Annotated in this window: 54 protein-coding genes and 2 riboswitches (2 of these 56 cut by a window edge); of the genes, 14 read left to right on the forward strand and 40 right to left on the reverse strand. The window is 70.0% G+C overall.

Features of this window, described 5'->3' with window-relative positions; genetic code table 11:
- The 8 genes from LCN96_RS54925 to LCN96_RS54960 form a co-directional block, all read right to left on the reverse strand.
- A protein-coding gene (locus LCN96_RS54925; RefSeq protein WP_225270312.1) for a sugar phosphate isomerase/epimerase family protein crosses the window boundary here: on the reverse strand, positions 1-326 show its 5' end (the start). 613 nt of this gene lie to the left of the window's left edge; 326 of the gene's 939 nt are visible here — the first part of the coding sequence; it begins with the start codon at positions 324-326; its stop codon lies off the left edge, out of view.
- 486 nt (positions 327-812) lie between these two features.
- The gene (locus LCN96_RS54930; protein WP_225270313.1) at positions 813-1,061 is read right to left on the reverse strand and encodes a hypothetical protein; all 249 of its coding nucleotides are present in this window, start codon (positions 1,059-1,061) and stop codon (positions 813-815) included.
- Positions 1,062-1,243: 182 nt separating this feature from the next.
- Complete coding sequence (locus tag LCN96_RS54935; RefSeq protein WP_225270314.1) at positions 1,244-3,745, reverse strand: ATP-dependent Clp protease ATP-binding subunit; 2,502 nt, start codon at positions 3,743-3,745, stop codon at positions 1,244-1,246.
- Positions 3,746-4,218: 473 nt separating this feature from the next.
- Positions 4,219-4,671, reverse strand: a complete 453-nt coding sequence (locus tag LCN96_RS54940; protein ID WP_311132161.1) for a Clp protease N-terminal domain-containing protein — start codon at positions 4,669-4,671, stop codon at positions 4,219-4,221.
- A gap of 908 nt (positions 4,672-5,579) precedes the next feature.
- Positions 5,580-5,912: a histone-like nucleoid-structuring protein Lsr2 gene (locus LCN96_RS54945; RefSeq protein WP_106243615.1), complete on the reverse strand. Its 333-nt coding sequence runs from the start codon at positions 5,910-5,912 to the stop codon at positions 5,580-5,582.
- Positions 5,913-6,426: 514 nt separating this feature from the next.
- Positions 6,427-6,915, reverse strand: coding sequence for an RDD family protein (locus tag LCN96_RS54950; protein ID WP_225270315.1), 489 nt, complete (start codon positions 6,913-6,915; stop codon positions 6,427-6,429).
- A 111-nt stretch (positions 6,916-7,026) separates the two neighbouring features.
- Positions 7,027-8,586, reverse strand: a complete 1,560-nt coding sequence (locus tag LCN96_RS54955) for an RDD family protein (RefSeq protein WP_225270316.1) — start codon at positions 8,584-8,586, stop codon at positions 7,027-7,029.
- A gap of 85 nt (positions 8,587-8,671) precedes the next feature.
- On the reverse strand, positions 8,672-9,253 hold the full coding sequence (locus tag LCN96_RS54960) for an amino-acid N-acetyltransferase (RefSeq protein ID WP_225270317.1): 582 nt from the start codon (positions 9,251-9,253) through the stop codon (positions 8,672-8,674).
- A gap of 266 nt (positions 9,254-9,519) precedes the next feature.
- A riboswitch (cyclic di-AMP (ydaO/yuaA leader) is annotated at positions 9,520-9,671 on the forward strand.
- A gap of 99 nt (positions 9,672-9,770) precedes the next feature.
- Here LCN96_RS54960 and LCN96_RS54965 point away from each other — a divergent pair.
- The gene (locus tag LCN96_RS54965; protein ID WP_225270318.1) at positions 9,771-10,724 is read left to right on the forward strand and encodes a C40 family peptidase; all 954 of its coding nucleotides are present in this window, start codon (positions 9,771-9,773) and stop codon (positions 10,722-10,724) included.
- Positions 10,725-10,793: 69 nt separating this feature from the next.
- On the opposite strand, the gene LCN96_RS54970 is transcribed toward LCN96_RS54965, so the two are convergent.
- Positions 10,794-11,006: a LuxR C-terminal-related transcriptional regulator gene (locus tag LCN96_RS54970; protein WP_188189233.1), complete on the reverse strand. Its 213-nt coding sequence runs from the start codon at positions 11,004-11,006 to the stop codon at positions 10,794-10,796.
- A gap of 229 nt (positions 11,007-11,235) precedes the next feature.
- On the opposite strand from LCN96_RS54970, the gene LCN96_RS54975 reads away from it, so the two are divergent.
- Positions 11,236-12,384, forward strand: a complete 1,149-nt coding sequence (locus LCN96_RS54975) for a cytochrome P450 (protein ID WP_225270319.1) — start codon at positions 11,236-11,238, stop codon at positions 12,382-12,384.
- 35 nt (positions 12,385-12,419) lie between these two features.
- Here LCN96_RS54975 and lysX read toward each other — a convergent pair whose 3' ends face one another.
- Complete coding sequence (gene lysX / locus LCN96_RS54980; protein ID WP_225270320.1) at positions 12,420-13,901, reverse strand: bifunctional lysylphosphatidylglycerol synthetase/lysine--tRNA ligase LysX; 1,482 nt, start codon at positions 13,899-13,901, stop codon at positions 12,420-12,422.
- A 169-nt stretch (positions 13,902-14,070) separates the two neighbouring features.
- On the opposite strand from lysX, the gene LCN96_RS54985 reads away from it, so the two are divergent.
- A complete protein-coding gene (locus tag LCN96_RS54985; protein ID WP_225270321.1) occupies positions 14,071-14,541 on the forward strand; it encodes a hypothetical protein in 471 nt (156 codons plus the stop codon).
- 48 nt (positions 14,542-14,589) lie between these two features.
- On the opposite strand, the gene LCN96_RS54990 is transcribed toward LCN96_RS54985, so the two are convergent.
- The 6 genes from LCN96_RS54990 to LCN96_RS55015 form a co-directional block, all read right to left on the reverse strand.
- Positions 14,590-15,372, reverse strand: a complete 783-nt coding sequence (locus LCN96_RS54990) for a type III pantothenate kinase (RefSeq protein WP_225270322.1) — start codon at positions 15,370-15,372, stop codon at positions 14,590-14,592.
- A gap of 3 nt (positions 15,373-15,375) precedes the next feature.
- Positions 15,376-17,901: an L-aspartate oxidase gene (locus LCN96_RS54995; protein WP_225270323.1), complete on the reverse strand. Its 2,526-nt coding sequence runs from the start codon at positions 17,899-17,901 to the stop codon at positions 15,376-15,378.
- Between the two features lie 113 nt (positions 17,902-18,014).
- Positions 18,015-18,521, reverse strand: coding sequence for a DUF6624 domain-containing protein (locus LCN96_RS55000; RefSeq protein WP_225270324.1), 507 nt, complete (start codon positions 18,519-18,521; stop codon positions 18,015-18,017).
- Between the two features lie 19 nt (positions 18,522-18,540).
- Positions 18,541-19,377, reverse strand: coding sequence for a pantoate--beta-alanine ligase (gene panC / locus LCN96_RS55005; RefSeq protein WP_225270325.1), 837 nt, complete (start codon positions 19,375-19,377; stop codon positions 18,541-18,543).
- Positions 19,378-19,399: 22 nt separating this feature from the next.
- On the reverse strand, positions 19,400-20,290 hold the full coding sequence (locus tag LCN96_RS55010) for a Rossmann-like and DUF2520 domain-containing protein (RefSeq protein WP_225270326.1): 891 nt from the start codon (positions 20,288-20,290) through the stop codon (positions 19,400-19,402).
- A gap of 310 nt (positions 20,291-20,600) precedes the next feature.
- Complete coding sequence (locus tag LCN96_RS55015; RefSeq protein ID WP_225270327.1) at positions 20,601-20,831, reverse strand: chaplin family protein; 231 nt, start codon at positions 20,829-20,831, stop codon at positions 20,601-20,603.
- Positions 20,832-21,023: 192 nt separating this feature from the next.
- Here LCN96_RS55015 and LCN96_RS55020 point away from each other — a divergent pair, with 192 nt between their 5' ends.
- Entirely contained in the window at positions 21,024-21,986 is a 963-nt protein-coding gene (locus tag LCN96_RS55020; protein ID WP_225270328.1) for an SAM-dependent methyltransferase, read from the forward strand.
- 25 nt (positions 21,987-22,011) lie between these two features.
- Here LCN96_RS55020 and LCN96_RS55025 read toward each other — a convergent pair whose 3' ends face one another.
- Together LCN96_RS55025 and LCN96_RS55030 are read right to left on the reverse strand one after the other, a co-directional pair.
- Entirely contained in the window at positions 22,012-23,178 is a 1,167-nt protein-coding gene (locus LCN96_RS55025; protein ID WP_225270329.1) for a cytochrome P450, read from the reverse strand.
- 29 nt (positions 23,179-23,207) lie between these two features.
- Positions 23,208-23,948, reverse strand: coding sequence for a TerC family protein (locus LCN96_RS55030; protein WP_225270330.1), 741 nt, complete (start codon positions 23,946-23,948; stop codon positions 23,208-23,210).
- A gap of 121 nt (positions 23,949-24,069) precedes the next feature.
- Positions 24,070-24,185, forward strand: a riboswitch (SAM riboswitch).
- 45 nt (positions 24,186-24,230) lie between these two features.
- Here LCN96_RS55030 and LCN96_RS55035 point away from each other — a divergent pair.
- A complete protein-coding gene (locus tag LCN96_RS55035) occupies positions 24,231-25,520 on the forward strand; it encodes an aminotransferase class V-fold PLP-dependent enzyme (protein ID WP_225270331.1) in 1,290 nt (429 codons plus the stop codon).
- Between the two features lie 6 nt (positions 25,521-25,526).
- On the opposite strand, the gene LCN96_RS55040 is transcribed toward LCN96_RS55035, so the two are convergent.
- Positions 25,527-26,195, reverse strand: coding sequence for a DoxX family protein (locus LCN96_RS55040; protein WP_225270332.1), 669 nt, complete (start codon positions 26,193-26,195; stop codon positions 25,527-25,529).
- 123 nt (positions 26,196-26,318) lie between these two features.
- Here LCN96_RS55040 and LCN96_RS55045 point away from each other — a divergent pair, with 123 nt between their 5' ends.
- The 3 genes from LCN96_RS55045 to LCN96_RS55055 are packed head-to-tail and all read left to right on the forward strand — an operon-like array spanning position 26,319 to position 28,763.
- The gene (locus LCN96_RS55045) at positions 26,319-27,464 is read left to right on the forward strand and encodes an NADH-quinone oxidoreductase subunit D (protein WP_225270333.1); all 1,146 of its coding nucleotides are present in this window, start codon (positions 26,319-26,321) and stop codon (positions 27,462-27,464) included.
- On the forward strand, positions 27,461-28,588 hold the full coding sequence (locus LCN96_RS55050) for an acyltransferase family protein (protein ID WP_225270334.1): 1,128 nt from the start codon (positions 27,461-27,463) through the stop codon (positions 28,586-28,588). Before LCN96_RS55045 ends, LCN96_RS55050 begins: the two co-directional genes overlap by 4 nt.
- Positions 28,581-28,763, forward strand: coding sequence for a hypothetical protein (locus LCN96_RS55055; RefSeq protein ID WP_225270335.1), 183 nt, complete (start codon positions 28,581-28,583; stop codon positions 28,761-28,763). Before LCN96_RS55050 ends, LCN96_RS55055 begins: the two co-directional genes overlap by 8 nt.
- On the opposite strand, the gene LCN96_RS55060 is transcribed toward LCN96_RS55055, so the two are convergent.
- From LCN96_RS55060 to dacB, 11 genes are all read right to left on the reverse strand, one after another.
- Positions 28,760-29,215 (reverse strand): DUF3180 domain-containing protein, encoded by a 456-nt coding sequence (locus tag LCN96_RS55060; protein WP_225270336.1) that lies wholly within the window; start codon positions 29,213-29,215, stop codon positions 28,760-28,762. The genes LCN96_RS55055 and LCN96_RS55060 overlap by 4 nt on opposite strands.
- Positions 29,212-29,715 (reverse strand): 2-amino-4-hydroxy-6-hydroxymethyldihydropteridine diphosphokinase, encoded by a 504-nt coding sequence (gene folK, locus LCN96_RS55065; protein ID WP_225270337.1) that lies wholly within the window; start codon positions 29,713-29,715, stop codon positions 29,212-29,214. Before folK ends, LCN96_RS55060 begins: the two co-directional genes overlap by 4 nt.
- Positions 29,712-30,077 (reverse strand): dihydroneopterin aldolase, encoded by a 366-nt coding sequence (gene folB, locus LCN96_RS55070; RefSeq protein ID WP_225270338.1) that lies wholly within the window; start codon positions 30,075-30,077, stop codon positions 29,712-29,714. The genes folK and folB overlap by 4 nt, the downstream gene beginning before the upstream one ends.
- Positions 30,067-30,513, reverse strand: a complete 447-nt coding sequence (locus tag LCN96_RS55075) for a nuclear transport factor 2 family protein (RefSeq protein WP_225270339.1) — start codon at positions 30,511-30,513, stop codon at positions 30,067-30,069. Before LCN96_RS55075 ends, folB begins: the two co-directional genes overlap by 11 nt.
- Positions 30,510-31,367: a dihydropteroate synthase gene (gene folP, locus LCN96_RS55080; protein WP_449867081.1), complete on the reverse strand. Its 858-nt coding sequence runs from the start codon at positions 31,365-31,367 to the stop codon at positions 30,510-30,512. Before folP ends, LCN96_RS55075 begins: the two co-directional genes overlap by 4 nt.
- Before the next feature lie 69 nt (positions 31,368-31,436).
- Positions 31,437-32,015: a GTP cyclohydrolase I FolE gene (gene folE / locus LCN96_RS55085; RefSeq protein ID WP_225270340.1), complete on the reverse strand. Its 579-nt coding sequence runs from the start codon at positions 32,013-32,015 to the stop codon at positions 31,437-31,439.
- A complete protein-coding gene (gene ftsH, locus LCN96_RS55090) occupies positions 32,012-34,006 on the reverse strand; it encodes an ATP-dependent zinc metalloprotease FtsH (RefSeq protein WP_225270341.1) in 1,995 nt (664 codons plus the stop codon). Before ftsH ends, folE begins: the two co-directional genes overlap by 4 nt.
- Positions 34,007-34,243: 237 nt before the next feature.
- On the reverse strand, positions 34,244-34,795 hold the full coding sequence (hpt, locus tag LCN96_RS55095; RefSeq protein ID WP_225270342.1) for a hypoxanthine phosphoribosyltransferase: 552 nt from the start codon (positions 34,793-34,795) through the stop codon (positions 34,244-34,246).
- 10 nt (positions 34,796-34,805) lie between these two features.
- Positions 34,806-35,807 (reverse strand): tRNA lysidine(34) synthetase TilS, encoded by a 1,002-nt coding sequence (gene tilS / locus LCN96_RS55100; RefSeq protein WP_225270343.1) that lies wholly within the window; start codon positions 35,805-35,807, stop codon positions 34,806-34,808.
- 157 nt (positions 35,808-35,964) lie between these two features.
- Positions 35,965-37,041 carry a zinc-dependent metalloprotease gene (locus LCN96_RS55105; RefSeq protein ID WP_225270344.1) on the reverse strand — a complete coding sequence of 359 codons (1,077 nt, stop codon included), beginning with the start codon at positions 37,039-37,041 and terminating at the stop codon, positions 35,965-35,967.
- Between the two features lie 115 nt (positions 37,042-37,156).
- On the reverse strand, positions 37,157-38,332 hold the full coding sequence (dacB, locus tag LCN96_RS55110) for a D-alanyl-D-alanine carboxypeptidase/D-alanyl-D-alanine endopeptidase (RefSeq protein WP_225270345.1): 1,176 nt from the start codon (positions 38,330-38,332) through the stop codon (positions 37,157-37,159).
- A 332-nt stretch (positions 38,333-38,664) separates the two neighbouring features.
- Here dacB and LCN96_RS55115 point away from each other — a divergent pair, with 332 nt between their 5' ends.
- Positions 38,665-39,156, forward strand: coding sequence for an inorganic diphosphatase (locus LCN96_RS55115; RefSeq protein WP_225270346.1), 492 nt, complete (start codon positions 38,665-38,667; stop codon positions 39,154-39,156).
- A 7-nt stretch (positions 39,157-39,163) separates the two neighbouring features.
- Here LCN96_RS55115 and LCN96_RS55120 read toward each other — a convergent pair whose 3' ends face one another.
- The 4 genes from LCN96_RS55120 to LCN96_RS55135 all read right to left on the reverse strand — a co-directional run bounded on the left by LCN96_RS55120 (position 39,164) and on the right by LCN96_RS55135 (position 44,364).
- Positions 39,164-40,264, reverse strand: coding sequence for a C40 family peptidase (locus LCN96_RS55120; protein ID WP_225270347.1), 1,101 nt, complete (start codon positions 40,262-40,264; stop codon positions 39,164-39,166).
- Between the two features lie 79 nt (positions 40,265-40,343).
- A complete protein-coding gene (locus LCN96_RS55125) occupies positions 40,344-41,765 on the reverse strand; it encodes a sigma-70 family RNA polymerase sigma factor (RefSeq protein ID WP_225276297.1) in 1,422 nt (473 codons plus the stop codon).
- A 124-nt stretch (positions 41,766-41,889) separates the two neighbouring features.
- Complete coding sequence (locus tag LCN96_RS55130; RefSeq protein WP_225270348.1) at positions 41,890-42,690, reverse strand: hypothetical protein; 801 nt, start codon at positions 42,688-42,690, stop codon at positions 41,890-41,892.
- 63 nt (positions 42,691-42,753) lie between these two features.
- The gene (locus LCN96_RS55135; RefSeq protein ID WP_225270349.1) at positions 42,754-44,364 is read right to left on the reverse strand and encodes an ABC-F family ATP-binding cassette domain-containing protein; all 1,611 of its coding nucleotides are present in this window, start codon (positions 44,362-44,364) and stop codon (positions 42,754-42,756) included.
- 122 nt (positions 44,365-44,486) lie between these two features.
- Between LCN96_RS55135 and LCN96_RS55140 the strand changes: the two genes are divergently transcribed.
- From LCN96_RS55140 to LCN96_RS55160, 5 genes are all read left to right on the forward strand, one after another.
- Positions 44,487-45,650, forward strand: a complete 1,164-nt coding sequence (locus tag LCN96_RS55140; RefSeq protein WP_225270350.1) for a DUF4185 domain-containing protein — start codon at positions 44,487-44,489, stop codon at positions 45,648-45,650.
- On the forward strand, positions 45,647-46,654 hold the full coding sequence (locus LCN96_RS55145; RefSeq protein ID WP_225270351.1) for a DUF4432 family protein: 1,008 nt from the start codon (positions 45,647-45,649) through the stop codon (positions 46,652-46,654). Before LCN96_RS55140 ends, LCN96_RS55145 begins: the two co-directional genes overlap by 4 nt.
- A complete protein-coding gene (locus LCN96_RS55150) occupies positions 46,651-47,421 on the forward strand; it encodes an SDR family NAD(P)-dependent oxidoreductase (RefSeq protein WP_225270352.1) in 771 nt (256 codons plus the stop codon). The genes LCN96_RS55145 and LCN96_RS55150 overlap by 4 nt, the downstream gene beginning before the upstream one ends.
- A gap of 254 nt (positions 47,422-47,675) precedes the next feature.
- Positions 47,676-48,095, forward strand: a complete 420-nt coding sequence (locus LCN96_RS55155; RefSeq protein WP_225270353.1) for a peptidase inhibitor family I36 protein — start codon at positions 47,676-47,678, stop codon at positions 48,093-48,095.
- 80 nt (positions 48,096-48,175) lie between these two features.
- Positions 48,176-49,006 (forward strand): hypothetical protein, encoded by an 831-nt coding sequence (locus tag LCN96_RS55160; RefSeq protein ID WP_225270354.1) that lies wholly within the window; start codon positions 48,176-48,178, stop codon positions 49,004-49,006.
- Here the strand turns inward: LCN96_RS55160 and LCN96_RS55165 are convergent.
- The 6 genes in view from LCN96_RS55165 to LCN96_RS55190 are tightly spaced (at most 9 nt apart) and all read right to left on the reverse strand, a layout consistent with a single transcriptional unit that may run on beyond the window.
- A complete protein-coding gene (locus tag LCN96_RS55165; protein WP_225270355.1) occupies positions 48,965-50,401 on the reverse strand; it encodes a S10 family peptidase in 1,437 nt (478 codons plus the stop codon). The genes LCN96_RS55160 and LCN96_RS55165 overlap by 42 nt on opposite strands.
- Positions 50,402-50,410: 9 nt before the next feature.
- Complete coding sequence (locus LCN96_RS55170) at positions 50,411-51,643, reverse strand: enolase C-terminal domain-like protein (RefSeq protein ID WP_225270356.1); 1,233 nt, start codon at positions 51,641-51,643, stop codon at positions 50,411-50,413.
- Positions 51,640-54,573: a glycoside hydrolase family 38 N-terminal domain-containing protein gene (locus LCN96_RS55175; protein WP_225270357.1), complete on the reverse strand. Its 2,934-nt coding sequence runs from the start codon at positions 54,571-54,573 to the stop codon at positions 51,640-51,642. The genes LCN96_RS55170 and LCN96_RS55175 overlap by 4 nt, the downstream gene beginning before the upstream one ends.
- Positions 54,570-55,382 (reverse strand): carbohydrate ABC transporter permease, encoded by an 813-nt coding sequence (locus LCN96_RS55180; RefSeq protein WP_225270358.1) that lies wholly within the window; start codon positions 55,380-55,382, stop codon positions 54,570-54,572. The genes LCN96_RS55175 and LCN96_RS55180 overlap by 4 nt, the downstream gene beginning before the upstream one ends.
- Positions 55,379-56,230: a carbohydrate ABC transporter permease gene (locus LCN96_RS55185; protein ID WP_225270359.1), complete on the reverse strand. Its 852-nt coding sequence runs from the start codon at positions 56,228-56,230 to the stop codon at positions 55,379-55,381. Before LCN96_RS55185 ends, LCN96_RS55180 begins: the two co-directional genes overlap by 4 nt.
- Positions 56,227-56,563: the final stretch of an ABC transporter substrate-binding protein gene (locus LCN96_RS55190; RefSeq protein ID WP_225270360.1), read on the reverse strand. Its footprint extends 914 nt past the window's final position; the window shows 337 of its 1,251 coding nt (coding positions 915-1,251); its start codon lies off the right edge, out of view; its stop codon occupies positions 56,227-56,229. Before LCN96_RS55190 ends, LCN96_RS55185 begins: the two co-directional genes overlap by 4 nt.

Raw genomic sequence — 56,563 nt, forward strand, 5'->3', positions numbered from 1 at the left:
TAGCGGTAGCGCTCGGGCTTGGCCCAGTCGGGGCCGGGGACGTCCTGGTTGCGGCCGCCGGTGCCGTTGAGGCTGACGACCTCCAGGCCGCGCTCCTCCAGGGAGCGGCGCAGCCGGACGAGCTCGATCCGGTCGGCGGTGAGATGGTCGGCCACGGTCGGCGACAGCCACAGCCCGATGCCCATCCGCTCGACGCCCAGCTTCTTGCGCACCGGCACCGCGTAGCGGGTCAGGTGCGCGATGAGGTTCTCCAAGTCCTCAGCGGGGTGGACGCCTGCGTTGTAGGCGAGGTGAACGAGCGTTCCGTCATCGTGACGCAGGCGCATCGGTTTCCTCCAGGGCTTGCATTAGTGTTCCCGTCGCCCGCCTCGTACGTGCGAGCCATGTGAGCATGCCTGCCGGGCCACGGCATGCGCGTCCGCCCTGAGTTGACTTCCTGCTACTCCCCAGGGAGCAGGCCCCCAGCTTGGGAGCACGCTCTTGTGGCTCACTTGGATGAGACTTGGCGAAGCTCTACGCAGTGTAGTACTACTCGCGGTGGTGGCATACCCGCTCATCAAACAATTACGCAACGACGGCAACCTTCTCACTTCTCCCCATGTGGGATGTGAGGATCTTCGAAGATGCCGTACCTGCCGTCCATGGCCCCGTCCGGGCCCAATCGGACAAGTTGGTGACCTCGGCCCCATCCGGCACCTCCTGCGGGCTCCCACGGCGGCCTCAGCGCCGCCCCGTCCACAGCTATGACTGGACAGCCCGCCGAAATGTGACACGGCCCGGCCCCTGGAGGGGAGCCGGGCCGCCGGGCGACCTCAGGAGAGCGCGTTCTTGGTGCAGTCCCCCAGGCTCTGCGGGCTGAGGATCTCGACGGGGACCAGCTGGAGGTCGGCACCGCCGCCGCAGATCGGGAGGTTGAGGTTGGTGGTGGAGCTGACGTCCATCGGGCCGACGTTCACCGCCTCGATGGGCGGTTGCACCCCAGCCTGCGCGGCAGGGACGAGCGCGGGGAGAAGCAGGACGACGGCGGCGGCGAGGAGCAGGGCGGCGAGACCACGGAGCAAGCAGCGCATGGGGTGCCTTACGTTGACGATGTTCCTCCTGCGGTGATCCCCGTCTCCAGCCGTCACGTCCCGTCATGGACGGTCACGGAAGGTTGCCCTCACGGCCCGGCCCCGTCACCCTTCCGGCATGCGAGAAGCCCCCGCGCGGGCTAGCGCGCGGGGGCTTCCCGGTGGACCCAGGGTCAGTTCTGGATCGGTGCGGCGATCGCGGCGGCCGAGTCCGGGATCTTCGAGGCGGACTCGCCCTTGAAGATGAACTTGGCGTTGTCGCCTTCGCCCTCGATCGTCACCTTCACGACCTGACCGGGACGGAGCTCGCCGTACAGGATCTTCTCCGACAGCGAGTCCTCCAGCTCGCGCTGGATCGTCCGGCGCAGCGGCCGGGCGCCCATGACGGGGTCGTAGCCGCGGTCGGCGAGCAGCTGCTTGGCCTCGGGCGAGACGTCGAGCCCCATGTCGCGGTCCTTCAGCCTGGCGTCCACCTGGGCGAGCATCAGATCCACGATCTTGATGATCTCGTTCGGCGTGAGCTGGTGGAAGACCACGATGTCGTCGACACGGTTGAGGAACTCGGGCCGGAAGTGCTGCTTGAGCTCCTCCTGGACCTTCGCCTTCATCCGCTCGTAGTTGGACTCGGTGTCGTTGGACTTCGCGAACCCGACCCCGATGCCCTTGGAGATGTCACGGGTGCCGAGGTTGGTGGTCATGATGATGACCGTGTTCTTGAAGTCGACCACGCGGCCCTGGGCGTCGGTCAGGCGACCGTCCTCCAGGATCTGCAGCAGCGAGTTGAAGATGTCGGGGTGGGCCTTCTCGATCTCGTCGAACAGGACCACGGAGAACGGCTTGCGCCGCACCTTCTCGGTGAGCTGGCCGCCCTCCTCGTAGCCGACGTAGCCGGGAGGCGAGCCGAACAGCCTGGAGACGGTGTGCTTCTCCATGAACTCCGACATGTCCAGGCTGATCAGAGCGTCTTCGTCGCCGAAGAGGAACTCCGCCAGAGCCTTGGACAGCTCGGTCTTACCGACGCCGGAGGGGCCGGCGAAGATGAACGAGCCACCGGGACGGCGCGGGTCCTTCAGGCCGGCGCGGGTGCGCCGGATGGAGCGCGACAGGCCCTTGATGGCGTCGTCCTGGCCGATGATCCGCTTGTGGAGCTCGTCCTCCATGCGGAGCAGGCGCTGCGACTCCTCCTCGGTCAGCTTGAAGACCGGGATGCCGGTGGCGGTCGCCAGGACCTCGGCGATGAGCTCCTGAGTGACCTCGGCCACGACGTCCATGTCGCCGGCCTTCCACTCCTTCTCCCGCCGCTCGCGCTTGAGCTGGAGCTGCTTCTCCTGGTCGCGGAGCGCAGCCGCCTTCTCGAAGTCCTGCGCGTCGATCGCGGACTCCTTGTCGCGGCGGACGTTGGCGATCTTCTCGTCGTACTCGCGCAGGTCCGGCGGAGCGGTCATCCGGCGGATGCGCATCCGGGAGCCCGCCTCGTCGATGAGGTCGATCGCCTTGTCGGGCAGGTAGCGGTCGCTGATGTAGCGGTCGGCCAGCTGCGCGGCGGCGACCAGCGCGTCGTCGGTGATGGACACGCGGTGGTGCGCCTCGTAGCGGTCGCGCAGACCCTTGAGGATCTCGATCGTGTGGCTGAGTGAGGGCTCGGCCACCTGGATCGGCTGGAAGCGCCGCTCCAGCGCCGCGTCCTTCTCCAGGTACTTGCGGTACTCGTCGAGCGTGGTCGCGCCGATCGTCTGCAGCTCGCCGCGGGCCAGCATGGGCTTGAGGATGCTGGCGGCGTCGATCGCGCCCTCCGCGGCGCCCGCACCCACGAGCGTGTGCAGCTCGTCGATGAACAGGATGATGTCGCCGCGCGTGCGGATCTCCTTCAGCACCTTCTTCAGGCGCTCCTCGAAGTCACCGCGGTAGCGGGAGCCGGCGACCAGGGCGCCGAGGTCAAGCGTGTAGAGCTGCTTGTCCTTCAGCGTCTCGGGCACCTCGCCCCTGACGATCTTCTGCGACAGGCCCTCGACGACGGCGGTCTTGCCGACGCCGGGCTCGCCGATGAGAACGGGGTTGTTCTTGGTCCTGCGGGACAGGACCTGCATGACCCGCTCGATCTCCTTCTCACGGCCGATGACCGGATCCAGCTTGCCCTCACGGGCGGCCTGGGTCAGGTTACGGCCGAACTGGTCGAGCACCAGGGAGGTCGACGGGGCCGACTCCTGCGGACCGCCCGCCGCGGCCGGCTCCTTGCCCTGGTAACCGTGGAGCAACTGGATGACCTGCTGCCGGACACGGTTGAGATCAGCTCCAAGCTTGACCAGCACCTGGGCCGCCACACCCTCACCCTCGCGGATGAGCCCGAGCAGGATGTGCTCGGTGCCGATGTAGTTGTGACCCAGCTGCAAAGCCTCACGGAGCGACAGCTCGAGGACCTTCTTGGCCCGCGGGGTGAACGGAATGTGCCCCGACGGAGCCGACTGGCCCTGGCCGATGATCTCCTCGACCTGCTGGCGCACACCCTCAAGGCTGATGCCGAGGCTCTCCAGAGCCTTGGCGGCCACGCCCTCACCTTCATGGATCAAACCAAGAAGAATGTGCTCAGTGCCGATGTAGTTGTGGTTGAGCATCCTGGCCTCTTCCTGGGCCAAGACGACAACACGCCTCGCTCGGTCGGTGAACCTCTCGAACATCTCGTCGCTCCTCACAGAGCGGTCAGTCAGGCCGGTAAATCCGGTCCCGTCCTCCCGCATGCTAGCCCTGGCTCGGCGAACCGTGCCCACTGCCGCTGACACGCTCTATAGCAGAGACGTTCCCCGAGAGCAGGGCGTTCACCCTCCATCCAACTACTGTTCGGGGGTGACGTGTTCCCGATACGCCGCAAGCGAACGATGTTTAGGACGCTTAACGGAAGCGCCTGTGAATTGCCCCCGCGGCGCGTACGGACCCACACGGATCGTCCATCGGACGCCTGGCGCGGAGCCGGCGCGGGGATGCCGATTTCGCCCCTGCATCTGAGATGCCGCGTCCGTATCTGTTGCGTAATCATCTTATGTCGCGGTCCGGAGCAAGGCCAAGCGAGCACGCTACGCCCTGAGCACAACACGGCACACACCGCATATCGCCCGCCGCCCCCGCCACGCGCATACGAACCGCATACGCACCGCTAGGGACGGCCGGCCCGGTACTTCTCGACCAGTTCCTCCACGGCCCGCGCGACCCCGGCGGGATCGGCGCCCAGCTTGACCAGGGCCTGGGCCCCGGTGCCCGCGCCCTCGCGGACCAGGCCGAGCAGCAGGTGCTCCGTGCCGATGTAGTCGAGCCCCTTGTCCATGGACTCGCGGTTGGCCAGCTCCAGGGCCTGGTGCGCCCGTGCCGTGAACGGCAGGTGCCCCGTCGGGGGCTGCTCGCCCCGGCCGACGAGCTCCACGATCTGGCGGCGCGCGTCGTCGAGGCCGATGCCGAAGCCCTCCAGCACCTGGGCGGCCACGGCCTCACCCTCGCGGACCAGGCCGAGCAGCAGGTGCTCGGTGCCGATGTGGTGGTGGTCGAGTGCCCTGGCCTCTTCCTGGGACAGGACGACGACGCGCCGGGCTCGGTCGGTGAACTTCTCGAACAACTCGCCGCTCCTCAGTAACAGCCGAATCAGTAGCAGTCGATCGGGCCGGACAATGCGCCCCATCCTTCCGCATCCCGGTGATCGGGCGGCAATTCGCGATCTTGGCGGTGCGCCTGGCCTGGCGGCACGGGGGCGTCCTGTACAGCGGGCGCGTACCCGTACAGACGGTAATCAGAAATCTCACCATTTGGTCAGCCGGGTTACCGGACGGTGGCCCGCACGATAGACGCTCTTCCCTGGCGCGGCGGCGGCGCCGACGGCATTCCGCGGGTCTCCGCGCACTCGCAGGGGCGGCTGAATCGCAATGCCGTACCGGTGCTGAGTGACGGCATTGTGCGTGGATACCGCCAGAACCGGCATTGTGCGTGGGATGCTGGCTCTTGCGGCTTATGCCCCGCTCACTGCATCCGAGGGCGGGTAATCGGGAGCCCGCCACATCCGTTCGGCGATGAGGTTTTCGGCGGCGGCGGGTCAGCCGGGGCCCGGCTTAAGCGTTACAGCGAGTGAAGAGACCGCGGGATTTTCCCCATGGCCCGTTCCATGGGTACGGCATCCGAACCGCTCCGTGCGACGGGCCACAAGCTCCGCGCGAACCGCAATGCCCGCCGCACAAGGCCAATGTGGGCGGCCGACGCCCGGTTCGTACGCGCGAACGTACGTTGAATGGGGCATGGCCGCCACACACGGCATTCGCCTCCGCCGCCATCACATATCCCGGCACCGGCGGTGAAACGGCGCCACGGGCAGAGCGGGGAACACACGCGTCCAAAACGCCCGGATATGGGCGCTCGGGAGATCATCTTCCGGAACGTCCCCCATTCGAGGGCGCCACGGAAACGATCATGCGCTTATGGCGGCCGCCGGGGTCCGAGGCGAGCATCATAAGCGCATGGTCGAGAGCCGGCTCCTCAGTGAGCGGCTTCGTACTTCTCCACGACGGTGGAGGCGATGCGGCCGCGCTCGCTGACCGGCAGGCCGTGAGCCTTGGCCCACTGCCGGATCTCGGAGCTCTTCTCGCGGCTCATCGCACGGTTGCCGCCCCGGCCGCGCCGGCGCGTGGATACGGCGCCCGCCCTGCGCGCATGCTGCACGAAAGGCGTCAGAGCGTCCCTCAGCTTCTTCGCGTTAAGGTCGCTGAGGTCAATCTCATAGGTGGAGCCGTCAATAGCGAAGCTGACCGTCTCATTGGCCTCGCCCCCATCGAGGTCATCGATGAGAATCTCCTGGATCTGCTTGGCCATGTACGCAATCCTTTCGCGGAGCATTGTTTCATTCGCCTGCCCAAACATATACCCGGAAAGGCGTGGAGACAATTCAGCGCTACGGGGATTCGGCTGACTAGCCGATCAGTTCTGGCTCTCGGGCTGATCCTCGCGGTTTCGCCGGCCCCCCAGGGCCTCGGACCGGACCAACTTCACTACGCCAAAGATGAAGGCGCCACCCACCACCACCGGGGGGATGAGCGCTGACAATACGTCTGTAAGGGCTTCCATTCGTCCTCGCCTCCACGGCTAGCGGGGTTTCGGGGGCGCATAAAGCGCTGGGAGCGTGACCACAGGGAGCCCGGCCCCCTCATGACGCCCAGGGCAGCAACCGCCCGCACCCGACCATAGCGCCACACACATGCCCTGCGTGTCGCAGGGGCGCCAACATCCGGCAACCCGGACGCCCCATAGCCTAATGCCAGTCTCTCCAGGCTCCTTACCGGATCAACCGAAAATTTTGCGAAAAGGCATCGCCCCTGGTACCGCAGGCTCAGCGAAGATCTTTTACCACCCGCGTTCCGGCCGCCCTGTCGTGCGGGCCCCGCTCCAGCGGCTTGTCGATCAGGATGAGCAACCCCACCCCGAACAGCAGCATTCCGGCCAGCAGATTGACCACCGGAATGCCCATGAGCATCACCGGCGCGGGATAGACCAGGGTCCGCTTGAGCAGAACCCGGCGCGGCAGGCCGTCCGGCACCAGGCGAATCCTCATGATCGCCTTACCGAACGTCCGTCCGTGCCGGGAATGCGCCCACCAGTCGTAGCCGGCATAAGCCAGCCCGGCGACCAGCCACGCGAGGACCCCCGGCAGCCGCCCGCCGATGACCTCGGCCATGCCGACAGTCCGGAAGAAGCCCCACAGCGCGATGAACAGAATGTAATAGAAGACCCCGAAGACCAGCGCTTCAATCAGCCGCGCACCGAGACGTTCCCACCATTCGGCGGGCAGCACGTCCGTCCGCGGGGCCGTCCCGGCCATAACTGCCACCTCGTGTCGTCGGGGCTCGGGTCGCTAACTAATTCTGGTACAGGTCCACACACAAAACATAGGGGCCGGCGAGGCCGGCCCCTATGTCGTGTCCGCTGCAGACTACTTGATCTTGACCACCACCGTGTTCGCGAACTTGTCCGCGAACGTCTGCTGCAGCGGCTTGTCCCAGAGCTGGGAGGCGCCGTTGAGCGCCACCACGGCCCAGGCCAGCAGGCTGGGGATGACGGTCAGCGGGACGGCGTTGAGGATCCAGCCGCCCCAGGTGGCCGCGGCGCGCTTCAGCGCCGCGTCGGAGGACAGGCCGCCTGGTGGCATGGCCTGGCCCACGTGCACGACCTTGATGCCCATCACCATCTTGCCGACGGTCTGGCCCTTCGCCTTCAGCAGGAAGAAGTCGAAGGCCACCCAGAGCGCCGTCACGATGACCGCCGAGATGATCGTCACCAGCGTCAGCGAGAGGAACCCGCCGCTGCTGCCATCCAGCGTGGAGTAGCTGGCCACGGCGAACAGGCCGAGCACGACACCGACGACGATGTTCACGATGAACAGGATGACGAAGTCGATGATCCTGGCCACCAGGCGCTGCCACCACTCGGCGAGCGGTGCCGGCGCCCCTGGGGGCTGCACGCCGACCGGCTGGCCGTAGGCCTGCCCGTAGCCGGGCTGGCCGTAGCCGCCTTGCCCGTACTGCTGCGGCTGCTGGCCGTAGCCCTGCTGGCCGAACTGCTGCTGCTCGTAGCCCTGCTGGCCGTAACCGGGCTGGCCGTAACCGGGCTGGGCGTAGCCGGGCTGGGACTGCGGCTGCTGACCGTACTGGGCCTGCTGGCCGTAATCCGGCTGCGACTGCTGCTGCTGACCGTAACCCTGCTGGCCGTACTGCTGCTGCTGGTCGTAGCCCTGCTGGCCGTAGCCCGGCTGGGACTGCGGCTGCTGACCGTACTGGGCCTGCTGGCCGTAATCCGGCTGCGACTGCTGCTGCTGACCGTAACCCTGCTGGCCGTACTGCTGCTGCTGGTCGTAGCCCTGCTGGCCGTAGCCCGGCTGGGACTGCGGCTGCTGACCGTACTGGGCCTGCTGGCCGTAATCCGGCTGCGACTGCTGCTGCTGACCGTAACCCTGCTGCTGGCCGTATCCGGGCTGGGACTGCGGCTGCTGGCCGTAGGCGGACTGCTGGCCGGACTGCGGTTGCTGGCCGTAGCCCTGCTGGCCGTACTGCTGCTGCTGGTCGCCGTAGCCCTGCTGCTGGCCGTAGCCCTGCTGGTCGCTGTATTGCTGCTGGCCGTAGCCGGGCTGCGACTGCTGCTGCTGACCGTAGCCCTGCTGCTGGCCGTACTGTCCTTGCTGGCCGTAGCCGGGCTGCGACTGCTGTTGCTGACCGTAACCCTGCTGCTGACCGTACTGCTGCTGCTGGTCGTAGCCCTGCTGGCCGTAGCCTTGCTGCTGCTGGCCGTACTGGGGCTGCTGGCCGTAGCCCTGCTGCTGCCCATGGCCCTGCTGCTGGCCGTATGGGGGCTGCTGGCCGTAGGCGTCGTCCGCCCGGTAGCCGACCACAGTCACGTCCGGGTCGGGCTCGCCAGGGTGGCGGCCCGCGTTGTGCTGCCCGTAAGGGGGATTCTCGCCGGATTCGTCCTGTGGATACGGCGGCTGTCCGGTGCTCACCGTGTCACCTCGCTTCGAGTGCGCATGTGGCACGTGTCAGGACACATGCCTGTGCTGCCCAACGTATCGACATAGGTATCAACAATCACCTTTCCATCTGGTCAAGGTCCGCGTCACCCGATGTCAGATGGAGCAGCATGCGGGTGTTGCCCAGGGTGTTCGGTTTGACGTGTTCCAGGTCGAGGAACTCCGCCACGCCCTCGTCGTACGAGGCCAGGAGTTCGGCGTACACCTCTGGTGAGACCGGTGTGCCCTGAATCGAGCGAAAGCCGTGTCTCGCGAAGAAGTCGACCTCAAAAGTCAGACAGAATACACGTCGCAGACCCAGATCCTTCGCGTGCTGTATCAGCGCCGAGACGATCCGATGGCCGACGCCCATGCCGCGGCACGCCGGATCCACGGCCACGGTGCGGACCTCCGCGAGGTCCTCCCACAACACGTGGAGCGCGCCACAGCCGACAACCTGCCCGCCCCTCTCGGCCACCCAGAACTCCTGCACGTCCTCGTACAGGGTCACCGTGGCCTTCTCCAGAAGCCGCGGGCCCGCGCCCGCATAGGTGTCCACCAGCCGCCTGATCACCCGGACATCGGGCGTGCGGGCACGCCGGACCACGACCGCGCTCTCGGGCTGGGTCTCGGACGTCGCCAGTTCGGCCACCTGCTCCATGGCTCTCCAGAGTACAGATGTCATTACGGCTCAGACCTAACTCCCATGTCTCGCCCCATCCTGTTACATCCGGTGGCCAGCCGAGCACGCTCTCCCCATCTGGCAGAAGCAGCAACGAACGGGACATAAAGCTCGTTCTGCCCGGTCAGGCACGAGATCACCTTGTGACCCTTCGGTTGTGAAACCTCTATGAACTCGGCAGTTCCGGTTGAGCACGAACTCGGAGTGCATTAGTGTCCAGCGACGATGTTCCCCGCGTGTCGCGCGCGCGGGACACGCCCAATCCCCGCGAGGGGAGCCGGGGACCCACCGGCGGCGACCCCCATCGCCCGCCATTCGGGGTGAATCCGAGTTGTTCGGTAGGGCTGCTCCGGCCCGAACCCGTCAGCTAACCCGGTCGGCGTAGAGGAAGGGAGCTTGGTTGGTGAAGCGCACGCGTCACGGCGGAGAGCAGGCGGCGGGCAGGCAGGCCCGCCCTCAGGGGCGTCTCGGGCGATCACGCCGCCTCGGCGGTGTGGTGAGTTTCACAGTGGCCGCGCTCCTGATAGCCATTCCCGTCACCCCGGCGTCCGCGGACCCAGAGCCCTCGCTCCAGGACCTGGCCAAGCAGGTCGAGAAGATGCACACCGAGATCGAGACGCTGACCGAGGAGTACAACGGCCAGCGGGAGAAGCTCAAGACCGCCAAGAAGGCCGCCGACGCCGCACAGAAGACGCTGGCGACCAGTGAGGCCGACCTGGAGGCCAAGCGCGCCAAGGCCGCGCTGCTGGCGCAGAACGCCTACATGACCGGCGGCATGAACCGGATGCTGGCCTTCGCCACCTCCGGCGACCCCGACACCTTCCTCGACCGCGCCGCCACCATGGACGTGCTGGAGCAGCAGCAGGGCGCCGAGGTCAACCAGGTCACGGCGGCCAGGGAGGCCGCCGAGCGGGCCAGGGCCGGCGCCAAGTCACGCATCGACGAGGTGCAGAAGATCGTCGGCGAGCTCGACGGCAAGCGCGACAAGATCACCAAGCTGGTCACCAAGGTCGAGAGCAACCTGTTCAGGCGGGCGCTGGGCGAGGCCGGCCGGCCCGGTACGCGGGCGCAGCGCGTCAACCTGCCCATCGTCGGCAGCGGCAAGGCGGCACAGGCGGCGCGGTGGGCGCTGACGCAGCAGCTCAAGCCGTACGTCTGGGGCGCCGAGGGGCCCAGCTCCTACGACTGCTCCGGCCTCGTCATGGCGGCCTACCAGAAGGTCGGCATCTCACTGCCGCACTACACCGGCAGCCAGTGGACCGCGGGCAGGCACATCTCGCGCGAGGAGCTGCGCCCGGGCGACCTGGTGTTCTTCTACAACGACCTGCACCACGTGGGCATCTACCTCGGCGGCGGGATGATGGTGCACGCGCCGCAGACCGGAGACGTCGTGCGGATCGCCTCGATCGCCAACAGGCCGTTCGCCGGAGCGGTCCGCATCGCCGACTGACCGCCCACCGGAGCGGTCCGCATCGCCGGCTGACCGCCCACCGGCGCCCCTCCCCCTGGGCACCCGCCGCTAGATCAGCTGGCGGCGCGCCGCCCACGCCACGGCCTCGATCGCCGTGGCGACGCCTATGCGGTCACAGATGCCGCGTAATCTCCGGCGCACGGTGCGCCCGCTGATATCCAGCCGTCTGCCCACCCGGTCGACCGTGACCCCCTTGGCCAGCTCCGCCAGTAACGCAAGATCCGCATGGGTCAGCTCAACACCTTCTGTGAGCACATCCATCGGGAGCCCTCCCCCCCAACAGGTGAACTTGGGCCTCGGGACCGGGCCGAAGTCGCTCCTCGCAGACCGTAAACGCATCCTGGAAAGGTCGTCAAGCATGACAATCTCTGCTCTTGACGAGCGCTATTGACATGATCCGATATATGTGACCTACTCGCGATATGTCGGCACCGATCAGCTCGGGATAAACGATCTCATGGAGCCTTCCGGCCCTCCGGATCCAGCGGTTTTGAGCCCGGCTGACGTCCTGGGTTTTGATCCGTTCGATCGGGCATTTCTGCGTGATCCTTACTCCCGTTATCGCGAGCTGAGCACGCGCGGCGCCCTCTTCCGTACGCGCGCGGGCCTGCTCGTCGCCACCACCCACGAGCTCTGCTCGACCCTGCTGCGCGATCCGCGCTTCGGCCGCGGCCCGCGCGGCCAGGACAGCGGAGACCCAGGTCAGCCCACCGCCTCGTTCCTGTGGCTGGACCCGCCCGACCACACGAGGCTGCGCGCCCTGGTGAGCAGGGCGTTCACCCCGCGCATGGTCGAACGGCTGCGCCCGCGCGTGGAGTCGATCGCCGCCTCGCTGATCCGCGCGCTACCCGAGGAGGCCGACCTGGTGTCCGGGCTGGCCTACCCGCTGCCCGTCATGGTGATCAGCGAGATGCTCGGGGTGCCCGCCGAGGACCACGAACGCTTTCGCGGCTGGAGCGAGAAGCTGGCGCGCGGCCTTGACCCGATGCTTACAGCAGACCTCTTATCGGAAACCGGGCGGGCCAGAAAGGAGTTCGGCGACTACTTCCGTGAGCTGGCCGCGCTCAGGCGGGAGCGGCCCGGCGACGACCTGCTGAGCGCCCTGACCCGCGTCCAGGAGCTCACCGAGGCCGAGCTGCTGGCCACCTGCGTGCTGCTGCTCGTGGCCGGCCACGAGACGACCGTGAACCTCATCGCCAACGGCGTGCCGGCCCTGCTGCGGCACGGGCTGCTGCCGGAGGCGGCACGACGGCCCAAGCACGTGGTGGAGGAGGTGCTGCGCTACGACCCGCCGGTGCAGCTCACCTCCAGAGTGGCCCTGGAGGACGTGTCGCTGGGCGGGACGCCGGTGCCGAAGGGCACGATGGTGATGGCGGTGATAGGCGCGGCCAATCGCGACCCGACGGTCTTTCCCGATCCGGACCATTTCGACGTGACTCGCTCACCGGAGCGGCACCTCGCCTTCGGGCTCGGCATCCACTTCTGCCTCGGCGCCACGCTGGCGCGGATGGAGGGCGAGATCGCGCTGTCGGCCCTGGCCTCGGCGGCGCCGGGGATGAAGCTGATCGAGCCGGAGCCGCCGTACAAGGAGAACGTGGTGCTGCGCGGGCTGGCGTCGCTGCCCGTGCGGCTGCGCTGAACCCCGGCCGGTGTGCCGGCCGGGGTCGCGAACCCTTACTGGGTGGGCTTGACCAGCGGGAACAGGATGGTCTCGCGGATGTTCCTCCCGGTGAACGCCATGATCATCCGGTCGATGCCCGCGCCCATGCCACCGGTGGGCGGCATGGCGTACTCCAGCGCCTGCAGGAAGTCCTCGTCGAGCTGCATGGCCTCCGGGTCGCCCCCGGCGGCCAGCAGCGACTGCTCGACCAGGCGGCGGCGCTGGTCGATCGGGTCGTTCAGCTCGGAGAAGGCGGTGCCCAGCTCGGTGCCGAACCCGATCAGGTCCCACTTCTCGGTCAGCAGCGGGTCGTCGCGGTGCACGCGGGCCAGCGGCGAGGTCTCCAGCGGGTAGTCCATCACGAACGTGGGCTGGATCAGCGTGTGCTCCACCAGCTCCTCGAACAGCTCCTGGACGAGCTTGCCCGCGCCCCACTTCGGGTCCCAGTGGATCTCGCGCCGATCGGCGATCTTGCGCAGCTCCTCCAGGCTGGTGGCGGTGGTGATCTCCTCGCCCACGGCCTCCGAGACCAGGTGGTGCAGCGGGATGCGGGGCCACTGCGCGCCGCCGAGATCGACCTCCGTGCCCTCGTGCACGACCACCGTGCTGTCGAGCGAGGCCAGGGCGGCCCGCTGGATCATCCGCTGGGTCAGGTCGGCCATGTCGTGATAGTCGAGGTAGGTGCCGTACGCCTCGACCATGGTGAACTCGGGGTTGTGCGTGGAGTCCGCGCCCTCGTTGCGGAAGGTCCGGCTGATCTCGAAGACCTTCTCGATGCCGCCCACCACGAGCCGCTTGAGGTAGAGCTCGATCGCGATGCGAAGGTAGAGCTCCATGTCGTAGGCGTTGATGTGGGTCTTGAACGGCCGGGCCGCGGCGCCGCCGTGGATCGGCTGCAGCATCGGCGTCTCGACCTCGAGGTAGCCCTCCTCGTGCCAGAAGTCGCGCACCGCGCGCACGGCGGCGCTGCGCACGCGGGCCATCTTCCTTGCCTCGTCGTTGACGATGAGGTCGACGTAGCGCTGGCGGACCCGCGCCTCGGGGTCGGTGAGCCCGATGTGCTTCTCCGGCAGCGGGCGCAGGCACTTGGCGGTGATCTGCCAGCTGTCGGCGAGGATCGACAGCTCGCCGCGGCGGGAGGTGATGACCTCACCCACCACCCCGACGTGGTCGCCCAGGTCGACGTCGCGCTTCCAGCTCGCCAGCGACTCCTCGCCCACCTTGTCGAGCGAGATCATCACCTGCAGGTCGGCGCTGCCGTCGCGGATCGTGGCGAAGCACAGCTTGCCGCCCACGCGGTTGAGCATGACGCGCCCGACCACGGCGACCTGGTCGCCGGTGGCGGTGTCGGGCTCCAGGCCCTGGTATTTCTCCCTGACCTCGGCGTTGGTCGCCGTGCGTGGGAAATTCACCGGGTAAGGGTCGACGCCCTCGCTGCGAAGGCGGTCGAGCTTCTCCCTCCGGATGCGCATCTGCTCGGGAAGTTCGTCGCTCACAACAACAAAGGGTAGGGGATATGGCGAACTGCAAGGGCTCGTCGGCCCGCTGAAGGAACGCTGCAGGGCCGCTGAAGGAACGCTGCAAGAGCCCCGGTTTACAACTTTCTTACGAGCTCGGGGGGGAGCCGGTAGGGAACCGGTCCAAAGGGAGCTCGAGGAGAGAAAGATGTTCAAGAAGATCGCGACCGGTCTCGCCGCTGTCGCCGCGACCACCGCCGTTGCCCTGGCGATGCCGGCCTCGGCCCAGGCGAGCTCGTACGACTACGCCGACGACTGGGGCCCCGTCTACGCCAAGCACGGCCTGGCCAAGGCGCAGGGCTGGATCGGTGTCGACTGGGACCACCACGGCGAGTCGAACGAGGTCAAGGTCAGGGGCAGGCTGTTCGACCGCGACGCGCGTACCTATGAAGAGGGCGGCAAGTGCGCGTACGTCCAGTTCGAGGCCAGCGACTTCGACCACGAGTGGTCCCCCGTCTACGCCAAGAAGTACTGCGGCTACCCCGGCTACAAGAAGTTCGGCTTCGAGGAGCACGACGTCTTCAGCCTGCGCGTGAAGGTCTGCCAGGTCGGCCCGCACGGGGGTTACCCCAAGAAGTGCGGTCCCTGGGAGTACCTCTACACCGCCGAGAGCGAGTGACCTAGAAGAAGGAACGGCCCCCGCGTGTCGCGGGGGCCGTTCCTTCTGTCATGAGGCGTTGCGGTGGTAGACCAGCCGGAGCCCGATGAGGGTGAGCCACGGCTCGTGCACGTCGATCGAGCGGGACTCGCCCACCACCAGGGCGGCGTGCCCGCCGGTGGCCACCACGGTGACGTCGTCGGGGTCGTCGGCCAGCTCGGCCGCCATGCGCTCGACGATGCCGTCCACCTGGCCGGCGAAGCCGTAGATGATGCCCGCCTGGAGCGCCTCGACGGTGTTCTTGGCGATCACCGAGCGCGGCCTGACCAGCTCGACCTTGTGCAGCTGCGCGCCGGCGGCGGCGAGCGCGTCCACGGAGATCTCGATGCCGGGGGCGGTGACGGCGCCGACGTACTCGCCCTTGGCCGAGACCGCGTCGAAGGAGGTGGCGGTGCCGAAGTCGACGATGACGCAGGGACCGCCGTACTGGTCGATGGCGGCCAGCGCGTTCACGATGCGGTCGCTGCCGACCTCCTTGGGGTTGTCCATGCGCACGGGCACCCCGGTGCGGATGCCCGGCTCCACGATCACCGCGTTCACGTCGCCGTAGTAGCGGCGGCACATCTCGCGCATCTCGTTCAGCACACTGGGCACGGTGGAGCAGATGGCGATGCCGTCGACGTCGGCCCCCTTCAGCAGCGGCGACTGGGCCAGCAAGCCTTGCAGGACGACTGCGATCTCGTCGGCGGTGCGGCGGGCGTCGGTGGCCAGCCTCCAGTGCTCGATGACGTCCTCGCCCTCGAACAGCCCCAGCACCGTGTGCGTGTTGCCGACGTCGATCGTGAGCAGCATCAATTACCCCCGCAGATCCAGTGCGATGTCAAGGGCCGGCGCTGAGTGCGTTAGCGCTCCCACCGCAAGGTAGTCGACGCCAGTTTCCGCCACATCATGGGCCGATTCCAAGGTCAATCCCCCGCTCGCCTCAAGCGCAACCCTGTTTTTCGCCCGATTTTTCACGACATGTACGGCCCGAGCTGTGTCTTCGACCGTGAAGTTGTCCAGCAGGATCAGCTCGGCCCCCTCGTCCAGCACGGGGTCGAGCTGGTCGAGCCGGTCGATCTCCACCTCGATCGGCAGGTCCGGGTAGCGCTCCCTGACCGCCCTGAACGCCTCGGCCACGCCCCCGGCGGCCACCACGTGGTTGTCCTTGATCAGCGCGGCGTCCGACAGCGACATCCGGTGGTTGACGCCGCCGCCGCAGCGTACCGCGTACTTCTCCAGGGCCCGCAGCCCCGGCAGCGTCTTGCGGCTGTCGCGCACGCGGGCGGTGGTGCCGCTGATCGCCTCGACCCAGCGGGCGGTCAGCGTGGCCACCCCGGACAGGTGGGTGAGCAGGTTGAGGGCGGTGCGCTCGGCCGTCAGCAGGGCGCGCACCGGGCCCTCGACGGTCATCAGCACGTCGCCGGCCCTGACCTGCTCGCCGTCCTTGGCCACGCGCTCGGCGCGGGCCGCGCCCAGCCGGACGAACACCGCCTCCGCCACCGCCAGCCCGGCCACGACGCCGTCCTTGCGGGCCACCACGTCGGCGACCGAGCGCTGGCCGGCGGGGATGGTGGCCAGGCTCGTGACGTCGCCCGCCTCCTGCAGGTCCTCGGCGAGCGCCCGGCCGATCAGCGCGTCCACCTCGGCCGGGTCCAGCCCGGCGGCGGTCAGCTCGTGCGCCAGGCGCGACGGCATCGTGTCGCCGTGCGGCGTGTAGGTCATGCGCGTGCCCTCCTCGGTCAGGGTCACGTCGAGGTGACCCAGCCATTCGTTGTCGTCGCGGGTCTCGTGGTCCTCGCGCCAGTGTGAACCGCGCGTCTCCAGCCGGGCCGCCGCCGCGCCGGTGAGGACGGTGGCCACGGTGAGCAGGTTCGTGGCCTCCCAGGACTCGGTGCGGGGCGGCACCCGGACCGGGGTCCAGCGGGCGTCGCGCAGCGCCCTGGCGGTGGCCATCAGCGACTCGCGGCTGCGCAGCACGCTCGCCCCCGTGCTCATGTGAGCCTGGATCCGCGGCCTGACCCGGGGGTCCACCAGCCCGTCCACGGCCGTGTTCGGCACCGGCTCGCCCGGCGCGGGGCATACGGCGTGGATGTCCTCGGCGATGCGCTCGGCGAAGACCAGTCCTTCGAGCAGGGAGTTGGAGGCCAGCCGGTTGGCGCCGTGCACGCCGGTGCAGGCGACCTCGCCGCAGGCGTACAGGCCGTCGATGGAGGTGCGGCCGCGCAGGTCCGTACGGACGCCGCCGCTGGCGTAGTGGGCGGCGGGCGAGACCGGGATGGGCTGCGTGGCCGGGTCGATGCCGTGCTCGCGGCAGACCGCGTAGATCGTCGGGAAGCGCGACTCCCACTTGTCGCGGCCGAAGTGCCGGCCGTCCAGGTAGACGTGGTCGCGCCCGGTCTCGCGGATCACGCGCATGATGGCCTTGGCCACCACGTCGCGCGGCGCCAGGTCGGCCAGCTCGTGCACGCCCGCCATGAACCGGTTGCCCTCATGGTCGGTCAGGTAGGCGCCCTCGCCCCTGACCGCCTCCGAGATCAGCGGCTGCTGGCCGGTCGAGGACTCACCGAGCCACAGCACGGTCGGGTGGAACTGCACGAACTCGATGTCCCGCACCACGGCTCCGGCCCGCAGGGCGAGTGCCACTCCGTCACCGGTGGAGACGGCCGGGTTGGTGGTGGCCGCGTAGATCTGGCCCATGCCGCCGGTGGCCAGCACCACCGCCCTGGCCCGCACCGCGCCGACGCCGTCACGCGCGCCCTCGCCCATGACGTGCAGCGTCACTCCCCTGGCCCGGCCCCTGGCGTCCTTGAGCAGGTCGAGCACGAGCGCGTGCTCGATCACCTCGATCCGGCCGGCCCTGACCGCCTCGACGAGCGCCCGCTGCACCTCCGCGCCGGTGGCGTCGCCGCCCGCGTGCACGATCCTGTGCCGCCGGTGCCCGCCCTCCCTGGTGAGCTGGAGCTCCCCGTCGGAGGTGCGGTCGAAGCGGGCGCCCCGCTCCATGAGCCGCCGGACCGCGCCGGGGCCCTCGGTCACCAGCGTGCGCACCGCCCGCACGTCGCACAGCCCCACTCCGGCGACCAGCGTGTCGTTCAGATGCTCCTCGGGGGTGTCGCGGGGGTCGAGCACGGCCGCGATGCCGCCCTGGGCCCAGCGGGTGGAGCCCGCCTCCAGCACGTCCTTGGTGACGACCAGGACCTTGGCCGTGGGCTCCAGCTCGGCGTAGTGCAGGGCCACGGTCAGGCCCGCGACGCCGGAGCCCACGACGACCACGTCCGCCTCGACGGTCCAGCCGGGCTCCGGCGCGGTCAGACGCAGGGGGATCACCGGTGCGCTCATGGGGGTCTCCTCACTGAGGCGATCTCGTCAAGATGACGATAATCGCCCGGAGCGGCGATATTCGTCAATATGACGATAACGCCTGGAGTGACAGGAACATGCCCCGGGGGTGCTCAGGGGCTCCCGGTCTTCTTGATGAACGCCTCGTAATCGGCGAACGGCTCCAGCCCCATGGCCCGGCGGCGCTCGTCCAGCAGGTCGGGATCCTCGATCGGCATGGGCTCCAGGCCGTCGCCGCCGTTGTGGAACTGGGTGCCGTAGAGCTGGGGCCGGCCGGAGCGCACGCGGACGCGGTCCACGAGGTAGGCGAAGTCGTGCGGGGAGGCCTCGTCCGAGTCCACCGCGTCGGCCATCAGCTCGTGGAACAGGCGCTGCACGGCCCGCGAGGTCGCGTGCTGCGCCAGCAGCCAGGCCGCGCGCGCCGCCCGCTCCCCCACCTGGGAGATCAGCGGCCAGCCCCGGGTGGCGACGACGGAGTAGAGCCAGGCGGTGTTGCCCTCGTCGAGGCGCTGCAGGCGCGCGAGCCTCTTGTCGCCGGGGAAGCCCTTGGCCGGGTCACGCATGGCCTGGTCCATCTCCATGCGCCGGAGCAGTTCGTCCCGCAGCTCCTCATCCGTCATGCACCGACGGTAAACCGCCTCAGGCGGGATTCAAGGTGAGGGTGACGTTGTCGATCAGCCGGGTGCTGCCCACCCTGGCCGCCACCGCGAGCACGGCCAGGCCCTCGTAGCTGTCGCTCACCTCGGCGAACGTGGCCGGGTCGACCAGGGCCAGGTAGTCGACATCGAGCTCGGGGCCGGCCTCGTCGAGCACCGCGCGCGCGGTCCGCCGGATCTCGTCCGGGGTGAGCCGGGCCGCGCCCGCCCTCAGGGCCCGCGAGAGTGCCAGCGCCACCCGGCGGTCGCCGTCGGACAGGTAGCGGTTGCGGCTGGACAGGGCCAGGCCGTCGGGCTCGCGGACGGTCGGCGCGCCCAGGATCTCGATCGGCAGGTCGAGGTCGGCGACCATGCGGCGGATCAGGGCGAGCTGCTGGGCGTCCTTCTGGCCGAACACCGCCAGGTCGGGCTGCACCAGGTTGAACAGCTTGAGCACCACCGTGAGCACGCCGTCGAAGTGCCCCGGCCGGAAGGCGCCCTCGACGATCCGGCCCATCTCGCCGGCGGAGACGCTCACCTGGCGGTCGGCGGCGTACATGTCCTCGGGCGCGGGATGGAAGACGACCTCCACGCCTTCGGCCCGGCACACATCAAGATCGGCCTCAAATGTACGTGGATAACGCGAAAAATCCTCGTTAGGCCCGAATTGGAGGGGATTGACGAAAATGCTGACCACCACCTGATCGGCGCGCACCCGGGCCTGCCTGATCAGCGACCGGTGGCCCTCGTGGAGCGCCCCCATGGTCGGCACCAGCGCCACCGTGCCGGCACGGCGTGCCTTGACCAGGTCTTCCCGGCCCTTGGCGACGATCAGCTCCATAACAGCCCTCCCAACGCGACGGTCAGGTCCATATATTGCCCCCCAGTGCGTCGAGCAGCCGCTCCGCCTCCTCCGGTTTGAGCAACCCCGCAGCCAGCGCCCGGTCCGCGGTCAGCCGGGCCAGCGCGACGTAGGCGTCGGCCGCCTCGGGAGCGGCCAGGATGAGCGCGTCGACGTGCTTGCGCACGGTGCCCGCGTCGCCGCGGACGACCGGGCCGGTCAGGCCGGCGATGCCCAGCCGCAGCACGTTGTCGAGCGCCGCGCCCAGCAGCGGGCCCAGCATGCGGCCCGGATGCTCGACCCCGATGCCGCGCAGCAGGTCGGAGGACTCGGCGATGAGCGTGACCATGTGGTTGGCCGCGTTGGCGAGGGCCGCGTGGTAGAGCGGGCGGTCGGCGTCGGCGATCCACACCGGCTCGCCGCCCATCTCGATCACCAGCGCCTCGGCGACGGGCCGCAGCAGCTCGGGGGCCGTGACGCCGTAGGAGATGCCGGTGAGCTTGTTGAGGTCGTCGTCCCTGCCCGTGAACGTCATCACCGGGTGCAGGGCGAGCGGCAGCGCACCCGCCTCGGCCGCCGGGTCGAGCACCGACAGCCCGTACGCGCCGCTGGTGTGCACCAGCATCTTGCCCTTGAGGTCGGCACCGGTGCTGGCCAGCCCGCTGACGAGGTCGGGCAGCGGGTCGTCGGGCACGGTGAGCAGGACGAGCTGGGCCGCCGCCACCACCTCGTCGGGCCGCGACAGCGTGACGCCGAGCCGGTCGGCCGCCCATCGCCGCGAGTTGTCCGACACGCCGCTGGCAGCCACCACCCTGTGCCCGGCCTGCGCCAACGCGGCGCCGAGCGCGGAGCCGACCTTGCCCGCCCCCAGCACGCCGACGGTCAGCCGTGCCGGGCGATCCCCTGCGTCCATGACGTCTCACCCCTGTCGACCGTGATGGCACTGCCGACCAGCGTAACGGCCCCTCAGGGTGGTGGGCGTGACCGGTGTTTTGCCGCGCGTTGAGTTATTCGCAAAAGCGACAAGGGCATACAAACCGTGCACCCCCTGTCGGAAGAGATGAGGAGAGGGGTTCATCGCACGGCAGCGGGCGCCAGGTCCCGGATCGAGGCCCGACGCCCGCGCGATGCGACCTCTTGGAGGTGCGCCGATCGGTCATCCGCCGACTGACCGACCGGAGGAAGAGCCCGGGCCGACCTGCGTCGGCCCGGGCTCTTTCCCATCAGTAGTGGTGGGGAGCGTGCACGCCGGCGCCGCCCTTGCAGCCGGCCACCGCGACGCCGATGACGGCCACGGCGTTGCCACAGATGTTGATCGGGGCAGTGATCGGGGCGACCACCTGGTTGCCGGAGATCACACCACCGCTGCCGTCGGTGATGATGTCGGCGTGCGCCGGGACCGCCAGCGACAGCATGGCGACGGCTCCGGTGACGACCAGGACCTTCTTCAGCACGAGGGCTCCTCTCGGGTATCGCGGCACTGGGGCCGCGGGTGCATGTTCGGGAGCGGTCGGCTTCGGCCAATTGGGGGTTGGCGGAACGCTACCGCTCGGTGACAATGGGTAAACGTTACCGCAAGGTTGCGACCTTGAGTAGTCATACGCTGACGGTGCGTGCCAGTCGGAAGTCATGAGATAGTCCAGGGCATGTGGCTCACCTGGCGCGTCGCAACGGAGCGCGCGCTGTACGGCGAGGAGGGCTTCTACCTCCGCGAACGCCCGTCAGGCCACTTCCGCACCTCGGTCAGCGCCTCGGCGGCCTTCGCCGAGGCGGTGCTGGCCCTGCTCGCGGAGGTGGACACGGACCTGGGCGGCCCAGACGTGCTCGACCTGGTCGACATCGGCGCCGGCGAGGGGGTGCTGGTGACGCAGGTGCTGGAGGCGGCCGAGCCGCGGCTGCGCGACCGGCTGCGCGTCACGGCCGTGGACCTCTCGCCCCGACCGGCGGGGCTGCCGGAGCGGATCGAGTGGTCACCGGGCCTGCCGTCGGAGATCACGGGGCTGGCCATCGCCAACGAATGGCTCGACAACGTGCCGCTCGACGTGGTCGAGCAGACCCCCGAGGGGCCCCGGCTGGTCCTGGTCGACGCGCACACGGGCGAGGAACGCCTCGGCGGCCCGCTGCGGCCGGCCGACCGGAGCTGGCTGGAGCGGTGGTGGCCGCTCGGCCGCGTGGGCTCGCGGGCCGAGATCGGGCGGCCCCGCGACGAGGCGTGGGCGTCGGTCCTGGTACGGCTCACCAGGGGGCGAGCGATCGCCATCGATTATGCACACCCTGTGGACAACCGGCCGCTGCATGGCACGCTCACCGGCTACCGCGACGGGGCGGTCGTCGCCCCCGTACCCGACGGGACCTGCGACATCACCGCTCACGTCGCACTGGACGCGTGCGCAGAGGCGGGGCGGCGGGCCGGTGCGATATCCACAACCTTGTCCACACAGCGGGAGGCGTTGCGCGAGCTGGGGCTCACCGGGGAGCGGCCGCCGCTGGAGCTGGCCCGCTCCGATCCGCGCGGCTACCTCCGGGCCCTCGCCAGGGCCTCGGAGGAGGGCGAGCTGATCGACGCGTCGGGGCTGGGCGGCTTCGGCTGGCTCAGCCAGTCGAAATGAGCACAGTCATGCGAGCCGATCACCGTCAGGCGCCGGTCGCGGTGAGCTCCAGCGCGTGCAGGCCGCGGATGACGTAGCCGGGCTTCCACGAGGGCTCCTGGCGCAGCTCCAGCGTGGCCGCCCGGTCCAGCAGCGCGCCGAACGACTCCAGCAGCTCGATCCTGGCCAGCGGCGCGCCCAGGCAGAAGTGGATCCCGGCGCCGAAGGAGATGTGCGGGTTGTCGGCGCGGCCGACGTCCAGCCGGTCCGGGTCCGCGAACACCGCCGGGTCCCGGTTCGCGGACCCGAACAGCAGCGCCACCTCCGAGCCGCGCGGGATCCGCACGCCGTGCACCTCGATGTCCTCCAGCACCCAGCGCTCGAACATCTGCAGCGGCGTGTCCCACCGCATCAGCTCCTCGATCGCGGTGGGCAGCAGCGAGCGGTCGGCCCGCAGCCTGGCCAGCTCTCCGGGGTTCCTGAACAGGGACCACCAGCCGTTGCCCGTCACGTTCACGGTGGCCTCGTGACCGGCGTTGAGCAGCAGCACGCAGGTGCCGACCAGCTCGTCCTCGGTCAGCTCGTCGATCTGGGTGAGCGCGCTGACCAGGTCGTCGCCGGGGTCGCGGCGGCGCTGGGCGGCCAGGCTCCTGAGGTAGCCGGAGAACTCCGAGGCCGCGCGGACCGCGGTGTGCTGGGCCTCGGGCGACGGGTTGAGCTCGTACATGCCGCAGATGTCGGCGGACCAGGGGCGCAGCAGGTGGCGATCCTGGTCGGGGATGCCGAGCATCTCCGCGATCACGGTGACCGGGAGCGGCTCGGCCACCTCGGCGATCAGGTCGCCGCCGCCCTTGGCCACGTACGCGTCCACGAGGCCCTCGGCGATGGCCCGGACGCGGGGACGCAGCGACTCGACCATGCGCGGGGTGAACGCCTTGGAGACCAGCCGGCGCAACCTGGTGTGCACCGGCGGCTCCACGTCCAGCATGCCCGCTCTGATCACCCGCCAGAACGGCTCCTGGAACTCCGGCTCCGGCGGCCTGCCGAACTCCTCGTGAGTGGCCACGTGCAGGTAGGAGCGGCCCAACCGGCGGTCTCTGAGCAGCGCGTTCACGTCGGCGTGCCGCGCGATGAGCCACTGGCCCGTCGGCTCGAAGTAGCTGACGGGCGCCTCGCGCCTCAGCTCGTCGTAGACCCGGTAGGGATAAGCCACAAAATCCGGATTCCAAGGATCAAAGCCCACTATTTCATCTTAGGAGCGTCCCCCTCATGCTTGGCGTGCCTGCTCCGCATCCTGATGTTGAGCAGCTCCACGACGACCGAGAACGCCATCGCGAAGTAGATGAAGCCCTTCTCGATGTGCTGCTCCAGGCCCTCCGCGACGAGCACCACGCCGATCAGCACCAGGAACGCCAGCGCCAGCATCTTGATGCTCGGGTGGCTCTCCACGAACCGGCTGATCGGCCCGGAGGCCACCAGCATCACCAGCACGGACACGACGACGGCCGCGACCATCACGCCGATGTTGTTCACCATCCCGACGGCGGTGATCACCGAGTCCAGCGAGAACACGATGTCCAGCACCATGATCTGCAGGATCACCGAGGTGAAGGAGGCGGCGGCGGCCTGCTTGCCGTCCTTGGCCGGCCCCTCCATGCTGTGGTGGATCTCCGTGACGCTCTTGCCCAGCAGGAACAGGCCGCCGAGCAGCAGGATCAGATCTCGTCCCGAGATCTCCTGCCCCAGGACGGTGAACAGCGGCTCGGTGAGCTGGACCACCCACGACAGCGCGAGCAGCAGGAGCAGCCGGCTGATCAGGGCCGCGGCCAGGCCGAGCACCCGCGCCCGGTCGCGCTGTTCGGGGGGCAGTTTGCCGGCCAGGATGGAGATGAAGATGATGTTGTCGATCCCGAGGACGATCTCCAGGGCGACAAGGGTGAAGAAGCCGATCCAGATGTTCGGGTCGGTCACCCAGTCCAACATCTGCTCACCTCCATGACTCAGGGGGACTTGACGGGGGTTTCCCGGTAGCAACGAGTCATGGGCGGCAATAGTTCGCGGTCTTGCGTTTTCCGCCCCGGTGTCGGTTATAGTTCCGGCTGTAGGTCATGAGTGCCAGCGACAAGCCCCGGCTAGCTGGCCGGCAACCCTCGCGTCCGCGGCGGGGTGCCCCGGGTGAAGACCTGGTCCGTCACGAGGTGTGGCGGGCAAGCGCGGGCTCCGTGGCTGCTCCCAGGGGTCCGATGACCCTGCAGGAGGCATGCCGTGTCCACGCTGACGATCTTCGATTCCGCCCGTGACGCCGCCGAGTCCGCTCCCGCCGCCTCGACGAGCCGGCCCATCCCCGCCGTGCTCGGCGCCGACCTGGAGGTGCCCGTCAAGGGCGGCAGGCTGGTCGGGTACGCCAACCTGGACTACGCGGCCAGCGCGCCCTGTCTGGAGCCGGTCAGCGCCGCCGTCGCCGCCGCGCTCCCGGCCTACTCCAGCGTCCACCGCGGCGCCGGCTACGCCTCGCAGCTCACCACCGCCCGCTACGAGCAGGCCCGCCACACGGTCAGGGCCTTCGCCGGCGCCCGCCCCGACGACGCCGTGATCTTCACCCGCAACACCACCGACGCCACGAACCTGCTGGCCGGCTGCCTGCCCGAGGGCACCACCACCGTGGTCTTCGACACCGAGCACCACGCCTCCCTGCTGCCCTGGCCCAAGGCCGTCCGGCTGGCGCCGCCCGCCTTCCCCGGCGAGGCCGTGCGCGCCGCCGACGAGGCGCTGGCCGGGATCGACGGGCCGAAGCTGCTCGTGGTCACCGCCGCCTCCAACGTGACCGGCGAGCTGTGGCCGATCGCCGCCCTGGCGCACATCGCGCACCGGCACGGGGCCCGCATCCTGGTGGACGCGGCGCAGCTCGTACCGCATCGCAAGCTCAACCTGACGGCGCTCGACCTGGACTACGTGGCCTTCTCCGGGCACAAGCTGTACGCGCCGTTCGGCGCTGGGGTGCTGATCGGGCGCCGGGACTGGCTGGCAGAGGGCAAGCCGTACCTCGCGGGCGGGGGCGCGGTGCGCTCGGTCGCGGAGGAGGTCGAGTGGCACGACGACCCGGAGCCGCGGCACGAGGCGGGCACCCCGAACGTGCTGGGCGCCATCGCCCTGGCCGCCGCCTGCGACGCGCTGAGCGCCACCGGGTGGACGGAGCTGGTGCGCGAGGAGGAGCGGCTGATCGCGCGGCTGCGGGCCGGGCTGGCCTCGGTCGCGGGCGTACGGGAGCTGTCGCTGTGGGGGGACGACCACCCGCGGGTCGGCATCGTGTCGTTCACCGTGGCCGGGTACTCGGCCCGCGAGGTGGCCGAGGCGCTGTCCGGCGAGTACGGCATCGGGGTGCGTGACGGCAAGTTCTGCGCGCACCCGTTCGTGCGGCACCTGCTGGAGACGTCCGACGGGGGCTGCGACGACGACACCGCCTCCGCCGTGCGGGCCTCGATCGGGATCGGCACCACGCAGGAGCACGTGGACCGGCTGATCGAGGCCGTGCGTGACCTGGTCGCGCGCCGCTGAGCGCCGTCACCGGTTCGGCGGCTTGCGGTGCTCCGTGGGCTCGTCGGAGACGAGGGCGTCGATGTCCCGCATGTCCTCGTCGTTGAGCCTGCCGGAGCTGGGTGCGCTGGGCTGCCTGGGCACCTCGGGCGCCTCGCCCGGCGTGTGGGCCGGGGTCGTGGGCCCGCCCGCGGGCGTGGTGCCGGCCAGGCCGCCCGCCGTGCCGCTGGTCGTCCCGCCCGGCCGGTACGCGGTGAGCTCCTCCTCGGCCGCACGCCGTTCGGAGCGCCTGCGGAACATCGCGCCGAGGATGCCGTCCAGGCCGATCCGGCCGCCGCCCAGCGCCAGGAACAGCAGGCTGAGCGCGCCGAGCGCGCCGGTGAGCTCCCAGCCGCCCTCGCCGACCATCACGCCCTTGCCACCGTGCACGAACGCGATGGCACCGAGCATGTTGATCAGCAACAGCAGCGCCACCGGGCGTACCAGCAGGCCCAGGATCAGGAAGATGCCGCCGACCGTCTCGACGACCGTGGCGTACCCGGCGGCCAGCTCGGGCATCGGGATGCCCATCTCCCTGAAACCCTGTGTCGTGGCGCCGAGCCCGCTCTGCCACTTCTGCCAGCCGTGCGCCACGAAGATCACGCCGGTCGCGACCCGCGCGATCAGGGCCGCGACATCAAAGAGAACTCTCTTCATGGTGTTTTCTCCCCCCGTTCCCGGTATTCCTCCCCATGTCCGGCTTCACGATGCGTTTCCATACCATCTCTTGACCCGCCCCCGCGCTGGATCACCACCGAGGTCGGTGGCAGCATGGCCCGTATGACGGAACGTGTGGTCGGAATCGGCGCGGGCGCGAAAGAGCTGGCCACCGAGGACATGATCCTCAACATCGGCCCCCAGCACCCGTCCACCCACGGCGTGCTGCGGCTGCGCCTGACGCTCGACGGTGAGCGCATCGCCACCGCCGAGCCGATCATCGGCTACATGCACCGGGGCGCGGAGAAGCTGTTCGAGGTGCGCGACTACCGTCAGATCATCATGCTGGCCAACCGGCACGACTGGCTGTCGGGCTTCGCCAACGAGCTGGGCGTGGTGCTCGCCGCCGAGCGCATGCTGGGCATGGAGCCGCCGGTGCGGGCCGTGTGGGCGCGTACGCTGCTGGCCGAGCTCAACCGGGCGCTCAACCACCTGATGTTCCTCGGCTCCTACCCGCTGGAGCTGGGTGCGATGACGCCGCTGTTCTACTCCTTCAACGAGCGCGAGCGCATCCAGGCCGTGATGGAGGAGATCTCCGGCGGGCGCATGCACTACATGTTCAACCGGGTCGGCGGGCTCAAGGAGGACCTGCCGTACGGGTGGCTCGACCGCGTCTCCGCCACCGTCGCCGAGACCCGCCGCCGCGTCCCCGACATCGAGAACCTCATCCTGCACAACGAGATCTTCGTCGCCCGCACCAAGGGCGTGGGCGTGCTGACGCGCGAGCAGATCATGCAGTACGGCGTCAGCGGCCCCATCGCCCGCGCCTCCGGGGTCGACTTCGACCTGCGCCGCGACGATCCGTACCTGGCCTATCCCGAGCTGCCCGTCAAGGTCGTCACCCGCGGCGCCGGCGACTGCCACGCCCGCTTCGAGGTGCTGCTCGACCAGCTCAAGGTCTCCCTCGACCTGGCCGACGCCTGCGTCGACCGGCTGCGCTCGCTGCCGCCCGGCCCGATCAACCAGCGGCTGCCGAAGGTGCTCAAGGTGCCCGAGGGGCACACGTACGCGTGGACGGAGAACCCGCTCGGCATCAACGGCTACTACCTGGTCTCCAAGGGAGACAAGACGCCGTGGCGGCTCAAGCTGCGCTCGGCCTCCTACAGCAACATCCAGGTGCTGCGCGAGATGCTGCCCGGGCACCTCGTGGCCGACATGGTGGCGATCCTCGGCTCGATGTTCTTCGTGGTGGGTGACATCGACAAGTGACGGCCCAGGAGCGCGACAAGTACGTCGACTGGCTGCGGGCGCTCAGCCTGATCGTCGTGGTGGTGTGGCACTGGGCCTTCACGATCCTCGACTGGAAGCCGAACGGCCCCGAGCCCACCAGCCCGCTGGGCTTCACCAGCGGCCTGTGGATCCTCACCTGGCTGCTGCAGGTGCTGCCGCTGTTCTTCTACGTGGGCGGCCACGTGCACCTGCTGTCCTGGCACCGGGCCAGGGCGCGCGGCATCGGCATCGGCTCGTTCGTCTGGCGGCGCATCCGCGCGCTGGCGTTACCCGCGCTGTTCCTGTCGGGTGTGTGGATCGTCATCGGGGCGGTGGTGACGTACACGTTCCAGGTCGACTGGATGTGGCGGGTGGTGCTGCTGGTGCTCAGCCCGCTGTGGTTCCTCGGGGTCTACCTCGTGCTGATCGCGCTGCTGCCCCTCGCGCTGTGGCTGCACGAGCGGTACGACGTGCTGACCCTCATCTGGCTCGGCGGCGCGGCGCTGGTGGTGGACGTGCTGCGCTTCCGGTACGGGATCGAGTGGGCCGCCTGGCTCAACATGATCATCGTCTGGGGGCTGGCGCACCAGGCGGGCTTCTTCTACGACCGGGTCGTGGCCCTGCCCCGGCGCTACGACATCGCGTTGTTGTGGACCGGGCTGTTCGCCCTGTTCGGGCTGGTCTACTCGGGCATCTACCCGGGCTCCATGGTCGGGGTGCCGGGTGACAAGTTCTCCAACATGGCGCCGCCCACGTTCGTGATCGTGGCGTTGCTGCTGTTCCAGATCGGGCTGGTCGAGGTGCTCAGGCCGGCCATGGAGCGGGTGCTGGAGCGGCCCCGCTGGGGGCGGCTCAACGCCTTCATCAACCGGTACTCCTTGCCGCTGTTCCTGTTCCACACCACCGGGATGGCCATCTCCCTGGGGCTGTCGTGGTGGTTGTTCGGCTCGCTGGGCGACCGGATCCCGCCCGACTCGGTGTGGTGGCTGGAGCGGCCGATCGCCATCATCGGGCCGCTGATCTGCACGGCTCCGGTCATCTACCTCTTCGGCCGGCGGCGCGCCCCCGTCGCGCAAACGCGGGACACGGGTGTCGGCGGGTCCATAAGCTCTGAGCATGGCTGACATCGCCTTCCGGGCCAACGCCGAGGACGAGCGCATCATCCGGCGCGCGCTGCGGGAAGGCGAGCGGCCGAGCGACGTCCTGCGCCGCGCGCTGCGCCTGCTGCAGCGCGAGATGTGGGACGACCGGCTGTTGTCCGGTCTGCGCCCCGTCGAGGGCCTGCCGGACGAGCACTAGTCGCGCGTGCGCTCCTCCGGCTCCTTCGGGATGCGGCAGGAGTGCTCCAGGTAGAGCGCCGCGCAGATCAGCACCACGCACGACACGAACGAGCCCGTCACGACGAAGAACTCGCCGCGCGGCGTCTCCCGGTCGAGCAGTTGCGCCGTGTGCAGGGCGAACCCGGCGAACACCCCGCCGAACACCGCCCCCGCGTACGCCGAGGCCTTCGCCAGCGCCGCCAGCCTGGCCACGGCCAGCGGCTCCACCGGCTTGGTGCCCGGCTTCCTGGCGATCCTGGCCCTGGTCGCCCAGCCGCTGTAGGCCTCGCCGATCGCCAGCAGCAGCACCGTGGGGATCGCCGTCCAGGGCATCAGCGGGAGGTCGGAGTAGACGGGCCTGATCACGAGCCAGGTGAGCAGGGCGACGACGACGACGATGCCGACCAGGGGGCCGGGGTGGGTGGGCTTCAATCGGGCCTCTGCAGCTTCAGGTCCTCGCGCAGGCGTACGCCCTGCTCGTCGAGCCCCCGCAGGAGCTCCGTCACCCGGCCGCGGCCGGGCACCTCGCCCTCAGGGTCGGCCTTCGACCACGGCACCAGCACGAACGCGCGCTCGTGCGCCCGCGGATGCGGCAGCGTCAGGTCGGGGTCGTCGCAGACGGTCTCGCCCACCACGATCAGGTCGATGTCCAGCGTGCGCGGCCCCCAGCGCTCCGCGCGCTCGCGGCCGAAGGCGTTCTCGACGCTCTGCGCCCGCTCCAGCAGCGTGCGCGGCGCGAGCGTGGTCTCGGCGACCACGATCGCGTTGAGGTACGGGCGCTGCCCGCCCGGCCCGCCGACCGGGTCGGTCTCGTAGACCGGGGACGCCCTGACGAACGTCAGCCCCGGTGCGTCGAACAGCGTGTCCACGGCACCCTGCAACGTCTGGAACCGGCGTCCCAGGTTGCTGCCGAGAGAGAGCACCACCTTCATGCGCGGCTCCGCTCGATGGTCACGATCACGTCGTCGAAGGGCAGCGGGATCGGCGCCGCCGGCTTGTGCACGCTCACCTCGACCTTGTGCACCTGCTCGCTGGCCAGGCAGACGTCGGCCAGCCGCTGCGCGAGGGTCTCGATCAGCTCGACCGGCTCACCCTCCACCACCTCGGCCAGCGCCTGCGCCAGCTCCCCGTAGTGAACGGTCTTGGTCAGGTCGTCGCCGGCCGCGGCCGGGGCGGTGTCGAGGAACAGCGTCGCGTCCACGACGAACTCCTGCCCGAGCTCCCGCTCGGCAGCGAGCACGCCGTGCCTGCCCCGGGCCCGCAGGCCCCTGAGCGCGATGCGATCAAGGCTCAAGCTCGCCTTCCTCCTCCTCGTCGTCGTCGCCCTGGAGGACCGGCGAGCCGTGGTGCATCCACAGCCGCCAGCCCTGCGGGGTGCGGATGTAGACGTTGCTGGCCACCACCTTGCCCGCGGCGAAGCTGGCCTCGCCCTCCTCGCCGGCGGTCAGGATGTTCTCCACGCAGGTGAGGACGGCCACGTCACCCAGCACCGTCGTGTTGACGTCGGTCAGCACGAACTGGATGTAGGTGGTGTTCGCCATGATCAGCGCCCAGGAGCGCAGCACCTCCTGGCGGCCCGTCAGCAGGGTCCACCCCGGGTGCACGCAGCTCACCTGGTCGTCCGTGGTGTCCTCGGCCCAGATCTCGGTCATCTTGTCCAGGTCCGCACTTTCGATGGCGGTGTAGAACTCCTGGTTGACCGTCTCGATCGCGGCGGTGTCGACGCTCATGTGCCTGCTCCGGCTCTCTTCCATGCGGCGGCCACGCGCACGGCATCGGCGTTGGGACCTACCTCGTGCACGCGCACGCACCAGGCGCCGGCGTGCGCCGCCAGCGCGGTCACGGCCAGCGTGGCGTCGTCGCTGCGGCTGAACGGCCGTGGCGTGCCGTCGGGATCGGCCAGCAGCCGCCCCAGGAAACGTTTGCGTGATGCCCCGACGAGCAGCGGGAAGCCCAGCTCGGCCAGGCGCGGCAGGCCCGCCAGCACGGCCCAGTTGTGCTCGGCGTTCTTGGCGAAGCCGAGGCCGGGGTCGAGCACGATCTGCTCCTGCGTGACCCCCTCGGCCAGCACCAGGTCCACCCGCTTGCTCAGCTCCTCGCGCACCTCCGTCACCACGTCGGCGTAGACGGCGCGGGAGTACATGTCATGGCTGTGGCCCCGCCAGTGCATCACGACATACCTGACGCCGGTCGCGGCCACCACGCGCGGCATCTCCGGATCGGCCAGGCCGCCGCTCACGTCGTTGACGATCGCGGCGCCCGCCTCCACCGCGGCCTTGGCCACCTCGGCGCGCATCGTGTCGACGCTGACCACGACCCCCTCCGCGGACAGCGCCTCGATCACCGGGACGACCCTGGCCAGCTCTTCCTCCATGGAGACCCTGGCCGCGCCCGGGCGGGTGGACTCGCCGCCCACGTCGACGATGTCGGCGCCCTCACGCACCAGCTCGAAGCCGTGCTCGATGGCGGTCGCCGCGTCGAACCACAGGCCGCCGTCGGAGAACGAATCCGGCGTCACGTTGACCACACCCATGACGAGGCACCGCTCCGCACCTCCCGGCACGTTGATGGGCACGCTAGTCATGGGCCAAGCCTAGGCGCTTCCCCACTACTGCTGACATCGTGGGTACCCCGTTCGGTCGTCGGCCGCCGCTCAGCGGCCGAGGATCAGCGCCATGGCCTCGGATCGGGTCTTGTCGCTGGTGCGGAAGTCGCCGCGAACGGCCGAGGTGACGGTCTTGGCGCCCGGCTTGCGTACGCCGCGCATCGTCATGCACAGGTGCTCGCACTCGACGACCACGATGACCCCGCGCGGATCGAGCACCCGCATCAGCGCGTCGGCGATCTGGGAGGTCATGCGCTCCTGCACCTGGGGGCGGCGGGCGTAGACGTCCACCAGGCGGGCGAGCTTGGACAGGCCGGTGACCTGGCCCCGGTCGTTGGGGATGTACCCCACGTGGGCCAGGCCGTGGAACGGGACGAGGTGGTGCTCGCAGGTCGAGTAGACCTCGATGTCGCGCACGAGCACCATCTCGTCGTGGTCGACGTCGAAGACCTTGTTCAGCACGTCTTCCGGCGTCTGGCCGAGCCCGGAATACTGCTCGGCCATGGCTCTGGCGACCCGGGAGGGCGTCTCGACCAGGCCGTCACGGTCGGGATCCTCGCCGATGGCGTACAGGATCTCGCGGACGGCCTTCTCGATCCGCCCCAGGTCGACGTCGTGCTGGGTCACGCACTGTCCCCGGAGGGCAGGGCGTCCTGGTGGCCCGTCGTGAGCGAGCCGTTGGCCGACTGCTCCTTCGGGGTCAGGATCGGCGGGCGGTCGGACGGGAGCCGCTTGCCGTAACCCGCGTACGACGGGCGGTGCTCCTTGACGACCACCGGGGCGAAGATCTGCAGCACCTGCTCGCGGGAGAGAGTCTCCTTCTCCATGAGCTCCAGCACCAGGTTGTCGAGCACGTCGCGGTACTCGACCAGGATGTCCCATGCCTGGTCGTGCGCCGTCTCGATCATCCGGCGGACCTCCTCGTCGATCGTGGAGGCGATCTTCTCGGAGTAGTCGCGCTCGTGGCCCATCTCGCGGCCCAGGAAGACCTCGGCCTGGCCGGTGCCGAACTTACGGGCGCCGAGCTGCTCGCTCATGCCGTACTCGGTCACCATGCGGCGGGCGACCGCCGTGGCCTTCTCGATGTCGTTGGAGGCGCCGGTGGTGGGCTCGTGGAAGACGAGCTCCTCCGCGGCCCGGCCGCCGAGCAGCATCGCGAGCTGGTCCATCATCTCGGACCTGGTCGCCAGGAACTTGTCCTCCATCGGCAGCGTCATCGTGTAACCGAGGGCGCGGCCGCGGGACAGGATCGTGATCTTGTGGACCGGGTCGGAGTTGGGCAGGGCGTGCGCCACGAGCGCGTGACCGCCCTCGTGGTAGGCGATCATCTTCTTCTCCTTGTCGGACATGACCCGCGTCTTGCGCTCGGGCCCTGCCATGACACGGTCGATCGACTCCTCGAGCACGTCCATCGTGATCAGCTTCTGGTCGGCCCGCGCGGTGAGCAGGGCGGCCTCGTTGATCACGTTGGCCAGGTCGGCGCCGGTGAACCCGGGGGTGCGGCGCGCGATGACGTCGAGGTCGACGTCGGGCGCGAACGGCTTGCCGCGGCCGTGCACCTTGAGGATGCCCTTGCGGCCCTCGAGGTCGGGACGGTCGACGGTGACCTGCCGGTCGAAGCGGCCGGGACGCAGCAGCGCCGGGTCGAGGATGTCGGGCCGGTTGGTGGCCGCGATGAGGATCACGCCGCCCTTGACGTCGAAGCCGTCCATCTCCACCAGGAGCTGGTTGAGCGTCTGCTCGCGCTCGTCGTGACCGCCGCCCAGGCCGGCGCCGCGGTGGCGGCCGACGGCGTCGATCTCGTCGATGAAGATGATCGCCGGAGCGTTGGCCTTCGCCTGCTCGAACAGGTCACGAACACGCGAGGCACCGACACCGACGAACATCTCGACGAAGTCGGAACCGGAGATCGAGTAGAACGGCACCCCGGCCTCACCGGCGACCGCGCGGGCCAGCAGCGTCTTGCCGGTGCCGGGCGGGCCGTACAGCAGCACACCCTTGGGGATCTTCGCGCCGATCGCCTGGAACTTGGCCGGTGCCTGCAGGAACTCCTTGATCTCCTGGAGCTCCTCGATGGCCTCGTCGGCCCCTGCCACGTCGGCGAACGTGGTCTTGGGAGTGTCCTTGGTGATCAGCTTGGCCTTCGACTTGCCGAAGTTCATCACCCGGGAGCCGCCGCCCTGCATCTGGTTCATGATGAACAGGAAGATCAGCACGATGATGACGATCGGCAGGAAGCTCACCAGGAGGCTGAGCAGGATGTTCTCCTGCGGCACCTCGGTGGTGAAGCTCTTCGTCTTCTTGGCGGTGACCTGGGCCTGCAGCTCGTCGGTCAGCTTGCTGCCGTAGCCGGTGACCCAGCTCGACTGGATCAACTTGGTCGGCGGGTCGCCCTGCTTGACCGAGATCGGGCTGTTGAGGGTCACCTCGATCCGGTTGTCCTTGTCGATAATCTTGGCGTTGCTGACGTTTCCGGCGCGAATCTGCTCAAGGACCAAGGACGTGTCGGCCGTCTTGTAATTTCCGCCGCCACTCCAGAGCTGGGTGACGAGGAGGAGCAGCACGACGATGCCCAGGATCCACAGCAGTGGCCCACGTGTAAATCGCTTGAGATCCATCCGATGCGGAACCCCTTGCGGGCCCGTCCCTTCCTGACCATGGCCTGGAACCCCGGGCATGCCCGGGGCCGCGGCATCCGACACCGCGACTTCTGACTACCCGAAGGGGACGCGTGGTCACCCTCCCGGAGTCTGAAGGTACACCGGAGACGCGCACGGAGGGACCGCCCGCTACACCGGTCTTGCCCTATCAACGTACGTCACGTTGGGCGATGTTCCCGGCGACGACTGAGATTGCTACTTGTAAACGTGTGGGGCGAGAGTGCCGATGAACGGAAGGTTCCGGTATCGCTCGGCGTAGTCGAGGCCATATCCGATGACGAACTCGTTGGGAATGTCGAAGCCGACGTATTTCACGTCGATCGGCACCTTCACCGCGTCGGGTTTGCGCAGCGCGGTGCAGATCTCCAGCGAGGCCGGATTGCGCGACTTCAGGTTTTCCAGCAGCCAGTGCAGGGTGAGGCCGGAGTCGATGATGTCCTCGACGATCAGCACATGACGGTTCAGGATGTCGGTGTCGAGGTCTTTCAGCACGCGTACGACGCCGGAGGACTTGGTGCCCGCCCCGTACGACGACACCGCCATCCAATCCATCTGCACCGGCACGTGCAACGCTCTGGCCAGGTCGGCCATCACCATGACCGCGCCCTTCAACACCCCGACGAGCAGGACGTCCTTGCCCGCATAATCCTCGTCGATCCGGCCGGCAAGCTCTTTGATCTTGGCCTGGAGCTCGTCCTCTGGAATGAGCACCTTTTCCAGGTCATTGCCCATGTCGGCAGCGTCCACCTGTGGTTCCTTACGCGATGGGACTGATGGCGATTATCAGGGTGCCATACCGCCGGACGGCCGACAGACCCCCGGGCAGGTCAACGGCTTTCTGCCCGCGCCAGTGGGTGATCAGCCGGTCCACGGCCAGCACGTGGGTGGCCGACAGGGCGCCGGACGGGCATCCCGCGGCGATCGCCGCCCGCCGCAACACCCGTTTTCGGACAGCGGCGGGCACCTTTTCCAGCTCGGCCACCATCAGCTTCACCGACGCGCCGATATCGCTAAGAGCGCAATTCTGGAACGCCGACTCCGCCCACTCGTCCAGCGCGTCCGCATCCTCCCGCGCCAGCGCCGCCGTCCGCGCCAGCGCCTCCGCCACCCCGGGGCCCAGCTCGCTCTCCAGGACCGGCAGCACGGTGCGGCGGACGCGGACCCGGGTGTACCTCGGGTCGTCGTTGTGGGGGTCGTCCCAGGGGGTGAGGTTCTGCGCCCGGCAGGCGGCCACCGTGGTCTGGCGGGGCAGGTGCAGCAGGGGCCTTCTGTAACGCCCCGTCCTGGCCGCCATGCCGGACAGGGAGCGGGGGCCGCTGCCTCGCGCCAGGCCCAGGAGGACGGTCTCCGCCTGGTCGTCCCTGGTGTGCCCGAGCAGGACGGCCGATGCTCCCAGCCTTTCCGCGGCCTTGTCCAGTGCGGTGTACCTGGCCTGCCTCGCTGCTGCTTCCGGGCCGCCCTCCTTGCCTACCTGGACGGTGAGGATCTCCGCTGGGGTCAGGCCCATGCTTTCTGCCAGGGCCTTGACTGTGGTGGCTCTGGTGTGGGAGCCGGGCTGGAGCTGGTGGTCGACGGTGAGGAGGCCGGCGCGGAGGCCGGCTCGGGGGGCTTCGAAGGCCAGGGCGGCGGCCAGGGCCAGGGAGTCGGCTCCGCCGCTGCAGGCTGTCAGGATCAGGGCGTGCGGGGGGAGGTCTGACAGGGCTTCGCGGACTGCGCGGCGGGTGTCGGCTACGGCTGGATGGGGGCCCACGGGTGTCATCGTCGCATCTGGTGCGTCATGGTTGTGCCAACGCGCCTGACGCGTCCGGTGCGTCACCGCGTCCGACGCGCCCGTGCCGTGCGCGCCGCCGATCGCCGACGCAGCTCAGGAGCGCGCCCGTGCCGAGCACCACCGGCGCAACCGCCGGATGAATCCGTCAGGCGGGCAGGGCCGGGGTGCCGATGACGCGGCTGATCCAGGCGTTCGGGTCGGCGATCTCCGGGGTCGTCGGGAGGGTCTCCGGTGAGGTCCAGACCTTGTTGAAGCCGTCCATCCCCACCCGGTCCACCACCGTACGCACGAAGGCCGACCCTTCCGCGTACTGCTTCATCTTGACCTCGATCCCCAGCAGCCGCCGCACCGTGCGGTCGAGGCGGGAGCCGCCCTCGCGGCGCTGGGCGAACTTGGAGCGGATCTCGGCCACCGACGGCACGACCGAGGGGCCGACCGCGTCCATGACGAAGTCGCCGTGGCCCTCGACGAGGGTCATGACGGCGGTGAGGCGGTCGAGGATCTCCTTCTGACCGGGCGACTGGATGGCGTCGATGAGGTTGCCCTCGCCGCCGCGCACCACGTCGGCCACCGTGTCGGCGGCGTTGCGGAGGCGTTCGAGGAGGGTGGGCAGGTCGAGGTCGGAGGCGAGCAGGAACTCGGTCATCTGCGACCGGACGTACTCGCGCAGCCAGGTCACCCCGGTGAACTGCACCCGGTGCGTCTCCTCGTGGAGGCAGACCCACAGGCGGAAGTCGTGGGGGTTGACGTTCATCTCGCGCTCGGCGTGCACGATGTTGGGCGCGACGAGCGTCAGGCGGCCGACCGGCTCCTGGCCGGTGGGGTCGGGCGGGAGGAAGAGCTCGTACTGGCCGAGCACGCGGGAGGCGAGGAAGGCCAGGACGGCGCCGACCTCGACGCCCGTGATGCGGGAGCCCACGGCGGTGACGATGGCCGGGGCTTGGTTGGCGCCGGCGCTCATCCGCTGCGTGAGCGGCTCGAGGACGACGCGGAAGCCCTGGACGTTGGCCTTGATCCAGCCTGGCCTGTCGACGACGGTGGCGGGTTGCGGTGCGGTCTCTGTGTGAATCTTGGTGAACTGCCGGACGTGGCCCTCGGCCTCGCGCGACAGGGTACGGAGCTCGGTGACGGCCTGCCTGGCCTCCTCCCGGCTCACCTGAGGGCCGGGGCGCACGAGGCGCGTGCCGGTCGTGACGGCCAGATCCCAGTCGATCACCTGCATACCGTCCACCGTACGTGGTTCTCGGCGCCCCTGCGAAGGAGCCCGAACGTGGTTCTCTCCGATGAGGGGCTGGAGCATCGACGTGGTGCGCGCCGGCGAAGGGCCGGAGGTGCCTTCAGGAGCGGGCGACGATGGCGGCGAGCCGGTCCAGTACGGGCTCGGCGTTGACCGGCACCCGGTCGGCCATGAACGCGTACGTGACCAGCCGCCCGTCCTTCGTCGTGGCCAGCCCGGCCAGCGTGTTGACGTGGTTCAGCGTGCCGGTCTTGGCCCGGACGAGGCCGACCTGCCCCTTGCTGTCGCTGCCGACGAAGCGGCGGCCGTTGCCCAGGGTGCCGGAGAAGCCGGCGATCGGCATGCCGGAGGCGATGGCGTGCAGGCCGGGGTGGGCGGCGGAGCCGGACAGGGCGATGGCCTTGGCCAGGGCGTTGGGGCTGATGCGGTTGCGGATGGACAGGCCGCTGCCGTCGTCGAGCGAGACGCCCTGGGTGATGCCGAGGCCGCGCATGACGGCGGCCACCGCCTTGGCACCGCCCGCGAAGGACGCCTCCTGGCCCTGCTTGATGGCGACGTGGCGCATCAGGGCCTCGGCCATGTCGTTGTCGCTGTGGGTCAGGGTGTGCTCGACGAGGGCGTAGAGGGGGGCGGAGTCGACCCGGCCCAGCTCCGCCGCGCCGGCGGGGGCCTTGGATGGGCGTACGGACCCGGTGACCTTGACGCCCTGCTTGGCGAGCAGCCTGGCGAAGGCGTCGGCGGCGTACTGGGGCGGGTTGGGGACGCGGGGGCTGCGGAAGCGGGGGTCCTGGCGGCCGACGTCCATGGTCAGGGCGTGGACCGGGGCGACCTCGCCGTCGGGGATGTAGTTCGGCTTCCAGCCTGGCGCCTTGGCGGTGCCGGTGAACAGCGACGTGTCGTAGGAGAGGCTGACCTTGCGGACGCCCTGGGACTTGAGCGTCGCGGCGGTACGGGCGGCGAGCGTGGCCAGGCTGGCCTGCCTCGGATAGCCGTCCTGCTTGGCCGTGGGGCCGGCGAGGAGCGGGTCGCCACCGCCGACGAGGACGACGGTGCCCGGCGCGGAGCCCTGGACGACCCTGGTGGAGAAGCGGGTGTCGGGGCCGAGCGCGGCCAGCGCGGCGGAGCAGGTGATGACCTTGGTGGTGGAGGCCGGGGTGACGGCGGTGTCGGGGTCGGCGGCGAAGAGCTGCTCACCGGTGACGGTGTCGATGACCGCCACGCCCACCCGGTCGCCGAGCGCATCGTCACCCAGCGCGCTGGCCAACTGCTTCGTCAAAGTACCCTTAGTCGGGAGAGGTCCGTCTCCGGGCTTCACCGGAAGCTGGGCCAGCACAGGCCCCGCGGTGACGACGGGGACGGAGGGAGTGCCTTCCGCCGGTGACGCCGTCGGCTCGGTCGGTGTAGCCCCGCTCGTCAGCGCGCTCAGGCTGAAGTCGGTGGTCATCGCGTAAACGCCGGTGACGATCGTGAGGACCTGGAGCACGGCGAGAGTGGTCAGCATCACCAACCGGTCGCGCCGCGCCACGTCGCCTGCCCTCTCTCTGTGTTCGCCTACGAGACATTAACGCCCAGCCGGGGGTGCCCGGGGGCCTGAGCGGAGGAACCGCGGTGGAGTTCGACGTTGTCGTTGAGATTCCCAAGGGACAACGGAACAAGTACGAAGTGGACCATGAGACCGGGAAGATCAGGCTTGACCGGCTCCTGTTCACCTCCACGCAGTATCCCGCCGACTACGGCTTCATCGAGAACACCCTCGGCGAGGACGGCGACCCGCTGGACGCGCTGGTGTTGTTGCAGGAGCCCACGTTCCCGGGGTGCTACATCACGTGCCGGGCGGTGGGGATGTTCCGGATGACGGACGAGAAGGGCGGCGACGACAAGGTGTTGTGCGTGCCCTCCACCGACCCCCGGATGCACCACATCCAGGACATCCATCACGTGTCGGAGTTCGACCGGCTGGAGATCCAGCACTTCTTCGAGGTCTACAAGGACCTCGAGCCCGGCAAGTCCGTCGAGGGCGCCAACTGGGTGGGCCGCATCGAGGCCGAGGCCGAGATCGAGCGTTCCTTCCGCCGCGCCCAGGAGGAGGGCCACCACTGACGCCCCCTCAGCGGGGCCTGGTGGCGCCCACCAGGTCCCCGCGCCAGATCGAGGCGACCCGCACCACGTCGCCGGTCTGCGGGGCGTGCACCATGAGGTCGCGCCCGACGTAGATGCCGACGTGGTGGATGGTCGACGGGTCGCCGGTGTGCGCGAAGAACAGCAGGTCGCCCCGGCGTAGCTGGTCGAGCGGCACGTGCGGGCCCGAGGTCCACTGGGTGCCCGTCCAGTGGTCGAGCCGCACGCCGGCCCGTTCCCAGGCCCGCATCGACAGGCCCGAGCAGTCGTAGGTCTCCGGCCCGTCGGCGGCCCACACGTACGGCTTGCCGAGCTGGGTGAGCGCCCAGTTCGCCGCCACGTCGCCCATCGCCGACCCGCCGGCGACCAGCCCGGACAGCGCCGCCTGCCGCCGCCTGGCCAGCAGCTCCGCGCGGCTGCGGGCCGCGTCCACCGCCCGTTGCAGGCTCTCCTTGCGCGCCGCGAGCTGCCTGGTCTCGCGCCGCTGCCCCCGCACCGCCTCCTCGGCGGCCAGCTTGGCCTGCCGCGCGCGTTCTGCGGCCGCCTGCCGGGCCGCGCGGGCTCCCTCAGCCTGGGTACGCAGGATCGCCGCGACCTCCTGGGCGTCGCGCATCCGACCCAGGATCGCCGCCCGCTCGTCGTTCAGGTGCCCCAGGACGCCCGCCCGGTGCAGGAACCCGTCGGTGCCGCCCCGGTCGGACAGCATGCCCACGATCGGGTGCACCGGCCCGAGCCCGCCGTAGCTCTCCGCCGCCAGCAGCGCCACGGCCTGCCTGGCCCGCTCCACCTCGGCGTCGGCCGCCGCCAGCCGGACCCCGGCCTGCTGGTGGGCCAGCTCCGCCTGCCGCAGCCGGACGACCTCCCCGTTGTACGCCTCCACCAGCCGCTCCACCTGCGCCGCCAGCGTGTCCAGGCGCGACTGGGCCGTCGCCAGCTCGGCGGTGGTCCTGCTCAGCTCCGTGGAGCGCGCACGTACGGTCTGCCGCGCCTTCTGGACGTCACGGGAGGACGGCCCCCGATCGGCCGCCACCGGCGGGCACAGGCCCGTCAGCAGGCAGCCCACGAGGAGCCCCGCCCGAAATGCGCGCATAGGTCCCCCTGAAACCAATGGTTACTCTATGCACACAGTTCCCGCCCTTTCGCGTACGTAACGTAAAGGTACGGCAGCCTCAGGAGGCCGACTGCGAGGGCGTGCCCGAGGGCTCCTCCGTGGGCGTGGGGGTGGCCGGCTCCGTCGGCGTGCCGGTCGGGGTCGGGGTCTGGCTGGGGGTCGGCGTGGGAGTGGGCGTCGGGGACGGGGTCGGGCACGGGGTACGGGTGCCAGGCTCGGCCGTCGGCTCCTCCGGCGGGGTCTCGGGCGGCGGCTCCGAGTGATGGCCGGGCCGCGGCGGTTCCGTGGGCTCGGGCTCCTCGTGCTCGTCCGGAGGCTGCGGCGGCGGGCCGCTGGTGGGCGAGGACTGCGCGTGCGACGGCACGGCGACGGGGGGCGGCCCCGGGGTTGCGGGGGTCGGCGAACCGGTCACCCCGAGGGGCTGCGTGCTGGCGTTGTCGACGATGGGCACCACGGTCAGCGGCTCATCCCGGGGGTTGGCCTGCCAGGGCAACCGAATGCCCGGCGGCTCGCCTGTCGCCGGGAACGCGGCCGTCGCGATGCCTGTGACCCCACCGTTGTCCCTCCCGATCCGATCGAAGATCACCGCTATCGCCACCACGGTCGCGACCGCCGCCAGCGCGCCTGCCAGCGCCTGAGGCCACCGCCGAACGTGCCGCTCGCCTGAAACGGGAAACCCGGCGGCTCCCAGCACACCCGTACGCCTGGCGACGTAACGGCGGTAGGGCAGCAGCTCGGGGTCGGCGAAGCAGCTCATCACCCGGATGCGCAGCGACTCAGGCAGCACGGCGCCGGGCAGCAGCCCGTAGACCTTGGCCGCCGACACCTCGCGGGCGCGGTGCGGCGCGCAGGTCTCGCAGCGCGCCAGGTGCTTGACCAGGTGCTCGCGCAGCTCCTGGGTCAGCTCGCCGGCGAAGCCCGTCAGGATGCGGGCGCGGCGCGGGCAGTCGTACGGGCCCTTCCTGGCCAGGACCTCGGCCGTGACCGCGTCGCGCAGCAGCTCCCCCGCCTCCTCCAGGAGCTGCTCCAGCCGGCGCGGCGCGAGGCCCAGCACCTGGGTCAGGTCGGCGGCGGGCAGGCCGTGCCGGTGCACCAGCTCCAGCACCTCGCGCTCGGCCACGGGCAGGCTCTGGACGGCGTTCCAGGCCATGACGCGCAGGTCGGCGTCGGCCGGGTCGTCCAGCGGTGGCGCCTCGGCCAGCGCTTCGGCGGCGCCCGGCGGGGCGGCGGCGCGGCGGCGCAGGCATTCGACCCGGGCCAGCGCGTACAGCCAGACGCGCAGCCGCTCCGGGTCGGCGAGCGCGCCGGCGTGCGCCTCGGCGGCGATCAGCGTGTCGCGGAGCGCCACCTGGGCGCTCTCGGCACTCAGCAGCAGGGACCAGCAGTAGCGGTAGACGCTCTCCGCGTGGGCGTCATAGAGCGCGGACAGTGCTCCTGGATCACGGGCGCGGAGTGCTTCGACCAGGACGCGGTCATTCATGTGACTGAAGGTAATGGATCGGTAACTAGTAGTTCTACCTGTTCACGCCGATGGCATGGCTTGTCTGGCGAAGCGGCCGGATGTCGTCCGGATAAAAGCGCTTATAGCGCGAAATATGAATGAGCTACTGCTTATATTCGGAGACGATCTGCGTGCTGCGGTCCACCGCGAACGGCTCGCTCGTCGGCTTGACCGTGTGCACGGGCATGGCCCCGCTGAGCGCCAGCTCCTCGTAGGGGCGGCCGGTGGATCCCCAGGTCCTGGCGGTGATCTCGGTCCTGGCCACGTCGGCGCCCTTCGGCAGGCCGCTCACCGTGAGGATGAAGCGCGGCGGGCTGCCCGCCTCCACCTCGTCCACGAACGTGCTGCCGCCGCCGAGCAGTTTGCCCGCCTTGTCGCGCAGCAGCGCGTTCACGACCAGGGTGCTCGCCGGAATGCGATAAGGGTTGTCCACGTATCCCGTAATCAGGTACGTGCCGTCTTTCTGACGCATTGTCTGGACACGTGAGGTCGGGAAGCGCTGGAACGCCGACGCGATCCGCGCAGCCTGGCGCCACTGCGCGGGGCGGTACTGGATCGTCACCTTCGCCGGCTTCTGGGTGGCGCTGGCCTGGCCGGTGAAGGCCAGCGACCCGCCCGGCGGCACGGCGTCGAGCGGCTGGTCCATCCTGACCACCTCGGCGCCCCGGGCGTCGTGCCCGATGACCGTGGCCACCACGTGCTCGCCGAAGTGCCACGGGTTGGCGTTGCTGAGCACACCCGCCCAGGTGACGGCGTACCCGTCGGCGGACTTGACGATGTTGGAGGCCTGCTCCTTGAGGGCCAGCGGCTTGAGCTGCTGTACGGGCTGTTCCTCACTGGAGCAGGAGACGAGGCAGAACGCCCCGAGTGCGAGAAGGCTGACGGTTCGGCTGCGCGGGATCACTTTGCCGTGATAACCCGAACCTGGCAGGGCTGACACGGGACACGCGCCAGCCCTACGCAATCTTTAACGGGGACGCACGACCCTCGACTCGTCCCAGACCGGCTCGGGCGACTCGTAGACCGTGCCGTCGGAGCCGAAGACCAGGTAGCGGTCGAAGTCGGCGGCGAACCACCGGTCGTGGGTGACCGCCAGCACCGTGCCGTCGAACGCCTCCAGCCCCACCTGCAGCGCCTCCGCGCTGGCCAGGTCGAGGTTGTCGGTCGGCTCGTCGAGCAGCAGCAGCGTGGCCCCCGACAGCTCCAGCAGCAGGATCTGCAGGCGTGCCTGCTGCCCGCCCGACAGCGTGTCGAAGCGCTGCTCGGCGATCAGCCCGGCCAGCTCGTAGCGGGCCAGGATCTTCATCGCCTCGTTCTTGAGCCTGGCGTGCTCGGTCATGACGATCTCGACCGGGGTGCGGCCGAGCAGGTCGGGGCGGGCGTGCGTCTGGGCGAAGTGGCCGGGGACCACGCGGGCGCCCAGCCTGGCCACGCCCTCGTGGGCGACCGGCTCGCCCGCCAGCAGGCGCAGGAAGTGGGACTTGCCCGAGCCGTTGGAGCCGAGCACCGCGACGCGCTCGCCGTACCAGACCTCCAGGTCGAACGGGCGCATCAGGCCGGACAGCTCCAGCCCCTCGCAGATCACCGCGCGCTTGCCGGTGCGGCCGCCGCGCAGGCGCATCTTGATGTTCTGCTCGCTCGGCGCCACCTCGGGCGGCCCGGCCTCCTCGAACCTGCGCAGCCGCGTCTGGGCGGCGTGGTAGGCCGGGGCCATGCCGTCGTTGTAGCGCGCCTTGTTCTTCAGCATGTTGACCAGGGCCTTGAGCTTGGCGTGCTCCTCGTCCCAGCGCCTGCGCAGCTCGTCGAGCCGCTCGTTGCGGGCCTTGCGGGCCTCAGCGTAGGTGGTGAAGCCGCCGCCGTGGATCCAGATGTTGCCGGACTCGACGGTGATGATGCGGTCGGCGGCGTTGGCCAGGAGCTGGCGGTCGTGGCTGACCAGCAGCACGGTCTTGGGCGTCTCGTTGAGCTGCTGCTCCAGCCACTCCTTGCCGGGCACGTCGAGGTAGTTGTCGGGCTCGTCGAGCAGCAGGGTCTGGTCGGGGCCGCGCAGCAGCGCCTCCAGGACCAGGCGTTTCTGCTCGCCGCCCGACAGCGTCGACACGTCGCGGTACTTCACCCGCTCGAAGGGCACGCCGAGGGCGGCCACCGTGCAGGTGTCCCACAGCACCTCGATGTCGTAGCCGCCGGCGTCGGTGTAGTCGCTGATGGCCTGCGCGTAACGCAGCTGCGTCTTCTCGTCGTCGCGCTCCATCATCATCAGCTCGGCCGCGTCGAGCCGCTCCGCCGCCTGCCGCACGGCGGGCGGCGCCACGCCCAGCAGCAGGTCGCGCACGTTGCTGCCGTCGCGCACGCTGCCGATGAACTGCCGCATCACGCCCAGCCCGCCGGAGCTGGCCACGCTGCCCTCGACCGGCTGCGCGTCACCGGCGATCACGCGCATGAGCGTGGTCTTGCCCGCGCCGTTGGGCCCGACCAGCGCCGCCTTCACACCCTCGCCGATCCTGAAGGACACGTCGTTGAGCAGGGGCCGCCCGTCGGGCAGCACGTACGTCAGATGTCCTACTTCAACGTGGCCCATCCCGGCAGGTTAACGGGCGGGCCGCCACGCGGTCATCCTGATTTCCGCGGACTCGCGGGGGCCCTAGACAGTAAGTGATCTAATGACTAGAACTGTAGGGAACCCCTCCCCTAGGACGTGTGATGACGCGATTCCGCACCGCCCTGGCACCCCTCGCCATCGCGCTGGCCGGCTTCACGGCCGTGCCGCAGCCCGCCTGGGCCGCGCCGCCCAAGCCGGTGCCCGCCGTACAACAGCAGCAGGCCCCGGCGGCCGCCTCCGCCTGTGCCCCGACCGTACGGAGCACGACCACCAACACCCGGCTGACCAGCCTGTTCACCACTTACGGCAACGACAACAGCCGCGTGGACGACTGGACCGGCGCGGACGGCACCTACTCGCTCAAGCTCCCGGGCGGCAAGGAGCTCTGGGTGTTCTCCGACACCTTCCTCGGCCAGGTGAACCCGGACGGGTCCCGGCCGCCGGTGGTCGAGGAGGGCGGCACGACGGTGTTCCTGAACAACTCCTTCGCCGTCGAACGAAACGGGCGGCTGTCCACGATCCACGACGGCACCCCCGCCAAGCCGACGGCCGTGATGCCGCCGCGCGACGGCAAGCACTGGTACTGGGCGGGTGACGCGACGCTCGCCGGCGGCGTGGTCGAGGTCACCTACCAGGAGTACGAGCGGTACGGCACCGGCGCCTGGGACTGGCGCTGGCACCGGAACGTGGTGGCCAGGTTCGCCCCTGGCCGGCTGAACCGGCCGATCAGCGTGCACGACCTGCCGAGCGGGCACGGCGTGACCTGGGCCTCGGGGATCCTGAAGGACGGCGGGTACACCTACGTCTACGGGGTCGAGGACCTCGGCTCGCCCAAGTACATGCACATCGCCCGGGTCGAGGGACAGAGCCTGCTGGGCCGATGGGAGTACCTCAAGGCCGACGGCACCTGGTCGGTCAGCGAGGCCGACTCCGCGCGGGTGATGAGCGGCGTGGCCAACGAGTACAGCGTCAGCCGGGTCGGCGACGGTTACGTGCTCATCACGCACGACACGACCGAGGTGCTGAGCCCGAACATCGTGGCCTACTCCGCGTGCTCCCCCTTCGGGCCGTTCACCGGCAAGCAGCACGTCTACACGACCCCCGAGACGAGCGGGAACATCTTCACCTACAACGCCCACGCCCACCCCGAGGTCGACGGCCCGGGGCTCGTGGTGTCGTACAACGTCAACAGCTTCGTCAACACCGACCACTACCGCGACGTGACCATCTACCGACCGCGGTTCCTGGACGTGACCTTCGGATGAGGCGCAACTGGGCGGCCCGGCTGCGGCACGGCACGATCGACGGGCTGCGGGCGGTCACGCTGGAGAACGAGCGGCTGCGGGTGACCGTGCTGCCCGGCAAGGGGGGAGACGTGGTGGAGCTGCTGCACAAGCCCACCGACACGGACTTCGTCTGGCTGGCGCCGCAGGGCCTGCGCGACCCCCGCGACCACCTCCAGGGCGCCGCCGACGACGTCGCCCAGTTCGTCGACCACTACGAGGGCGGCTGGCAGGAGATCTTCCCCAGCGGCGGCGCGCCCAGCGAATACCGGGGCGCGCGGCTGGCGCAGCACGGCGAGGTGGCGGGGCTGCCGTGGGAGTGCGAGGTCGTGGCCGACTCCCCCGAGGAGGTCGCGGTCCGGCTCAGCGTGCGGACGCGGCGGCTGCCGTACCGGATGGAGAAGGTCTTCCGGTTGCGGTCCGGCACGGCGGCGCTGGAGGTCGAGGGGCGGGCCACGAACGAGTCGGGCCTGCGGCTGCACGCCATGTGGGGCCAGCACCTCGTGTACGGCCCGCCGTTCCTGCGCCCCGGGGCCCGGATCAGGCTGCCCGACGGCATCACCGTGATCCCGCACGAGAGCGCGATCAATCCCCCGCAGCGCAGGGTGCGGGCGGGCGGCACGTGGCCCGTCGTGCCCGCCCACGGGGGCGGCGAGACGGATCTGAGCGTCGTGCCGGAGCCGGGGACGCCGAGCGACATCGTCTATCTGACCGGCTTCGGCGACGAGGGTTGGTACGAGATTTCTGGGGATATCGGTATGCGGGTGACGTGGGACGCGACGGTGCTGCCGTACCTGTGGATGTGGCAGGAGCTGGGCGCGTCCACCGGCTACCCGTGGTGGGGACGGGCGTACACGGTCGGGCTGGAGCCGTTCGCGGGCATGCCGACCGACGGGCTGGCCGCCGCCGTGGCCAACGGCACGGCCCTCGTCCTGGGCCCGCAGGAGACGAAGGTGCTGAGGTTGCGCGCGGAGGTGCTGGCATGACGGAGTTCGACGGCAAGGTGGCGCTGGTCACGGGCGGGTCGACGGGCATCGGGCGCGCGGTGGTGGACCGGCTGGCGGCCGGCGGCGCGTCCGTGGTGTTCTGCGGCGTGGACAAGGAGGCCGAGCAGGACGGCGAGCGCGTCACGGGCCGGATCGCCGACGTGCGCCGGGCCGGCGAGCTGCGCGACCTGGTGGAGCTGGCCGTCACCCGGTACGGCGGGCTCGACGTCGTGGTGACCTGCGCGGGCGTGCAGCGGTACGGCACCGTCGAGGACACCCCCGAGGACGTCTGGGACGAGGTGATGGACATCAACCTCAAGGGCGTCTACCTCACCTGCAAGGCCGCCGTCCCCAGGTTGCGCGAGCGCGGCGGCGGCTCCGTCGTGGTCGTCTCGTCGGTGCAGGCGTTCGCCTCGCAGGCGCAGGTGGCGGCCTACAGCACGAGCAAGGCCGCGCTCAACGGCCTGGTGCGGGCCATGGCACTCGACCACGCGGCCGACGGGATCAGGGTCAACGCGGTCTGCCCCGGCTCGGTGGACACCCCCATGCTGCGCTGGGCGGCGGACCTCTGGCGGGGCGAGCTGTCGCAGGACGAGCAGGTCGCGCAGTGGGGCAAGGCCCATCCGCTGGGCCGCGTGGGGCGGCCGGAGGAGGTGGCCGAGGTGGTGGCGTTCCTGGCGGGGCCGCGCTCGTCGTTCATCACCGGCGCCGAGCACCGCGTGGACGGCGGTCTCCTGGCACGCAATCCGGCTGCCCTTCCTGAATAAAGGAGATAGCTGTCCCTGGAATGGGTCGAGCGGAGGCCACGGGTTCCTCCGTTCGCCCACCCGAGCTGGCAACAGTTGCGTCAATGCGACGAACACCCAGGTCACACCACTGATACGAGTGGGTCTGGCGGGCCGGGCACGCGACCCTCACCCGGGCGCGAAGCCTCAGGGAATCGGCGAGTCACAACGACTCGTGTTCGATTCCGCACGCTAAGTTACGAGGTCGAAATGACTCACCGATCGAGGAGAGACCTGTGAGGCTATTCAAGAAGGCCGCCGGCTTCGTCGCCGCGGCCGCGATGCTCGCCGTGGTGGCGCCCGCTGCCACCGCGGCGGCAAGCCCCCGCTCGACCTGCTACGGAGGTCGCGTCTGCCTGTACGCCGGATTCGACTACAACCGCGGTCAGGTCGACCACTGGCGGGACTTCACCAAGGACGACTCGAACTTCGAGGACAACAACTGGCTGAACTGGGACTTCAGCAACTCCTGGCACAGCATGAACAACGAGACCAGCTCGATCAGGAACCGGGTCGGCTGCAGCGCCACCCTCTGGCAGCACCCCGGTTACACCGGTGCGCACAGCACGTTCACGCACAACTCGAACGACGGTTTCCTGGCGAACAACGCTGTCGGGAACAACCGCACCAGCGCGATCGACATCTGGTGCCACTGAGCATTATGGGGAGTGCCGGTTTCCGGGCTTGGCCGCCGGAAACCGGCTGCCGCGGATTTATCGCGTGCACGCTGCTGCTGATGACGACCGCCGCGGCCTGCGGCGCCGACGAGCCCGCGCCGCCGGCGCCCGTGCGGGGCGTCACCTCCGTCAAGGAGCTGACGCTGCCGTTCGACGCGTACAAGACCACTCCCCATCAGCGGGCCGTCCTGGGCAACGCCCACAACCGTCTCGTCGTGCGCTGCATGCGCAAGCAGGGCATCTCCATCGCCCCGCCCGCCGAGGACCCGGCCATGCTGGCCGCCGTGGACCCCGGCAACTCCCGCCGCTACGGTGTCACCGACCCCGAGGCCGCCAGGAGCAGCGGCTATCACCTGGCCAGGCCGCCCTCACCCGACACCACCGGCACCTGGGCGGGCAAGCTGCCCAAGCGCACCCGCCACCGCCTGTACGGCACCGCGGCCGACCGGGGCTGCCTGGACCGCGCGACGCTCTTCCTGGACAGGGGCGTGCGCAAGGCCGACTGGCCGTGGCTGGCCCTACAGGACTCGCTCACGCTGGAGCAGGCCGCCAAGCACCCGTCGGTCACCGCGGCGGTCAAGCGCTGGTCCTCGTGCATGAGCCGGGCCGGGCACCCCTATCCGGCTCCCGAGGCGGCCATCGCCGACAGCCGCTGGGACCTCGACAAGCCGGCCGTGACCGAGGAGGAGAAGCAGACCGCGATGGCCGACACCGCGTGCAAGTGGTCGTCGGGCCTGGTCGCCGCCTGGTACGCGGCGGACACCGAGCTGCAGCGGGCCGTCATCCGCGACAACCCCGAGCGGTTCGGCGCCCTGCGCGTCAACCTCAGGCAGCGCCTGGAGCGGGCCTCACGCCTGCTCGCCGAGCACGAAGGCCGCAAGGTCGGCTGACTGCTGGAGCCTGCTGGGCTCGTGCACGTACATCATGTGGCCGGCCTCGTAGTACTTGAACTCGACGTTGCCCGTCAGCTCGGCGGGCACGGCCAGGTGGGCGAAAGTGTGCTCGGCCGCGAAGTACGGGGTCGCGCCGTCGTGGTAGCCGCAGGCCACGTGCACCCGCAGGTGCGGGTTGGCCCGCATGGCGGCGGACAGGCGCGAGGCCACCTGCACGTGCGCGTTCTCGAACTCCTTGTACGACCACGGCCACACGCGCGAGGTGAGGATCTCGTACGGCAGGTCGTTGGCGTAGCCCAGCTCGGTGCGCAGATAGTGGTTGAGCGCCGCGCTGTAGGGCCCCATGATGGCGTCCATGCTGGGGTCGGCGGTGAAGTGCTCGCGGCCGGCGTCCGGGTCCCAGCCGGTGAAGCGGCCGTCGAGCCGGCCGACGGTCCGGCGGCGCGGGCGCAGCACCTCGGTGAAGAAGCGGATGTGCTCGATGCGCAGGTTGACCCGGTCCACGTAGTCCTCGCTGAGCCCGGTCAGCGCCGCGACCTTGGCGACCGCGGCCGAGCGCTCCGCCGCCGGGAGGCGGTTGCCGCGGGCCAGCGCCCACAGGTAGTCGCGGTCGGCGTACTCCTCGGCCTCGCGCAGCACCTCGGCCAGCGGCCGGTCCCCGTGCAGCCCGTGGTAGTGCGCGATCGCCGCGTACGTCGGCAGGTACAGGGCGTAGGCCAGGTCGTTGCCCTCGTTGAACTCGCCGGTGATGTAGTCGAGCACCGAGGAGATGAGCATCACCCCGTTGAGGTACATGCCGTACCGCGACTGCAGGTGCTCGGCCAGCGCGGACGCCCTGACCGTCCCGTACGACTCGCCGGCCAGGAACTTCGGCGACATCCACCGCCCGTTCCTGCTCGTCCACAGCCGGATGACCTCCCCGATCGACTCGACGTCGCCGGAGAAGCCGTGGTACGGCTCGGTCTTCTCCCCTTCCGCCACCCGCGAGTAGCCGGTGGAGACCGGGTCGATGAAGACCAGGTCGCTCACCCGCAGCAGGCTCTCCTCGTTGTCCGCCAGCCCGTACGGCGGCGGCAGCAGCGCCCCCGCGTCGCCCATGACGACCCGGCGCGGCCCGAGCACGCCGAGGTGCAGCCACACGCTGGACGAGCCGGGCCCGCCGTTGAACGCGAACGTGACCGGCCTGGTCAGCGGGTCGGCCCCGGCCATCGTGTACGCGGTGACGAACACCTCGGCCTTCGGGCGCAGACCCTCGAACTTGCCGTCCGTGGTCACCTCTTCGCGCAACACCAGGGTGCCGGTGGTGGCGGTGTAGGACTCCCCTGAAGGCAGGGCGTGGGAGGTGGTGACCAGGTTGTCAGCGGGGGTTGCCGGCTTCGACTCTTCAGACATGTTGGCCAATTATGGTCTGATTTCCACCGACATATCCGGATCGGCGAATCGCTCGTTCGGGACCGTCGCGTACCACCCGGGCCGCCCGGGATCACGGTCATACGGATAGCCCCCTGTCTCCCGGTAGAACTCGGCGTAGCGGGCGACCTTGTCCGGATCCAGGCGCACCCCCAGCCCCGGGCCCTCCGGCACGGCGATGGCGCCCTCCGAGTACGCCAGCTTGCCGCCCTCGATCACGTCGTCCCTGAGCTGGTGGTAGTGCGCGTCGGCCGCGTAGGTGAGGTTCGGCAGCACCGCGCCCAGATGCAGCATGGTCGCCAGCTGGATGCCCAGCTCCCCCGACGAGTGCACGGCCACCCCGAGCTGGAACGTCTCGCACACCCCCGCCGCCTTCACGCACGGCCTGATGCCGCCCCAGAACGTCGTGTCCAGCAGCACCACGTCGGCGCCCCTGCGCAACACGTTGGAGGCCAACTGCTCGAAGTTGACCACCACCGTGTTCGTCGCCAGCGGCACCCTGACCTGCTCGCGCACGGCCCGCAGCCCTTCGAGCCCCCAGACCGGGTCCTCCAGGTAGTCGTTGTTCAGGTGCTCGATGGCCCGGCCGAAGCGCAGCCCCTCGGCCACCGACAGCACGGCGTTGGGGTCGTACCTGAGCCGGTCGCCGGGGAACGCCTCGGCCAGCGCGCGGTAGCACTCCAGCTCGTAGTCCGGCGGGAAGACGCCGCCCTTGAGCTTGTGCACCGTGAACCCATGCCGCTCCTTCAGCGCCCTGGTGTGCTCGACGAGCTGCCCGGGGGTGCGGATCTCGCCGTGGCCGTCGGCGGCGTACCGGAAGAACAGGTACGAGGCGAACGGCACCGCGTCGCGCAGCCGCCCGCCCAGCAGGTCGCAGACGGGCACCTCCAGGTGCCGGCCGATGAGGTCGAGGCAGGCGAACTCGATCGCGGCCAGGAGCTGCGTGCGGTTGTTGTAGAGCGAGGCCGTCGGGTTCGCGATCTTGAAGCGTAGCGCTTCGAGCTGGAACGGGTCGTGCCCCTCCAGGTACGGCTTGAGCGCGCGGAAGGCCGACTCCGCGCTCTCCCCGCCGCCGCCCATCTCCCCCAGCCCGACCAGCCCGTTGTCCGCCTCGACCTCGACGATCGTGCGGACGAACCGGCCCCAGTGCGCGCCGTTGCTGTGCCGCAGCGGCGCCTCCAGCGGGACCGCGACCGTGGTGGCCCGGATGTCGACGATCTTCACTGGCGCGTCCCCCTGACGATCGCCACCCCGCACGCGGGCAGCGTGACCTCGGCTGTCTCGTGTCCCGGCCGCGACACCCTGACCTCGACCGGCTCGGCGGCCAGCGACTGCAGCCGCACCCCGTCCCAGCCCAGGGACGTGACCAGGACGTCCGGGTGATCGACGGACACGTACGTCTCCTCGCTCGCCGGGCTGTCGGTGATCAGCGCGCCGACGAACGGCTCGGTCAGGCCGGCGGCCACCGCGGCGCCCAGCCTGCGCCCCTGGGCCCCGCTCTCCGAGCCGACCGCGTACCGGAACGTGGTCTCGCCCTGCTGCTGCGCGGGGAAGTTGGTGTCCCAGATGTTGTTGAGCGCCCACGAGTAGACGGTGCCGTCCTCCTGGTCGAGCGTGGGCGGGAACGGCGCGTACGGCATGTGGATGGTGCCGAGCTGCACCAGCGGCGCCTCCAGCGTGGCCCAGGCGACGGTCAGCTCGGGGTCCTCGAAGGCGATCCAGTGCCTGATCGGCAACATGTACTCGGCCGAGCCCGGCACCCTGGGCACGCCGGGGCCGCCGACGCCGCCGGTCAGCTCCCAGGCGGTGGGCGGGCCCGCGGCGAACGGGAAGGCCAGGAACACCGCCTCCTTGGCCGGGGTGCCCTGCTTGGCGAGCTGGTAGGTCAGGTCCAGGCGGGGCACGCCGTAGTGCAGCTCGACCGTGGTGCGGATCCAGTCGACGCCCTTGCCGCGCAGCTCCACGACCAGCTTCTCGCCGACCGCCGTGCGCCGGACCTCCTTGATCGTGGCGTGGGTGCCGATGGCCCGGTCGCCGAGCAGGGTGCGGTCGTGCGCGCCCACGTGTCCCGACAGGTGGTTGAAATGCGGGGCGGTGGCGTACTGGTCGTAGACGTACTGGCCGAAGCCCGCCGCCGCGTCGCCGTTGACCAGCTCGCGGCCCGCCCGCTTGTCGAAGATCGAGGAGAGGTAGCCCTCACGCACGTCGTAGGCGACCCGGTAGAACTCGTTCTCGATCACTCCGTCGAGATCGAGCTCGACCGGCTCGGGCGCCTGGCTCTCGCCCGGCACGACATCCACCCGCACATAGCTGAATCCGGAGACATCCGGCACGACGGCGTGGATGTGCCGCCCGATCGGCCGGGTCGGCCAGTCGTCGGGGTCCACGAACTCCTCGTGGTGCGGCAGCGTCCGCCCCGTCCTGGCGTCCACCAGCGCGATCGGCACCTCCACGCCCACCACGTCCCTGGGCAGGAACGCCCGTACGACGTCCGTCCGCGCCCGCGTCGCGGGGTTGAAGACGGCGAACGAGGCCAGCGCCCCACCCTCACCGCCCGACTCCGACAGCGCCGCGCCGAACCTGCGGACCCCGGCGTGCAGCAGGTCGGCGGCGTCGTCCTGCGCCGCGTAGGCGCCCGACGACTTGCGCGTCCACTGCAGCCCGCCGGAGTCGCCCGCCTCCTCGGCGTCCTCCCACGGGTTGGCCGCGCCCCACGTGTGCTCGTTGAACAGCGCAACCTTGTCGTAGGCCTCGTCCACCTGCTCGGTGGCGTCCACGCCCGCCAGGGTGTGCAGCGTCTCGGCCACGCGCAGCGCCGACTGCGCCCGGCGCACGTAGCCCAGGGGCCGCGCGCCGGAGCCGAGCCCGTCGGCCCACCAGTCGGTCCAGTCGCCCTCGTGCACGGCCAGCCGGTCGTGGTAGCGCTCCTCGACGAACTCGAAGAAGTCGCTGTTCACGGCCGAGCGCAGGCGCGGGTAGGCCCACTGCTCGTTCCAGCGGCGGGCGATCGTCGCGGGCACGATCGACGGGCCCGCGTTGTCGGCGTGCGCGCCCTGCACGCGCAGGTGCAGCACGTCCAGCTCGTACGGCTCCTTCGGCGCGTCCGGCCCCTGCCACCCGAAGGTGCCCGGCCCGTACGGGTAACCCCGCGTGGCCAGCGCCGACAGGTAACGCGGCAGCAGGTCGTCGGCCAGGTCGTAGGAGTCGGTGAGCCCGACCGTGTTGCCCTCCATGTACGCCATCCCGTGCGGCGTGTCGGTGAACCACACGAGGATCTCGTTCCCGCTCGGCGCCCGCCACCGGAACGGCCGCGTCAGCTTGTCGCCGCCGTGCAGGTAGGGCACGGACCGGCCGGCCCAGTTGTGGGCGGCGGCCAGGTACCGCACGCCCGCCGCGCTGAGCGCGTCCACCAGCCCCACCACGGCACCCGGCACGTCGGTGTGCATGGCCGATCTGGTGCTGAAGCCGAAGCGCCGTTCGAGCTGGGCGGTGAAGCGCAACTGCCGGTGCAGCTCCTCGGTCGAGCACGCCTCGGTGTGCAGCTGGAACGGCAGCGCGGTCACCTCGATCGCGCCCGCCCTGGCCAGCGCGGCGAAGGAGTCGACCATGTCCTTCGGCCGCGCGTCGAGCCACTTCAGCGCCGGCATCGACGACTCCACCGTCCACCGGAACCGCGCGTCGTCCGGCCAGGACGCGGTCTCCTCCGCCAGCCGCAGCGCCGCGTCGAGGTAGTCGAGATGGTGGCGCAGCACCGTGCCCTGCGGGTCGGTGTAGCCGATGTCGAGATGCGAGTGGTGCACCACGAACACGTGCCACTTGCGCTGCGGCGTCACCGTGATCCGCGCGCTGCCCACCACCCCGGCGTCGTCGCGGCACTCCAGGGTCAGCACGCGCGGCGCGTCCACCTCGGGCACCAGCAGCGTCACGTCGCTGCCCGACGCGCTGTCCACGCCGACCAGCACGTGCGTCAGCGGCTCGGTGCTGGAGACCCTGACCGCCTGGCGGCCGTCGTGGGTGAACAGCGGCAGCACCGCGACCCGCACCTCCAGCCCGCGCACGCTGATCACGGGCGTGGAGGTGTCGTCGCGCAGCGCCTGCCTGATGCCGTCGTAGTCGGGGCTTCCCAGGCTGCGCTGGAGCAACCGGCTGGTCATTGAACACTCCCTAGAGACAGGCCCCTGGCGAACAGGCGCTGGGTGGCGAGGAACAACACGACGGTCGGCAGCGAGACCACCAGCCCCGCCGCCAGGCCGACGGGGACCGGGGTGCCGGCGTACACGTCGGTCATGAGGCCCGCGATGGCCGTCATGACCGGCCGCACGTCCTCGGTCTGGGTGAGGGTGAGGCCGAAGATCAGGTCGTTCCAGATGAAGGTGAACTCCAGGATGAACACCGCCGTCAGCGCGGGCAGCGACATCGGCAGGTAGATGCGCCAGAAGACGCGGAAGGTCGAGGCGCCGTCCATGCGGGCCGCCTCGAAGATCGAGAACGCCACGCCGGCGTAGTAGTTGCGCAGCACGAACGCGGCCAGCGGCACGTTGATCGCCGTGTAGAGGATGATCAGGCCGAGGCGCGTGTCGTACAGGCCGGCGTCGCTGTAGCCGACGAAGAGCGGCACCAGCAACATCTGGGACGGGAAGACGGTGCCGCCGAAGATCAGCAGGAACCACCAGAACCCGTACCGCAGCCGCAGCACCACGATCACGTACCCGGCCAGCGCCCCGATGAGCACGCCGAGCAGCGGCGAGACGACGCTGTAGAGCGCGGTGCTGGCCAGGCTGCCGCCGAGGTTCGCGCCCTCCACGGCCCGCGCGAAGTTCTCCAGCAGCGCGAAGTCCCCCGACGGGACCCACGCGCTGGCCGGGTCGTAGGAGTCCGCCGGCCGCGCGGCGTTGACCAGCAGCAGGTACGTCGGCCCTAGCCAGACCAGGCCGAGCAGGACGAGCACGGCACGCCTGATCATGCGACCGTCACCTGCCTGCGCAGGTACAGGTACGACGCCAGCCCCGTCACGACGGTCAGCATCACCGCGACGGCCGAGCCGTAACCGTAGTCGCTGGCCACGAACGTCTCCTTGTACATGGTCACCGCGAGCGTCTCGGAGTTGCGCCCCGGGCCGCCCTGGGTCAGCACCCACACGATGTCGAACGTCTTCAGGCTCGACACCAGCGCCAGCCCCACCACGACCGCCGTCAGCGGCCGCATGAGCGGCCAGATCACGTGCCGGAACAGCCGCCAGCCCGACGCCCCGTCCAGCCGCGCCGCCTCGATCGGCTCCTTCGGGATCGACTGCAGCCCCACCACGAACAGCAGGGTGTTGACGCCGAGCTGCTGCCACGTCCAGACGGCGAGCATCGCGAACGTGTTCGTCGGCGCCTCCTGGAGGAACGCGGTGTCCACGCCGAGCAGCAGGTTCGCGATGCCGTCGTGGGACAGGACCGGGCTCCACACCATGGCCAGGCCCGCCCCGCTGAGCGCGTACGGCAGCATGAACGGCACCCGGTACCAGGCGCCGCCCCTGATGTCGTACGACAGCACCGCGACCAGCAGCCCGAGCCCGACCGGCAGCACCATGGTGCCGATCACCCAGATCAGCGTGTTACGGGTCGAGATGAGCAGCGCCGCGTCGTCGAACAGCTTCGCGAAGTTGGCCAGGCCCACCCAGACAGGCGACTCCAGGCCGTCGTAACGGGTCAGGCTCAGGTACGCCGTCCACACGAACGGCGCGTACAGCAGCACCGCGACCAGTAGCGCCGCCGGCGCCACGTAGCCGTACCTGAACCTGCCGAGGATTGGGGCGGCGCGGCTCACTGATGCGTGCTCCAGTACTCGTCCGCCGCCTTCTGGATGCTCTCCAGCACCTCCTGGTAGGTGCCGGGCTCGGTCACGAACTTGCTGAACCCGTCGAGCGCGGCGGTCAGGATCGGCGGCGGCGTCGCCTCGAAGTAGCGGTTGACCAGGCGGTACTTGCCGCTGCCCGCGTCCTTGGTGACCGTGCCGAGCGCCGGGTCGTCGATCGTCACCTTCGGGTTGGCGCTCACGTCACCCCGGCTCTTGGCCCACTTGTCCTGCGCCTCGGAGGTGGTCCACCACTTGAGGTACTTCATGCTGGCGTCGGGGTCGGCCGCCTTGGTGAGCGAGCAC

It is taken from the genome of Nonomuraea gerenzanensis, assembly GCF_020215645.1.
Taxonomy (GTDB): Bacteria; Actinomycetota; Actinomycetes; order Streptosporangiales; family Streptosporangiaceae; genus Nonomuraea; species Nonomuraea gerenzanensis.

Bases quoted from the DNA above. Each gene is read 5' to 3' on its own strand.
- LCN96_RS55145 (WP_225270351.1), top strand. From the start codon at position 45,647: ATGAGGCGCAACTGGGCGGCCCGGCTGCGGCACGGCACGATCGACGGG.
- tilS (WP_225270343.1), bottom strand. From the start codon at position 35,807: ATGACACCCGTGGGCCCCCATCCAGCCGTAGCCGACACCCGCCGCGCA.
- LCN96_RS54950 (WP_225270315.1), bottom strand. From the start codon at position 6,915: ATGGCCGGGACGGCCCCGCGGACGGACGTGCTGCCCGCCGAATGGTGG.
- panC (WP_225270325.1), bottom strand. From the start codon at position 19,377: ATGGAGCTGATCGTCGCCAAGGGCCGGGAAGACCTGGTCAAGGCACGC.
- LCN96_RS55010 (WP_225270326.1), bottom strand. From the start codon at position 20,290: ATGGACGCAGGGGATCGCCCGGCACGGCTGACCGTCGGCGTGCTGGGG.
- LCN96_RS55000 (WP_225270324.1), bottom strand. From the start codon at position 18,521: ATGACGGATGAGGAGCTGCGGGACGAACTGCTCCGGCGCATGGAGATG.
- LCN96_RS55150 (WP_225270352.1), top strand. From the start codon at position 46,651: ATGACGGAGTTCGACGGCAAGGTGGCGCTGGTCACGGGCGGGTCGACG.
- LCN96_RS55140 (WP_225270350.1), top strand. From the start codon at position 44,487: ATGACGCGATTCCGCACCGCCCTGGCACCCCTCGCCATCGCGCTGGCC.
- LCN96_RS55055 (WP_225270335.1), top strand. From the start codon at position 28,581: ATGGCTGACATCGCCTTCCGGGCCAACGCCGAGGACGAGCGCATCATC.
- LCN96_RS54985 (WP_225270321.1), top strand. From the start codon at position 14,071: ATGTTCAAGAAGATCGCGACCGGTCTCGCCGCTGTCGCCGCGACCACC.
- folP (WP_449867081.1), bottom strand. From the start codon at position 31,367: ATGACTAGCGTGCCCATCAACGTGCCGGGAGGTGCGGAGCGGTGCCTC.
- LCN96_RS55165 (WP_225270355.1), bottom strand. From the start codon at position 50,401: ATGTCTGAAGAGTCGAAGCCGGCAACCCCCGCTGACAACCTGGTCACC.
- LCN96_RS55175 (WP_225270357.1), bottom strand. From the start codon at position 54,573: ATGACCAGCCGGTTGCTCCAGCGCAGCCTGGGAAGCCCCGACTACGAC.
- LCN96_RS55120 (WP_225270347.1), bottom strand. From the start codon at position 40,264: ATGCGCGCATTTCGGGCGGGGCTCCTCGTGGGCTGCCTGCTGACGGGC.
- LCN96_RS55180 (WP_225270358.1), bottom strand. From the start codon at position 55,382: ATGATCAGGCGTGCCGTGCTCGTCCTGCTCGGCCTGGTCTGGCTAGGG.
- LCN96_RS55105 (WP_225270344.1), bottom strand. From the start codon at position 37,041: ATGCAGGTGATCGACTGGGATCTGGCCGTCACGACCGGCACGCGCCTC.
- LCN96_RS55125 (WP_225276297.1), bottom strand. From the start codon at position 41,765: ATGAATGACCGCGTCCTGGTCGAAGCACTCCGCGCCCGTGATCCAGGA.
- folK (WP_225270337.1), bottom strand. From the start codon at position 29,715: ATGAAGGTGGTGCTCTCTCTCGGCAGCAACCTGGGACGCCGGTTCCAG.
- LCN96_RS55030 (WP_225270330.1), bottom strand. From the start codon at position 23,948: ATGTTGGACTGGGTGACCGACCCGAACATCTGGATCGGCTTCTTCACC.
- LCN96_RS54970 (WP_188189233.1), bottom strand. From the start codon at position 11,006: ATGGATGTGCTCACAGAAGGTGTTGAGCTGACCCATGCGGATCTTGCG.
- LCN96_RS54990 (WP_225270322.1), bottom strand. From the start codon at position 15,372: ATGCTGCTCACGATCGACGTCGGCAACACGCACACGGTGCTGGGGCTG.
- LCN96_RS55045 (WP_225270333.1), top strand. From the start codon at position 26,319: ATGACGGAACGTGTGGTCGGAATCGGCGCGGGCGCGAAAGAGCTGGCC.
- LCN96_RS54960 (WP_225270317.1), bottom strand. From the start codon at position 9,253: ATGGAGCAGGTGGCCGAACTGGCGACGTCCGAGACCCAGCCCGAGAGC.
- LCN96_RS54935 (WP_225270314.1), bottom strand. From the start codon at position 3,745: ATGTTCGAGAGGTTCACCGACCGAGCGAGGCGTGTTGTCGTCTTGGCC.
- LCN96_RS54995 (WP_225270323.1), bottom strand. From the start codon at position 17,901: ATGAGCGCACCGGTGATCCCCCTGCGTCTGACCGCGCCGGAGCCCGGC.
- ftsH (WP_225270341.1), bottom strand. From the start codon at position 34,006: ATGGATCTCAAGCGATTTACACGTGGGCCACTGCTGTGGATCCTGGGC.
- LCN96_RS55135 (WP_225270349.1), bottom strand. From the start codon at position 44,364: ATGGGCCACGTTGAAGTAGGACATCTGACGTACGTGCTGCCCGACGGG.
- LCN96_RS55040 (WP_225270332.1), bottom strand. From the start codon at position 26,195: ATGAAGAGAGTTCTCTTTGATGTCGCGGCCCTGATCGCGCGGGTCGCG.
- LCN96_RS55075 (WP_225270339.1), bottom strand. From the start codon at position 30,513: ATGAGCGTCGACACCGCCGCGATCGAGACGGTCAACCAGGAGTTCTAC.
- LCN96_RS55020 (WP_225270328.1), top strand. From the start codon at position 21,024: ATGTGGCTCACCTGGCGCGTCGCAACGGAGCGCGCGCTGTACGGCGAG.
- LCN96_RS54945 (WP_106243615.1), bottom strand. From the start codon at position 5,912: ATGGCCAAGCAGATCCAGGAGATTCTCATCGATGACCTCGATGGGGGC.
- LCN96_RS55160 (WP_225270354.1), top strand. From the start codon at position 48,176: ATGACGACCGCCGCGGCCTGCGGCGCCGACGAGCCCGCGCCGCCGGCG.